Here is a 57,671-nt window from a genome sequence, read left to right as displayed (position 1 = left end):
GGGTCCAGGGTGTCGATGGAGATGTTGAGGCGCTGGAGGCCGGCGTCGCGGAGGGGGGCGGCGAGGCGGGAGAGCTGGGAGGCGTTGGTGGTGAGGGCGACGTCGTCGAAGCCGAGGGAGGCGATGAAGGCGACGAGGTCGACGATCTCGGGGTGGATGAGGGGCTCGCCGCCGGTGAGGCGGACGCGGCGGACGCCGGCTTCGCGGAGGGCGCGGAGCATGGTGCGGAAGGCGTCGGTGACGAGGCGGCTCTCGGCGTAGCCGTCGTGGCGGGAGGGGCGGCAGTAGGTGCAAGCGAAATCGCAGCGGTCGGTGACCGAGAGGCGGACGCTGCGCGGAGGGATGGGCGGGGTGACAGGTCGAGGGATGAGCGGCACCTGAGGCAAGGTGCGGCGAGGGGGTGGGGCAATCTGTCCCGCCGGTGTCAGGGTGAGAGCGGGCGCCAGGGAGGTGGGGCCGTGCAACGGGTCTGCCGGTTGCGCCATCGATCCCGTCGTCCGTTCAAGGAGCGGCAGGGAACGGCGCGGCGCAGCCTTCTGGAGGTCGACGCGCATGCTGTCCTTCCCTATCCTCCGGCGACGGGGGGGATGAGCGCGACCTCGTCTCCTCCCTGGACGGGATCGCCGGGGTCGGCGTAGGTCCCGTTCACGGCTACCCGAAGACTTCCACGGTAAGGGACGAGCCCAGGGTAACGGTCACAGACGCGCGCGAGCAGCTCCGAGGCGGTGCAGGGGCCAGGGAGTGGGAACTCCAGTTCCCCCTCGCCAAGCACGTCTCTTACGCCCGCAAAGGCGAGCACGCGCACAGCGGCAAGCATCGGTTGAGGCTAGCACAAGGCCGCCACCCGCAAGCTATCATCCCTCCCAAGGCTGTACGTATGACGAGCGACGAACCTTTTCTTCCTGGCACCATCCTGGCCGGCCGCTATCAGGTGCGGCGCGAGCTCGGGCGCGGTGGCATGGGGATCGTCTACCTTTGCCGCGATCTGGTCGTGGATGAGCGGGTGGCGCTGAAGCTGCTCTGTCGGCCCGGCGCGCGCAACCGACCCGAGGATGCGTGGTGGTTCCAGGAGGAGGCGCGGGCGCTCGCGGGGCTGAGCCATCCGGCCATCGTGCGGGCGCGGGACTTCGGGGCGCTGCCGGATGGGACGCCGTTCCTGGCGATGGATGCGGTGCCCGGGCGGTCGATGCACGAGTGGCTCTACCTGGCGAAGGTGAACGAGGAGCCGCTGCCCTGGCCGATCCTCTGGAAGATGGTGGACCATGTGCTGGGGGCGCTGGCGCATGCGCATGCGCGGGGGGTGATCCACGGGGATCTGAAGCCCTCGAACGTGCTGCTCGACATGCCGCCGGAGGGGGAGCCGACGGTGCACGTGCTCGATCTGGGGCTCGCGTGGCTGGTGCAGGATCGCATCGATCACCGGCTGGATGGGTCGCGAGAGACGGCGCCGACAGTGCGCTGGGGAGCGGGGACGCCAGGGTGGATGGCGCCGGAGCAGATCCGGTTCGCGGCGCCGCACGTGGGGCCGCCGACGGACCTCTACTCGCTGGGGTGCATCCTGTACGCCTGCCTGGCCAACAAGGAGGTGTACGAGGGGACGAACGATGAGCTGCTGCAGCAGCACCGGAGCGCGCCCATCCCGGAGGTGCCGCTCCTGCCAGGGGTGCCGACGGACGTGGGGCGGTTCGTGAAGCGGCTGCTGGCGAAGCGGCCGTGGAACCGGTTCGACTTCGCAGGGGACGCGCGGCGGGTGTGGAAGCGGTTCGAGACGTCGGACGGGGGGGTGCTGGCGACGCCGCTGCCGGCGACGCTGATCACGAGCGGGAGGATTCCGCCAAGCCGGAAGGAGCTGCTCACGCCCGATCTGCTGGAGCCGCCGGACAGCGAGGAGGAGGCGCCGCTGTCGGTGAGCTCGTCAGGGCTCTTGAACCTGCGGCCGAGTCCCTTCGTGGCGCGGACGGGGGAGAGGGCGCGGCTCATGGAGCTGGTGGCGGAGGTGGTGGACTCGCCGAAGCCGGTGCACAAGTTCGTGCTGCTCGCAGGGGAAGCCGGGGTGGGCAAGAGCCGGCTCTGCGAGTGGCTCTGCGAGGAGGTGCACGAGCGGGCGCTGCTCGTGCCGCTCCGGGCGCGCTACCGGCGGATCTCGGCGCCGCTCGACGGGGTGGTGGGCGCGGTGACGCAGCACTACCGGCTGGAGCGGGCGGAGCGGGACATCATCGAGAAGGTGCTGATGAACGTCTGGGAGGTGTCCTCCGAGGACGAGGTCGGCAAGACGTGGGTGGCGGCGGCGGCGGAGTGGATGCGGCCGACGCCGGCAGGGAGCAACGCGGTGGGGCCGACGGGGAAGCGGTTCCGGCTCGATCGGCCGGAGCTGCGGTGGCTGGTGATCCGCAAGACGCTGGAGCGGGTGGGGCGTGACCGGCCGGTGCTGATCTGGCTCGACGATCTGCACTATGCGTCGCAGTCGACGTTCGACAGCCTGATGACGCTGCACCGGGACTCGCCGATGCTGGGGCTGATGGTGGTGGCGACGGCGCGCAGCGAGGCGGTGGAGACCGATCCGGCGGCGGCGGCGCGGCTGGAGGAGATCCTGAAGGGGTGGAGCGGGGAGCGGCTGGACGTGGCGCCACTCAACGCGGCGCAGATGAACACGCTGCTGCGGGAGACGCTGCCGCTCGACGAGGCGGCGGCAGAGGCGGCAGCAACGCGGAGCAAGGGGAACCCGCTGTTCGCGCTGCAGCTCCTCCACGCCTGGGCCGGGGGCGGGCACCTGGCGCTGCGGGCGGGCAAGTATTACGTGCCGCGGCCAGCGATGGCGGTGCAGGCGGCGACGACGGCGGAGCTGTGGGAGGAGCGGCTGGCGGCGCTGCCGGAGGTGCTGCGCCACGGGGCGAGGGCGGCGGCGGCGCTCGGGGGCGACATGCGGCGGGAGGTGCTGCTGCTGTTCTTCGAGACGCTGGGGCTGCCAGCGCTGCAGAGCATCGCGGCGATGCAGCGGGCGCAGATCCTGCTGGCGACGGGCGATCGGCTGCGCTGGCCGCACGCGCTCCTGCAGGAGCACCTGCTCGCGCAGCTCTTTCAGCAGCCCGACGCGAGCCCGGTGTTCCGGGCTGCGGCCGATGCGCTGGCGCGGCACCCGGCCGGCGCGAACCGCCGCATCCTGAGGCACCGGGCGGTGAGCTTGATCCGGGCGGGAGATCTGGAGGCGGCGGCGGATCTGATCCACAAGCACGTGGCGGAGCTCTGGCAAAGCTCGCGCGATGTGTCGGCGACGCTGCGGGATCTGGCGGTGCTGGAGACGCGGCCCTCGAACGAGAGCCGGCCGGCGCTCACGGGGGCGCGGCTCGGGATGCACCTGCGCTACCGGGCAGAGGCGCAACGGCTGGCCGGGCGGCTCGACGATGCGCGGCGCGATGCGGAGGAGGCGAAGCGGCTGTTCGAGCACGCAGGGGACGAGGAGAACCAGGCGCACTGCCTGCGGCTGCTCGGGCACATCGCCTCGGACCTGGGCGGGGAGGCGCAGGGGCGGAAGCTCGTGGCGAAGGCGCTCTCGCTGTTCGAGAAGCTGGGACACGCCCAGGGGCAGGTGCAGTGCGAGGTGCTGCTCGGGGAGATCGACTACCTGCTCGGGGATCATGCGCGCGCACGCGCGGTGCTGGCGAGCTGCGCGGCGCGCGCGGCAGAGCTGGGAGACCGGCTGGGTCGCGCCCAGAGCCTGCTGCTCCAGGGGATCGTGGAGCAGGCGGCGCCAGGATCGTCGACGGACACGGTGCGCGGGTTGCTCGCGTCGGCGCGCGCTGATTTCGACGCCATTGGCTACCGGCTGGGGATGGCGCAGTGCGAGCTGGCGCTGGCGCACGCGGAGCACAGGCTGGGCGATCTGGCAGCGTCGCACGAGATCGTGATCTCGACCCGGCAGAGCTTCCGGGATCTCGCCAATCCGCGCGGAGAGGGTGGCTGCGAGCGGCTCCTGTCGATGCTGGCCTTCGACCGGGACGACGCCGCGCTCGCCCAGGAGCACGCGGAGGCGGCGTCACGGATCTTCGAGCGGCTCGGCGATCCGTGGGGGCACGTGGAGGCGCGGGTGCTCTTCGCGCAAATTGCGCTCGGGCGGGGCGACGTGGCGCAGGCCCGGGAGCACCTCGAGGCCTGCGATGGGCTGGCCATCTCCGAGGCAGAGCCGAGGCAGCACCGGCACCTGACGCAGGCCTGGCTGGCCTGTCACGAGGGGCGGTTCCACGAGGGCGCGAAGGAGATGGAGGCGGCGCGGGGGGCCTTCAAGGACAGCCGGATGGGCGACCACACGCCGCAGCTCCTGGCGCGGTTCGCGCGGATGGGCTGGCCAAGGCCCGCGGGGAGCCGGGTGAACGGCTGGCTCCGCGCCATCGGGCGCGATCAGGACGACGGGGACCGCGCCTCGGAGACGCCCACGGCGCCCGACGTGACCACGTAGCGCGCGGGGTGAGGGCACGCGGCACCAGGCGCTGCCGCAAGGTCCCCACACTGCCACGAGGCACCCACCGCGGGCCTCATGCCGAGGGCGTCATGCCAAGGGCGTCATGCCGAGGGCGTCATACCTCGCCCACCTCGTTCACGAAGACCTCGCCGGGATCCGGCACGGGCTTGGCGTCGGTAGGGGAAGAGGAGGGTCCCTTCTTCTTGCCGAGGGCCTGCTTCCAGCGGCCCGAGAAGTAGTAGCCCATGCTCACGACCATCGAGACGAGGAAGCTCAGCGAGATCGCGTACCAGACGCCGAGCTCGCTGTTCATGGCGCGGGAGAGCCAGTAGGCGACGGGCACCCGGAACACCCAGAGGCTGATCAGGGAGATCAGGGTGGTCACCACCGTCGACCCCGAGCCGTTGATGATGCCGTTGCTCACGAACATCAGGCTGAAGAAGACATAGCAGGAGCCGACGATATGCAGGTAGGCGACCCCGTGCTGGATGACCTCGGGGTCGCCGATGAACACCCGGAGCAGCACCTCGGGAAAGACCGCTGCCACGAACGAGATCACCAGGCTGATGGTGCCGCTGAAGAGGCAGCCCCAGCGGAAGACCTCCCGCACCCGGTCGAGGTGACCGGCGCCGAGGTTCTGGCCGGCCAGCGTGGAGATGGCCATCCCGAAGTTGATCGCCGGGAGGAACGCGATCTGATCGATGCGCGAGGCAGCGCCGAAGGCCGCGGTGGAGACCTCGCCGAAGCCGTTGACGATGCCGGTCACCATGACCATCCCCAGCGAGCCCAGGGACTGCTGCACCGAGGCCGGGATGCCGATGCGGAGCACGGTCTTCACCTCGGCCCCGAGGCCCTCGAACCGGGGCCACCGGGGGGCGATCGGGGAGCCGCGCAGGCGCAGGTGGACGTGGAGCGCGATCACCACCACGAGCTGCGCGATGTTGGTGGCCCAGGCAGTGCCGTTCAGCCCGAGCCGGGGCAGGCCGAGGTGCCCGAAGATGAGCAGCGGATCGAGGATCGTCATCAGCACGACGGAGCCGAACTGAAAGAGCAGCGGCGTCCGCGAGTCGCCCATTCCCTGGAGCATGCTCCTCAGCGCGAAGGTGCCGAAGGTCAGGGGAAGGGAGACCATGTAGATCCGCAGGTAGCCCACGGATTCGTGGAAGACGTCGGGCGGCGTGTCCATGGCCCGGAGGACGAAGGGCGCGAACACCTCGCCGAGAATCATCAGGACGATGCCGAGGCCATAGGACAGGACCATGGTGGCGTCGACGATGCGCCGCAGCTCGTCGAATCGCTTGGCCCCGTACCGCTGGGATACGAGGATGTTCGCCGCCAAGGTCATCCCGATAGCGATGCCGATGACGGTGAAGACGACGGGGAAGCTCACCGTGATGGCAGCAAGGGCCTGCCGGCCGAGGTACTGACCGACCCAGATCGCATTGATGAAGCTATAGGCCGTGTGGAGGAGACCTCCGGCGATCATCGGGAGAGAGAAGGTGATGATGTGCTTCGGGATGCTCCCGACCGTGAGGTCGGTACCAGACTTGGATGACATGCGGCCTCGGTGCTCGCTGGGCGATGCGGCGGGAAGGGCGACACCCTATCCCACGGGCCGCAGCGAGGCAAACGGCGCTCCGCAGCCACACCTCGCTACATGCGCGGCATGAGCGACATGAGAAGCGCGGCATGCACGACATGAGCGACATACGTCACATGCACCACATGAGCGACATGCGTCACATGCACCACATGCGCGCACGACACGAGCGGAGCATCGCGCGAGGTGCCACGAGGCGGTGCGACGCGTCGAGAACCGTGAGGTGCTGCGCGGAAGGGACGAGCGTGGAGTCTCTGCCACAGGGGTCAGGTGCTCCTGCGGCACGGGCTGGTCCACACACGCTGGGCACCAGGATGGGGTGCGGACCGTGCGTGCCGCCCCGGGTCCGGCCAGAGCGTCACCGCATTGCGCCCTGAGCGGCCTTCACCCCGGGAAGAGCCGCAACAGCCGATGTTTTCTGCGCGTTCGAGAGCGCTCCGGCGCCTGCTGCGTGGACCTCGGCCGCCTTTGTGGGTATGCACATCTTCATGGCGATCCGCGCAACTTTCCTGTCCGGCTTTCTCCTGGTCGCTGCGTCGCTCGCGGGCTGCACGAACGAGCCGCCCAACGGTGTCGTCCAGGTGGCCGTGCTCGACACGGCGGGCGCTGCGCTGCCTGACGCGCTGGCCGCCATCTCGGAAGGTGGTCTCACCTCGGCCGCGGCTGCGTACGGCGCCAGGGCCGGCTCCGAGCCGGTGGGCGATGAAGAGGTTCCACCCGTTCCAGGGTACTTCACCGCACTCCTGCCGCGCGGAGACAAGGGCGTCTACGTCTTCGCCGAGGGCCACCAGGTGGCCTCGGCGGAGTTCAGGATCGCCCCCACAGAGATGGAGGTCGCGGCCGTGGAGGTCCGGGCCGCGCCGATGCCAGAGGACGCGGCGCGTCCCACCACCGCCAGCGCGACCTTCTCTCCCCCCGCCGTGAATCGTGGCGAAACCGCGACGCTCAGCGTGGAGGTGACCGGCGCCGAGAACGATCCCATCTCCGATCTGGTGCTGGTGATCTCGCCGGAAGTGCAGTTCTCCGCACCGTTCGCGCCGCCCGTGCCCGAGGGAGACGCCCGGGCGGTGGCAGCGGATGGCACCTGGACTGCCGCGATCACCCCACCCACGGAGCCAGGGTCGTATACCTACTACGTGGTGGCCGCGACCACGGCGGGAATGACCGCTCCGATCATCGAGGCGACGCTCATCGTGCAATAGAGGCGGCCCTTCCCGTGCGAAGCGGGCAGGGTCGCCGCGCGGCGCGAGGCTCAGGGGCAGGAGCCCGGTTGCACGGGAAAATTGATCGCGCTCTGGAATCGACGCTGCGCGCGCCGCGTGCATTGACGCCGCGGTCCCATCCGGGATTCATCGGGGCCATGCGACATCACCTCCTCGCCGTCTCGGCGATGGCTGCGGCGCTCGTGGCGCCCTCCATTGCCTCAGCCACCAACTACACGATCTGGGTGCACGGCCGCAGCACCTCGGGGACCACGCAGCCCGGCAACCACAGCTACCTGGGCAACTTCGGTCCTTCGAGCGTCGCCGCGGGCGTGAACAAGCGCGCCGCGAACTGGGACGGCAAGAGCAAGATCGCCGACCAGAACTACCGCATCCGCGACGCCCTCGACTGCTACTGCACCGGCGCCAACTTCTGCTACCTCGCCGGCCACAGCGCGGGTCACGCGCAGATCGGCTACGCCCTGGCGCAGTACGGGACCTCAAGCCGCAGCAACAAGAACGCGACACCCAACGCGAGCGGCGTGTGTGGCAACTCCGGCGGCACGCAGAGCGGCTGGAACATCAAGTGGATCGACATCGCCTCCGGCGCCGCTGGCGGCAGCGAGCTGGCAGATCTCGGCCACTGGGCCGTCTCCGATCCGCTCACCGGGGACCTGCGCACCGCGACGATGCGCGCGCTCTACAACCACAACGCCACCCAGGGGAAGTGGTTCTACATGTTCGCTGGCTCGAAGGGCACGGCATACTCGGGCGTGCTGCCCGGCCAGGACGACGAGGCGGTCGCCTACCACTCGACGGGCGGCGTCTCCCAGACCGGCAGCTTCTGCAACCCCGGCGACTGGTTCTGCGACGGCGACCTCGGCACCGGCACCACCGGCGCCTACAAGGGCTCGACGCTGATCAAGCTCTACACGAACCACACGGTGGAGCTGCGCGACAACAACGAGGCCTACAACCACCACGGCGCAGGGAACTGGGCCGGGATCGTGGGACCGGTGCGCCAGGACATCGCGACCTACGCGCTGTGAGCCGCCCGGCGGGGGCACGCGCCTCCGCCACGCCGTCGCGCCGAGCGCGACCCGCACCACTCCCTGCGATCTGCGCGAAGCCCCCGCGGCATGGCAGGGTCACGAGATCCCCTGCCACAGGCATGGATCACCTCACCGCGAGGTGCGGAGGTGCGCACGCCTTTGCTCACCCCCTCAATGATGCTTTGCGCCAAGTCATGCAGCCCCCCAGGCGCGCCCTTTCAATGGGCGAACCACAGCATGCGTTGCCGCAATGCTGAATCCTTCGACCATAGACACATGGCGAGACGCATGGCGCGCCATCACGAGAAAAATGGACGTGATGAGGAAACGACGTTCCCCGCGACGGACACATTGACGCCATGTACACGAATGAGGTTGATGTGAGGCCATGCGCCACCACCTCCTCGCTGCCACCGCGATGGCCGCCGCACTCATCGCTCCCTCCATCGCCTCTGCCGCCAACTACACCGTCTGGGTGCACGGCCGGAACACCTCCGGGAACACCCAGCCCGGGAACCATAGCTACTTCGGCTACTGGGGCTCCGCGAGCTCCGCGGCCGGCGTGAACAAGCGCGCCGCGAACTGGGACGGCACGAGCAAGATCGCCGACCAGAACTACCGCATCCGCGACGCCCTGGACTGCTACTGCACCGGCACCAACTTCTGCTACCTCGCCGGCCACAGCGCGGGCAATGCGCAGATTGGCTACGCCCTGGCGCAGTACGGCACCTCCACCCGCACCAAGAAGAACGCGACGCCCAACGCGAGCGGCGTGTGCGGCAACGCCACGGGGAGCGCCGCCGGCACCCAGTCCGGCTGGAACATCAAGTGGGTCGACATCGCCTCCGGCGCCGCTGGCGGCAGCGAGCTCGCCAACCTCGGTCACTGGGCCGTCTCCGACCCGCTCACCGGGGACCTGCGCACCGCGACGATGCGCGCGCTCTACAACCACAACAACACCCAGGGGAAGTGGTTCTACATGTTCGCTGGCTCGAAGGGCACGGCGTACTCGGGCGCGCTGCCCGGTCAGGACGACGAGGCCGTCGCCTACCACTCGACGGGCGGCGTCTCCCAGACCGGCAGCTTCTGCAACCCCGGCGATCTGTTCTGCGACGGCGACCTCGGCACCGGCACCACCGGCGCCTACAAGGGCTCGACGCTGATCAAGCTCTACACGAACCACACGGTGGAGCTGCGCGACAACAACGAGGCCTACAACCACTACTCGAACGGTGCGTGGGCCGGCATCGTGGGCCCGGTGCGCCAGGACATCGCGACCTACGCGCTCTGAGTCGAACCTCTGTATCGAACCAGGCCATGAAACGAACAGGGCGCCGCACGGGGGAGCAGCCGGCAGGGCGGCCCTCCGGGCGCGCGCGCTGGGGGGTCATCGCGCTGAGCGCGCTCGCGCTCCTCGGGCTCCTCATCGGACTTCGCGCGGCCTACCACCCGGCGCCCGCAGAGCCAGACTTCGCGGCGGCTCCGTCGCAAGGTCGGCCCCGCCAGACGAGCATCGGTCGACCCGCCCAGCCCTCGGCGCCGATGCGCATCCCCGGCGGGGATGACGCCTTGCGCGAGATCCCGGAGGGCTCCGACGTGAAGGATCCCCGGGTGCTCTGGGAGATGCGGCTCGAACGCTCCCGGCACACGCTCGACTCCTACCTGGAGCACACGCGCTACCCGCCGCAGGCGCGGCCCGCCCGGGAGCAGCCCGAGGAGATGAAGCCCCACCACGTGGCGTCGGTGAAGCTGCCGCTCGCGCGCGAGGACAAGAAGCGCACCGAGGCCAAGGTGACGCTCGCGCAGGACCGGTTCTTCGTGGTCGGCGACGAGACGGTGGCGTTCACCATCACCTGCGAGAACAGCGCAGGGCCGGCGGCCTGCTCGGCCACCTCGGCGCTGGCTGGCCTCCCGGAGGACGAGCGCGCGCGCACGCCCGCAGGACCGCCCGACGCGTCCGTGGTCTTCGCGCCAGCGGGTGGCGTGGGCATGCTCGCCGCGACGTTCCAGCCCTCCTCCCAGGGCTTCGGCGGCTACCACGGCACGGTGCGGGTCACGGCCCAGCTCCAGGTGGGCTCCGAGACCGGCTCCGCGAGCTTCGACTTCCAGTACACCCCCGCCGCTCCGGCGAAGTTCACGGGCAGGGTGCGCGAGGTGCTCAAGGACGGTTCGCTCGATCTGTTCATGGAGATGAACGTCGACAAGCCCGGGCGCTACGTGCTCACGGGGCGGGTCGACGACGCCAAGGGCAACTCGTTCGCTTACCTGAGCTTCAACGACATCCTCGCGGCAGGGCGGCAGGAGGCCCGGCTCGTGGTGTTCGGCAAGCTCGTCCACGACGAGTCGGCGGAGGCTCCCTTCAAGCTCCGCGACGTGGAGGGCTACCTGCTCAAGGAGAACACCTCGCCCGACCGGGAGCTGATGCCGCTCCTCGAGGGCACGGTGCACGTGACCCGCCGCTACGCGATGAGCGACTTCTCCGAGGCCGCCTGGGAGAGCGACGAGAAGACGCGGCACGTGGAGGAGTTCTCGAAGGACGTGAACACGGCGGAGGAAGCCATCGAGCGCCTCGGCAACTGAGGAGGGGTGGTAGAGGTTGCGGCCGGCGTTCGGGGCCGGTAGCCCTTGGTTCATGAGCGAACCCACGCCTCCCCGCCCCGCTGGACACGGCGAGCCCGAGCTGCCCCGCGTCGAGACCCACGAGCGCGGCGCGCCCCGTGACGGTCAGCCCCAGGAGATGAACCGGCGGCTGTTCATGCAGCTCCTCGTCTTCCGCTGCCCGGCGGGCACCGCGCCCGCAGGGCTCACCCTGAGCCTCGGCCGCGCCGTCCACGAAGCCGGCGCGAGCGTGGTGGTCTACGAGGACGTCAACGATCCGCGCAGCCTCGGGCTGCTCACCTGGTCCGAAGATCCCGCGGTGTTCGTCGATCGCGTGCGCCCCGCCGTGAACAGCCTGGAAGGTGGCCCCCTCGACCTGCGCGGGGACTTCACCATGCTCGGCCGCACCTACTCCACGGGCTACGAGAGCGATCTGGAGTACTGGCTGCTCCAGCGCCCCGCGCAGACGGTGCTCAACCCGGACTGGCCCTGGGCGGTGTGGTACCCGCTGCGCAGGAGCGGCGCGTTCGCGCGGCTCGAAGGCCGTGAGCAGGGCGCCATCCTCCGCGAGCACGGGCAGATCGGGCGCGCTTACGGTGCCCAGGATCTGGCGCACGACATCCGCCTCGCGTGTCACGGGCTCGATGCGCGCGACAACGAGTTCGTCATCGGGCTCGTGGGCAAGGAGCTGTACCCCCTCTCGCACGTGGTGCAGTCCATGCGCAAGACGCGCCAGACCTCGGAGTTCATCAGCCAGATGGGGCCGTTCTTCATCGGCCGAGCAGCCTTCCGCGCTGCCGCACGCTGAGCGCTCCGGACCTGCGCCCCAGCGCCCCCTGCGCCGTTTTTGGCCCCGTCTCGGGAGGGCCTGTACGTTTCCTGGCGAGGAGTCCCGAGAGCCCATGGAAATGTTGCTAGCCAGCGAGCGTGGCGCCGTCCGCCGCGCCGTCCGCGTGGATTGTCAGGTCGTGCGCGAGCGTGATTTTGCGCTGCTCGGCAACACCGGTCTGGATCTGTCGAGCGACGGCATGTTCCTCCTGTCGAACGTCCAGGCGTTCGCCGGCGAGGAGGTGCTGGTGTCGCTCCGGGTGCCGGGGACCGATCGGTACATCGACACCAGCGCCACCATCGCGCGCGTGGTGCAGGGGAGGCGCCAGTGGGATCGCGCGAGGGGCCTCGGCCTCCGCTTCGCTCCCCTCGGCAGCGAGGACCAGCAGCTCCTGCGCTGGGTGCTCCGCCGGATGCCGCCGCCGCTCCCCACGCGCTCGATCCGCATCGACTACGCGGGCACCGCGAGCCTGATCTCGCTGAGCTGAACGCCGGGCGCTGCCCCTACCCCCCGGCGCGCACGCACCGGGCGAGATCCGACGTTCGCGCGAGGATCTGCGCCCCTTCCTGGATCCACACCCCACCCGCGGCGACGGCCACGCGCGTGTACCCGGCCCGCCGGCCGAGCACCTCGATCCGCGTCCCGGCGCGCACCACCCCGACAGTCGCCCGTTGCTCCCCCACCTGCGCGACGAGCGGCACGTCGACCTCGCACACGCGGCGCTCGCCGCCCGCGGTCCCGAGGAGGCCCAGGAGCCCGGTGCCGGAGGCATCCCCGATCACGCTGGAGAAGGGGGCGCTCCACCTGAGCTCCACGCCCGGCACCCATCCGACGACCAGCGCCTCCTCGCGCCACCACAACACCCGCACCCGCGCGCCACGGGTCCCCACCACCGTCACCGCCGCATCCTCGTCGTTCCGGGCGCGCAACGCGGCTACCACGGGTCCCCCGGGCTCGACGGAGAGCGGGATCTCCCTCCCCAGCCGCAGGAACGCCTCGCGCTCCCCGTCGAGGGCTCCTGCCGCCCGGACGGCGTCGATCTCCAGCTCCCCCACCGTCACGTCGTCGCACCGGAGCCGCTCCGAGACCGGCCCGCTCACCGGCATGACGCCAGGCGCGCCGGGCCAGGTGACGGTGAGCTCACCTCCCTGCGTGGCCTCGTGGAGATCGAGCAGGGCGCTGCCGAGCGGCACCGCGAAGCCGTGAAACGCCAGCGGACGCGCCGGTCGCACCGGGATGGCCGCGAGGTGGGCGTGCCCGCGCAGCGAGAGCCCGCCGGCGTTCACCTCGACCGCCACGCCCGCGGGCCGCCCTGCGGGCAGGTGCACGCGCACGTCCACGCCGCCGCGTAGCTCGGCGAACGCGGGCCCCCCTTCGTGAAGGCGCAGGAGCGCTGCCTCGCCGCGCGGCTGGAAGGGTCCCTCGAGGACGCATGCCGCAGCGGTCGGCACGTCGAGGCGCGGAGGCAGCGAGATCTCTCCGCCCTCGGCGCGCTCCTCGGCGAGATCGGAGGCACTCGCAGAAGCCGCGGGGAGCTGCACGACCACCGGGCGCACCTCCGCCGGTCCGGGCCGGGCGCACGCGCAGAGGGGCGCCGCGACCATCACCGCCACGCACCGCGCGCCGCGTCCCATCCGTCGAGACCACCCCCGCACAGTCCCTCGCGGGACTGCGCTCACCACATCACCCGGTTGCGCCCCGCGTGCTTCGCCGCGTAGAGCCGCTCGTCGGCCCTGCGGATCAGCTCCTGCGTATCGACCGGCGGCCCCGCCCAGGGCTCCAGCGCGGTCACCCCCAGGCTGATCGTCACCGGGATGCCGACGCCCTCGTACATCACCGGCTGCGACTGCACGATCTGCCGGAGCGAGTCCGCCACCGCGGCAGACCCGTGCCGGTCCGTGGAGGGGAGCACCACCGCGAACTCCTCACCGCCGTAGCGCCCGAGGAGATCGGTCTGGCGCATGCGCGGCTGGAGCCGCCGGACCATCTCCTTGAGCACCGCGTCGCCCGCGAGGTGGCCGTAGGTGTCGTTGACCCGCTTAAAGTGGTCGACGTCGAACATCACCAGGCCGAGCGGCAGCGCGTAGCGCACCGAGCGCGCCAGCTCCCGCTCCAGGAGATCGAGCAGGTAGCGCTTGTTGAAGGCGCCGGTGAGCCCGTCCTGGATGCTGACCCGGTAGATCTCCTCGTGGTACGCGGCCTCGATGTCCGACCCGAAGAGGAACTTCACGATCACCTCGCCGAAGCGGATGAGATCGTTGCTCTGCAGCGCGCTCGACTGGATGCGCCGCTCGTTCACGAAGGTGCCATTCGTGGAGCCGAGATCCTCGAGCACCCAGTTGCCGAGCACGTTGACGATCCGGGCCTGCCTGCGCGACACCGAGGCGTACTCGAGGCGCACGTCGACCTCTCCCTCGCGGCCGACCAGGATCTCGCGCTTGTCGAGGGGGTAGCGCCGCCCCAGGTTCACCCCCGAGGGGTGGAGATGCACCAGCGCCGCCACGGTGGTTGCGCCGGGCCCGGACACCGGGCCCGGTGCCTGCAGCACGACGGTACGCTCCTTGTCGGCCATGCGCCGGATCTCCTCTGCCATGCTACCCGCATCCGGTCACGCGGATAACGGGATTGTGAGAGCCTCTCCGCGTCCCCCGCGCCCTCGTGTCCGCGTTCACCTCAGGTCCTGCACGCAAAGAATGCGCAGCGCGGAGAGGCAGCGGTCACCAGGGGCCACAGGGGACAAATGCCCCGGTCCCAGGGTACGCAGTACTAGCCGCCCTTGAGCTTTGCCGAAAGGAAGCTGCGCACGTGCTTCCAGGCATCCTCGGCAGACTTCGCGTCGTACCGCTTGCCAGAGGGGTTCGCGAACGCATGGTCGGCCTCGTACCGGAGGATGGTGTGCTCCACCCCGGCCTCGTGCAGTGCCTTGTCGAAGGCGTCGACCTCCTCGGGCGGGATCCCCTGATCCTTGTTCCCGAAGATCCCGAGCAACGGCGCGCGCACAGCCTTGAGCGCCTCCGGATCCTTGACCAGGTGACCGTAGTAGAGCACCGCCGCGTCCAGGCTGGGCTCGTTGAGCGCGAGCTGCAGCGACCACGCCCCCCCGAAGCACCACCCGATGGATCCTGTGCGCGGGGACTGGGTGCGCGGATCGGTCTCCAGGAAGTGGTTCGCCGCCCGCACCACCTTCAGGGCAGCGGCGTTGTCCACGGCCTTCATCGTTGCCATGGCCTCGTCGGGCGTCGTCGCCACCTTGCCGCCGTACAGGTCCACCGCGAGCGCCGCGTAGCCATCCTCGGCGAGCCGATCGGTCCAGTGGCGGATGTGCTCGTTGAGCCCCCACCACTCGTGGATCACCACCACGCCCGGCAACGGCGCCTTCGCACCGGGGGGGAGGCTCAGGTAGGCGCGGCTCCCCTCCACCTGGATCTCTTGTCCCTGTGGCGCGGGCGCGCGCTCCGCCTTCAGCTCGTGGATGGCCTTGAAGGCTTCCTCGGAGAGAAGGCCGGTGTGCGGGCTTCCGCTCGCGGGCGCGGCGGCGGATGCTGGCGTGGCGCTCGACGGAGCTGCAGCTTCGGGTGGTGCCCCTCCTCCACACGCCGCGAGCAGCGTGACGAGGACGGCGATCGACCTGACGAAGCGGGCGGGTGACGCGTGACGCATGGCGACGGACCCTAGCACCCCGTTCTTCACGGAGCGTCGTTCAAAAGAACGAGGGCGCCGCGCCGGATGCCATACTGCAGGGCGCACGCCGCATCGCCCCCAGCTCCGGAACGTTCCCCTGACCTTCCCCGATCCCTCGCCGACCAGCACCCACACTGGCCCCAGCCTCGGGCGCTACCTCGACCTCGCCGCGCGTCTCCGCCTCGGTGCCGCAGCCCTGGTGCTCGCGCTGACGGCGACGGGGTGCACGTCTTCCGTGGGCTACCTCCTCCAGGCCGGAGCCGGGCAGCTCTCGCTCGGCCTCTCCGCAGAGCCCATCCGCGAGGTCGTCAAGCACCCCGACACGCCGCCCCGCCTTCGCCGCCTTCTCTGGCGCGTCTCCGACATCAAGGCCTTCGGCGAGCGCCACGGCCTCCGCGCCACCGAGAGCTACGAGGCCTACACCGCCCTCGATCGTCCCGCCGCCGTGTGGGTCGTCAGCGCCTCACGCCCTCTCCAGTTCGAGCCGCGCACCTGGGGGTTCCCCATCGTGGGCAGCGTCCCCTACCTCGGCTGGTTCGACCTCGACCGGGCGCGCAGCTACGCCGCCGAGCTGCAGGGCGAGGGCTGGGACGTCGACGTGCGCGGCGCAGGCGCCTACTCCACCCTCGGCTGGTTCGAGGACCCCGTCCTCTCCTCCATGATCCCGGACGGTGACGACGCGCTCGGCGAACTCGCCAACACCCTCCTTCACGAGAGCGCGCACGCCACCTTCTACCTGGCGGGTCAGAGCATCCTCAACGAGAGCGTCGCGAGCTTCGTGGGCGACGAACTCGCCGCGCGCTGGCTCGCCGAAGAGTCGGGCGCCACCGAGGCCGAGCGGCGCGCCTACGCCGAGGAGCAGCAAGCCTCGACGGACCGGCGCGAGGCCCTGCGCGCGGCGTACCTCGACCTCGACGCGCTCTACCGATCGAACCTCCCGCCCGCGCAGAAGCTCGCCGAGAAGCGCCAGCGCCTCGCGGCGCTCGAACGGCAGGTCGAGGCGAAGCGCCCGATCACCAACGCGACCCTCATCCAGTTCCGCACCTACAACGCCGGGATCGCAGAGCTCAGGGCCCTGCTCGCCGCCTGCGGCAGCAGCTTCCCGGCCTTCTTCGCCGCGCTCGCAGAGCTCCGCCCTGCGCAGTTCACCATCCCGCAGCAGGAGGACCTGGGTCCGGTGCTCGCGCCTCTCGCGCGTGCCGGCTGCCGCTGAGGCGACCCGGGCGGTCCCCGCAGGCTCACGGGATCGTCTTGAGGAGGCGCAGCGCGTTCTGGATGTGCTCCTGCGCGATGGCGAGGACCAGCATCAGGAAGATCAAGGCGAACAGCAGCGCCGTGATCGGCGAAGGCCCACGCGAGGTCGGCGACGGGACGTAGATCACCTGCCCGCTCGGCAGATCGCGCATCCCGTTCCCTCCACCCGCGATGCCACCTGACACGCTGGAGGGCATGCCGGCATGTCCCGGGACGCCCGGGATCAGCGCGGGATTCACGCTTGGCGTTCCGGAATCTCGCCCGCTCGGCGGCACTCCCTGGAAGACCATCACGCTCTGGGTCACGGCCATGAAGCTCGCCGAAAGCTCCGCGGCCGACTGGAAGCGCTCGGTGAGATCCCGGGCGCACGCGCGCGCGAAGAACAGATCCACGGCTGGCGACAGCCCCGGTACGAGCTGCGAAGGAGGCACCAGGGGGGCCGTGCAGATGCGCAGGATCACTTCCCCGAGCGAGCCCCCCTTGAAGGGTTTATGGCCGGTGAGCGCGAGGTAGAGAATGACCCCGAGCGCCCACAGGTCCGTGCGGTGGTCGATCTCCTTGCTGCTCCGCACCTGCTCCGGGCTCATGTAGTCAGGCGTCCCCACCATCATCCCGGTCGCCGTTGCCTCGGTCGTGGCGTGCGCCACCGGCGACATCACCTTGGCCACCCCGAAGTCGAGCAGCTTCACCACCTCCTCTCCTCCGTGCGAGCGCGAGAGGAAGATGTTGCCCGGCTTGAGATCGCGGTGGATGACCCCCACCTCGTGCGCCGCCCCGAGCGCCCGCGCCGCCTGCGCGGCGAGGAGAGCGAGCTGATCCATCGGAAGTCGCCGCTCCCGGCGCAGGCGCGTGCCGAGGTCCTCCCCCTCCAGCCACTCCATGATGATGTACGGCGTCCCGCGCTCCACGCCGTGGTCGAGGACCTGCACCACGTGCGGCGAGCGGATGCGCGCCGCCGCCTCCGCCTCGCGGCTGAAGCGGGTGAGCGCCAGGGAGTCCTCCACGAGTGCCTTGCTCATGAACTTCAACGCCACCGGCGAGCCCAGGGTGACGTGACGCGCTCCCCAGACCGTGCCCATCGCGCCTCTACCGATGCACCGCTCCAGCCGGAACTTGCCGGCGACGATCTGACCTGCAGCCGGCTCCACCCTGGGTCGCAGGCTAGCAGGACGTCACCACGCCGTGGGATGCCCCGGTTCGTCTGGCGGCGTTCTTTGGACGCTTCTCGCACGCCCTGCAGGCGCTGCGCACAGTCCCTCCCACGACCACACGCCCGCCTCGGCGGACGCCGTGGGACCGCCAGGGAGTCACGACGTAGGCGACGGCACTCCGATTGCTTGGTCGGAACCGAGAGCCCCTCCAGGGCAAGCCTGCACACACCCACAATGCCGAGATTCCCTGCTCCTCTGACCCTCCTCGCCCTCACGCTGCTCCTCGGCGGCTGTCGCGAGGACTCCGGCCAGGCCAGGGCTCAGGGCCGCCCCCCGCCAGCGGCGTCACCTCCAGCCACCCCGCCTGTCGCCCGGCTGCGGCCCGAACAGCGCGACCTCCTCGCCCCGGCGGCCCTCGGCACCTCGACATCGCGCTCCAGGGCGCCGTCCACCGCATGGCCTACCGCGTGGCCGCAGCCTTCCCTCATGGCGGGAATGACCCCACCTCCCCCACCCCCACAGCTCTGGGACGTCGGCGATCCCTGGGCGCTCAGCGCGATCGACACCGGCGGAAACGGCGCCGAGATCCGTCAGATCCAGACCCAGAGCATTGCCCTCCCCGTTCTCGAGCTGGGTGACGTGATCCTGCGCGTCAACGATCAGCCCGTGGCTGACACCGAGCAGCTCGCGCGGTGTCTCCGGGGGATCTCCCCGGGTGCTCTCGCCGTGCTCACCGTGCGGCGGGACGACGCCATCCAGCACTTCCTGGTGGACGTTCCGCGCAGCAGATCACGGTGAGCCTGCGTCCTCGCGCCTGCGCCCTCGCGGCCCACCCGGCAGGGTGGTGGGACGCCTCGGAGCGTGGCGCGTGACTGCCGCCATCCCAGGGCGACCTCCCGCCCCATTTTGCCCCGCTTGCCCCGCTTGCCCCGCTCCGGTGACGCTCTCCGCTTCTGCCCCCCGGTCGGGGACCGCGATCAACGCGCACGACTTGCACGATTGGAACCGCGCATTACAGCAAGAGGCACCATGACTCTGTTTGCTCCTCCCGTGTTCTCAAGGCTCGCCTCCCTCGCCACCGGCCGCATCACGCGACCCCTCTGGGCGGCGCTCTGCCTGCTCGCCATGGCCTTCGCCGTGGCGGGATGCTCCGGCTACGACGACCTCGTCGAGAAGGATCAGACCGCTGCCCAGAAATGGAGCGATCTCGAGGCCGCGCTGCAGCGCCGTTACGACCTCATCCCCTCCCTCGTGGAGACGGTGAAGGGCTCCGCAAAGCACGAGCAGCAGACGCTCGCGCAGGTCACCGAGGCGCGCGCCAACGTCGGCAAGCTCCAGCTCACTGCGGACGACCTCACCGACCCCGCCAAGATGGAGGCCTTCCAGAAGGCCCAGGCCGATCTCAAGAGTTCGCTGTCCCGGCTGATGGTCATCCAGGAGCAGTACCCGGACCTCAAGGCCAACAAGAGCTTCCACGACCTCCAGGTGCAGCTCGAAGGGACCGAGAACCGCATCCAGCGCTCGCGCGAGGAGTACAACCAGGCCGCGCGTGACTACAACACCGCCCTGCTCAAGGTCGGCGGTCAGGTCGTCAACAAGGTGACCGGCGCGCCCTTCAAGCCGCGCGTCTACTTCACCGCCACGAGCGAGGCCCAGGTGGCCCCCAAGGTCCAGTTCTGATGAATGCCCGCGCCCGTGTCTCCCAGCCGGAGAGCGCAGGGCGCCTTCGCGCCTTGCTCGCCACGGTGCTCCCGCTCGTCGCCGTGGCGCTCCTTGCCCTCACCCCCGCGCGGGCGCTCGCAGCGTTCACCCCGCCGTCCCTCGACGGCCACGTGATGGACACGGCTGGCAAGCTCTCGCAGGCAGAGATCCTCCGCCTCGATCGCAAGCTCGACGCCGTGCGGCAGAAGACTGGCTTCGCGGTGGTGGCCTTCGTGGTCGGGGACCTCCAGGGAGAGACCATCGAGGACGTCGCGTACGAGACCTTCAACGCCTGGAAGGTGGGCGAGAAGAACCTCGACAACGGCGTGCTCCTGGTGATCGCGCCAGGCGAGCGCAGGACCCGCATCGAGACCGGCAAGGGCGTGGGCGGAGCGCTCACCGACCTCCAGACGAACGACATCCTCCGGGAAGTCGTCGGCCCGCTCCTCAGGCAGGACCGCTTCTACGACGCGGTGGATCAGGGGACCATCGCCATCGCCGACGCCCTGATCAAGGGCTCCCCCGAGGGACAGACGCCGCGTGAGCGGAGCGCCGGCAGGCCGCCCGACATGGTGAAGGTCGGCCTGTATGCCGGCGGCCTTCTCCTCGTCATCGTCCTCGCCATCGTCTCGCCCACCTTCCGCTCGCTCCTGTGGGTCGTCGTGCAGATGCTCTTCTTCTTCGGTGGCCGCGGCGGCGGCTCCGGAGGTCACGGCGGCGGCTCGGGCTACGGCGGCGGTGGCGGACGCTCCGGCGGCGGTGGCTCCAGCGACAGCTACTGAACGGCGCCCATCACCGCCCACTCCCCGCTCAAGCAGATCCCGAGCTGACGGCGCTCGTCGCGGGTCAGGATCTGCAGGTCCCGCAGGGGCCTGTCCGGCCTCTGCATCACCTGCGTCAGCAAGTTCTCCAGCCGCGCCGGGAGCCGCAGGATCTCCGCCTTGGCGAGGCTCTCCGAGCTGCCGTCGAACGCCAGCCGGATGCCCCCCTGCGCGTGCAGCTTCTCCACGTGGATCCGCAGCCCCTTCTGCTCGTTGCTCGCCGTGAGCGCCCGGAAGGACGCGGACGCCTCGCCCAGCCACACGTCACCTCCTCCCCCCGAGCAGGACAGCGTCACGTCAAAGGGCCTGTCCCCGTACACCCCCGCCAGCCGGTTCACCTCACTCAAGGGGAACCGCCGGTGGGGCGCTCCCCGCTTCGCCTCGTGCCCCAGCGCCACGAGAAGCTCCCGGAAGCTCAGCGACGTCCCGAGCTGATACCAGGCCGGCACGGTGGTCGAGAACCGCCCCACCGTCTGCCTGAAGTCGACCGTGCTCCGGTTCACCGCGCACAGCCCGAACGCCACGTCGTCCCGCTGTGTCACCCGCGCGAAGTAGCCATACAGCGTCGCCAGGATCACCTGGAACGGCGTCGTCCCTTGTTCCAGCGCGAACGCCTGGAGCTGGCCGAAGCGCGCCCGATCGAGCAGAAGCTCCGACCGCCAGCGCGGACGTGGCTGCGGCGCCGCGCGCCCGAAGGAGCGCGAGGGCAGGAGCGGCTCGGGGATCGTCTCCAGCTTCTCGCGCCAGTACGCCGCGTCGCGCTGGAACTGCTCCGACGCCATGTACGCCTGATCGTCGGCGATGAAGTCCGCGTAGGAGCGCTTCGCGCCCTCGTCGAGCGGCCGCCCCGCGCGCAGCGCGTCGTAGGCCGCTGCCGTGCGCTGGATCATGAGCGAGATCGCCCAGCCGTCCGCGATCAGCGGGTGCACCCGCGTCATCCAGTAATGAAGCTCCTCCGCCACCCGCACCACCGCGAAGTGGAACAGCGGCCCCTGCCCCACCTGGAGGAGGGGCTTTTCGAGCGTCTCGTGCAGCCACTCCAGCGCCTTCGTCTCGCCGCCGCCCGACCCGGACACGTCCTTGCAATCGACGTAGTCGAGGGCGACGGGCACGTGGTCCATGATCTTCTGCGCGGGCGCCGTCTCTCCCGGCACCAGCGCGATGCGCAGCGCGTCGTTCTCCGCCACCACGTGCCCGAGGGCGCGCTCCAGCACCGCCACGTCGAGCGGTCCCTCGATGCGCGCATAGCCCCCCTGGCTCGATGGCGGCGCGTCCTGGTTGCTCGGAGCGTCGACCCAGCCCTCCCGCTGCGGTGACGAGAGGGGATATGCCGGCGTCCTCTGGCCCATGGTCGTTGTCGTCATCATCTTCGTCTTCGTCAGTATTCGCGCGCAATCGCGCATTGCACGTGAATTCATGTCCTCGCGATGCTTTCGACAGAGGACGCATGCCAACGAGCACACCGCAATGGCAACGCCCGAAGATCACTGTCCACGAAGCGCATCGCGCACGAAGCGCCCAGCGTGCTCTCCGCGCGCACGAGGCCTCGCAATGGCAGCGCACGAAGCGCCCAGCGGCCCCTCTGCACGTGCGGCGCCCTGCAATGGCAGCGCACCGAACAGACCTCCCCTGGTCGCTCTTCGCACAGCGCTTCGCAATGGTCATGGATCGAGACCTCCCGCGTGGTCTCCTCCCGCACAGCACCTCGCTATGACCAGCGCGGTCACTCCGCCTCGGACGCGACATTCACCCCGGCAGGGTCGATTTCGCGGCGTCCGAGAAGAAATCGACGAACGCCCGCACCCGCGCCGGCATGAGCCGCCCCTGCGGGAAGGCGATGTGAATGGGCAGGCCCTCTTCCTCGTACGCCCCGAAGAGCCGCACCAGGCGCCCGCACCGCACGTCGTCCTCGGCCACGATGTCCGGAAGGAACGCGATCCCGAGCCCATCGATCGCCGCCGCCCGCAGCGTCTCATTGCTGTCGGCCGCCACCGGCCCCCGCGGCAAAAGCCGCCCTCCCGAGGGCAGCTCCCACGGCACCCGCACCCCGCTCCGCACGTAGGAGAGCCCCGCGTGCCCGGGAAGCTCCTCGGGCGTCCGCGGTGTACCCCGCGCCGCGAGGTAGGCCGGCGCCGCGTAGTACTGCCGCCGCAGCCGCCCGATGCGCCGCAGGACGAGCCGCCCGTCGTCCACGTGTCCCACCCGCACCACCACGTCCACGCGCTCCGAGAGCGGGTCCACGTACCTGTCGGTCAGCCCCACCTCCAGCTCCAGCTCCGGATACGCCGCCGCGAAGCGCGAGAGCCGCGGCAGGACCCACGTCCGCCCCAGATCGAGCGGCGCGCTGGCCCGCAGGAGCCCCCTGGGCGTCGTCGCCTGGGTCACCTGCACCAGCGCCTCGTCCAGCTCCTCGAACGTCCGCTGCGCGCGCTCGTACAGCGCCTCGCCCTCCGCGGTCAGGGTCAGCCCCTGCGCCCCCCGGAGCAGCAGCCGCACCCCCAGCTCTCCCTCCAGCTTACCGACCAGCTTACTGAAGGCCGAAGGCGTCGTCCCTGCTTCCCGGGCCGCGGCGCTGAAGCTGCCCGCGCGGACACTCTGCACGAACGCACGCAGATACGGCCAGGGATCCATGGGCTTTGCCCCCGAGGCACAACGCCTGTTCCCGCGATACGCCTGCCGCGCCACCCGGGCAAGGGCCATGGTTTCCCCACCACGCGTTGCGGCCGGAGCAAGGAGAAAGAACCATGTCACGCATCTTCATCACGGGAGCCTCGGGATACATCGGCGGCTCGGTCGCAGCGCACCTGCGCAAGGATGGCCACGAGATCGTCGCCCTCGTGCGCAGCCCCGAGGGCGCAGCCCGCCTCGAAGCTGCCGGCCTTCGCCCCCAGCTCGGCGGCCTCGACGACGGCCCCCTGCTCTCGCGCCTCGCCAGCGAGGCCGACCTCGTCATCAACACCGCCGACTCCGACCACCGCGGCGCCATCGAGGCGCTCCTCGCCCCCCTCCGCGGCACCGGCAAGCTCTTCATCCACACCAGCGGCTCGTCCATCGTCGCCGACGACGCCGACGGCAGACACCCGGGCGCGATCTACGACGAGGGCACCCCTTTCACCCCCGTCCCCCTGAAGGTCGCGCGCGTCGCCATCGACACCTTCGTCCGCGACGCCGCCCGTGACAACGTGCGCAGCGTCGTCATCTGCCCGACCATGATCTATGGCCGCGGCACCGGCGTGAAGCCCGACTCCATCCAGGTCCCCCTCCTGCTTCGCCTCTCCCGGGAGCGCGGCGCCGGCGTGCACGTCGGCCCTGGCCAGAACATCTGGTCCAACGTGCACATCGAGGACCTCGCCGACCTCTATGCCCTCGCCGTCGCCCGCGCCGAGCCCGGTGCCTTCTTCTTCGCCGAGAACGGCGAGGCGAAGCTGGAGGACATCGCCCAGGCCCTGAGCCGCATCCTCGGCTTCGGCGGCCGCACCGTCGCCGTGCCCATCGAGGAAGCCATCAAGGCCTTCGGCGAGGATGCCGCCCGCTACGGCCTCGCCTCCAACAGCCGCGTCCGCGCCATCCGCGCCCGCGAGGACCTCGGGTGGCGCCCCCACCGCCCCTCCCTCCTCGACGACATCGAGAACGGCTCCTACCGCGCCAGCCTCGGCTGACCCCTCTCCTCGTGGAGACTTAAATCCACTTCTCTTTCCGGTACCAGTCGAACGCCGCGCGCACCCCGCGCTCCAGGCCGTACTCGTGGTTCCAGCCCACTGCTGACCGGAGCGCGTCGCTCCGGCACGTCCAGGCCTCCTGCGCCCCCATCTTCGCCTTCTGCCGGTTGAACAGCCGCGGCTTCCCATCGAGCTTCGTCGCCAGCTCCCCGCCCACTGCCGCCAGGCTCACCAGCGCCTCCGGCAGGTTCAGCGTCCGCACCCGGCGCCCGCTCGCGTCCACGATCGCCTGCTGGAACCGCTCCCAGGTCACCGGCTCGTTGTCGCACACGAAGAACCCCTTCCCCACGGCCCCCGGGTGCACACCCGCCGCGACGAGCGCCGTCACCAGGTCGTCCACGTACACCGCCGAGAACCACCGGTTTCGGTTCCCGAAGAACACGTTCCGCCCCTGGGTCGCCTCGCGGAACAGGTTGAAGTAGTCCACGTCCCCCGGCCCGTAGACGCCGCCGGGCCTGAGGATGGTCCACGGCACGTCCGCCGCTTCCACCACCCGCTCCGCTTCGAGCTTCGTGTCCCCGTAGTGCTCCAGCGGCCGCCGCGCGCTCGACTCCACGTGAGGGTTCCCGGCCTGGGAGGGCCCGTACGCCGCCAGCGACGACACGTGCACGAACCGCTGCACCTCCGGGTGCGCCTTCTTGAGCGCCTCCAGCAGGTTGCGCGTGGGCATCACGTTCGCCCGTGAGAAGTCGTCCCGCGTCACCCCCTTCGTCGCCCCCGCCAGGTGGAACACCACGTCCGGCTTCTCCTCGCGCACGAGCCGCTCGAGCCCCGCCAGATCGTCGTACTCCACCTCCGCCGAGCGCCCCTGCTTCGCCGCCGGAGATCCCCGGCGCCGGAGGGCCACCACCTCCAGCCCCCGCGCGAGCAGCGCATCGCGCAGCCGCCCTCCAATGAAGCCGCTGGCTCCGGTCAACAGAGCCTTGCCCTTGAGCGAAGGTGATTCGGTGGGAGTGTTCGTCTCGGTGCTCACGGCCGCGGATCTGCCGCGAGATGCCGGGCGCTGCAAGCCAGGCGGAGCGCGTACCTCACTTCGCGCGCTCCTACCTGCCGCAGCGCCCTGGATGTTCAGGCGCTCTCAGGCGCCCTCGGCCCTCAGCCGCCGCCCAGCGCGCGCTGCTCCGCGGACACCGGCGCCGAGTCCCCCCTCGCCCCCGCAGTTCCTCACGGCGCCCCTTCGGTCCCTTCCAGGATCTTCGCCTTCACGAACTTCCCCGACTCCGTCAGCGCCGTGTCCGACCATCCACCCGTCGTCCCTGCCTCCGGCGTGAGCGCCGACGCCGTCTCCGGCTTGTTGAACAGCGACCAGTTCGCCCAGCTAATCTGGTGATCGTTCAGGAAGTCGATCCACGTCTGCGACTCCGTCAGATCCAGCCCCCCGTTCCCCGACGCCTCGCACGCTCCCCACTCGGTCGTGAACAGCGCGAGCCCCATGTTCATCGCCGTCACCGCCTTGTCCCGCAGGTACTGCCGGTGTGTCCCCGCGTAGAAGTGCAGCGTGTAGGCCACGTTGTCGAAGCCGGTGACGGGATCGTTCGCCGCCACGTCCACGTCCTGCGACCACGTCGGCGTCCCCACCACCACCACGTTGTCGGCCCCGGTCTGCCGGATGGCGCCGATGACATCCTCCGCGTACGCCTTCACCTCGCTCCACGGCTCCCCATCCGGCTCGTTGAACACCTCGAAGATCACGTTCGGGTACTGCCCGTACTCCTCGGCCATCTCCGTGAAGAACGCCCGCGCCTCTGCCGCGTGCTGCGAAGCGCTGTGGTCGTGCCAGTCCACGATCACGTAGATCCCCCGCGCGATCGCCGCGTCCACGATCACCCGCACCCGCGCCTTCTCGGCCTCCGGGTTCTCCAGGTAGCCCCCCGACTCCACCCCCATCGCCGCGCGCACCAGCGTCGCGTGCCAGTCGTCCACCAGCGTGTCCACCACCGAGGCGTTGTAGAAGTCCGTCGCCCACTGGCTCCAGAACAGGCTCATCCCCTTGAGCTGCACCGCGTCCCCGTGCTCGTCCGTGAGCCGGTTGCCGTCGACCCGCAGCCACCCGTGCCGCGCCACCGCCGACCCCGCAGGCTCCCCCGGATCCCCAGGGTCCCCCGGATCCCCAGGGTCCCCTGGATCGCCCGGATCACCCGACGACGTGTTCGAGGTGCTCCCGCCCGTCTCCGAGGTGGTGTCGTTCCCGAGCGGCCCGCTGCCGTCCTCCTCTCCGCCCCCGCAGCCAGCCGCGCACGCGGCGAGCACCCCGAGCAGCGCCAGAGACCTCGACACCCGCCTCACCACCGACGCCCCGCGAACCGCCTGCACCATGCCGCGACCCTACCGCAGGTCGCGCGCCCTTCTCTCACCGAAATCACTTCTACGAACCGATTTCACGGCCGACATTGCCAGCCAATCGAAAAGATCGCGCCACGCCCACGCGCCCCGTGACCATTTCGATCACCGCACTGCGATCACCCCGATCACCCCTCCTGCTGGCCGCGATCACAACGATCACCCCTACAGCCGTGATACCTTGCGCCCATGGCGTCCTTGGTCTGCCCGTTCCAGGATCTCACCCCTGCCCTGGTTCCCTTGGCAGGCGGCAAAGGTGGCACCCTCGCGCGCCTCTTCCAGGCAGGCCACCCTGTCCCCGACGGCTTCATCGTCCTGCCCGACGCATTCGCCAGTGCCCCGCATGGCGCACACGACCCGCACGAACCGCGCGGGGCTGAGGCCCCACGCGACACCCTCACCCCCGCCGCGCGCGAACGCATCCGCGCCGCCCTCGCCCACCTCCGCGCGGGCGAGGCCCGCATGGCATTCGCCGTCCGCTCCTCGGCGATCGCCGAGGACTCTGCCCAGGCGTCCTTCGCTGGAGCCCTGGACACGGTCCTCGACGTCCGCGACGACGCCGCCGTGGAGCGCGCCATCGAGGCTGTCCGCCGCTCCCGCCACGCCCCTCGCGTCGGGGCCTACAGCGAGGCCCAGGGCCTCGCCGCCCACCAGGAAGTCGCGGTCGTCGTCCAGCGCCTCGTCCCTGCTGCCCTCTCGGGTGTCCTGTTCACTGCCGACCCCGTGACCGGCAGCCGCGCCGCCCTCGTCGGCAACTACGTCAGCGGTCTCGGCGAGCGCCTCGTCGCCGGTGAAGCCACGGGCCACGCCTTCTCCCTCCGCCACCCCCGCGGTGCCTGCGAGGGTCCCCGCGAACTCCGCCCCTTTGCCCGCGCGCTCTACCGCCTCGCCACGTCTCTCGAACGACAGCTCGGCGCTCCCCAGGACATCGAATGGGCCATCGCGCAGGGCCGCCTCTTCCTCCTGCAATCTCGCCCCATCACCACCTTGCGCGCCCACGACCCCGCGACGGGCGCCTGGAACGACAGCTTCACCGGCGATTACCTCTGGACCAGCACCAACGTCGGCGAGGCCGTGCCCGACGTGATGACCCCTTGCACCTGGTCGCTGGTGCGCCACTTCCTGGCCCACGCCATGGCCCTCGACACCGTGGGCGGCGTCCCCCTCAGCGGCAACATCGGCGGCCGCCTCTACTTGAACCTCAGCCTCCTCGCGACCATCCTCCGCGCCCTCGGCATCCCCCCTGCGGCCTTCACCGCGCGCATCAGCACCGTCTTCGGCCGCCTCCCACCGGGCCTCGACGTCCCCACGCTCCCCATCCCCCGCCTGCGCGTGCTCCGCGACACGCTCCCCGCTGCCGCGCGCCTCCGGTGGCGGCTGCGCAAGAACCTTCGACGCCTCCCCGCCTACCTCGCCGCGGCCCCTGCCCGCTGCGACGCGCTCCTCGCCCGCATCGCCGCCGCCCCGACCCCGCCCGATCTCCTCACCCTCTGGCGCGCCGACCTCCTCCCCGCCTTCACCGAGGCGTCCCGCATGCTCGAAGCCGCCGCCCGCGGAGACCAGACCCAGACCTACGCCCTCCGCCTCCTCCTCGTCCGACTCCTCGGCGAAGCCGACACCCATGCCCTCTTCTCCGGCCCTGGAGACGCCTCCGGCCCTGGCGACGCCTCCAGCCTGGGCGGCGCCCCCGGCGCGGTGGACGGCACCACCCACCTCGAAAGCCTCGGCCCCCTCCTCAGCCTCACCCGCCTTGCCCGTGGCGAGATCGACCGCGCCATGCACGCCCGCCGCTACGGCCACCGCAGTCCTCACGAACTCGAGGTCTCCGTCCCCCGCCCCGGGGAGGACCCCTCCTTCATCGACCGCCAGCTCGCCGCCCTCCGCGACGCCCCCGTCGATGTCGACACCCTCCTCGCCCGCCAGCGGCAGGCCCACGACGCGGCCTGGGCTCGCCTCCGCGCCCTTCACCCCCGCGTCGCTGCCGCCGTGCGCGGCCCCCTCGCCCGCGCCCGCGACGCCGCCCGCGCCCGCGAAGCCGCCCGCTCCGAGGTCGTGCGCATCTTCTGGCCCCTGCGCGCCTTCGTCCTCCGCGCGGGCGCCCTCACCGGCCGCGGCGACGACCTCTTCTTCCTGTCCATCGAGGAGATCCTCACCCTCCTCCGTCGCGACACCTCCCCCCTCGCCTTCGTCCCTGCCCGCCGCGACACCCATGCCCGCCAGAGCGGCCTTCCCTCCTACCCTGCCCTCATCCGCGGCCGCTTCGACCCCTTCCAGTGGGCCCGCGACCCGCGCCGCCGCAGCGACATCTTCGACGCCCGCGGCAGCGCCCCGCTCCCTTCCGGCGCCATCCAGGGCTTCCCTGGCGCCGCCGGCATCGTCGAGGGCCTCGCCCGCGTCCTCACCCGCGCCGACGACGCCGCTCAACTCCAGCCCGGCGAGATCCTGGTCACCACCATCACCAACGTCGGCTGGACTCCCCTCTTCCCCCGCGCCGCCGCCATCGTCACCGACATCGGCGCTCCCCTCTCGCACGCCGCCATTGTCGCCCGCGAGCTGGGCCTCCCCGCCGTCGTCGGCTGCGGCAACGCCACCATGCTCCTGCACACCGGCGACCGCGTCCGCGTCGACGGCGCCCGCGGCACTGTCGAGATCCTCGAAGCCGCCGCGCACCCTCGCGCCAAACCTGCTGCCTGACGGCAACATCGACGGGAGCATCCCCGCGCGACGCCAGCCGGAGCTCGTTCCGCCCTCCTTGCCTTTCCATCCCCCGAGATTCCTTCATGATTCTGGGCTAGGGTCGCGGCGCACTGCCCCCCTGAACCCAGTGCACGGAGCCTCATGAAGCGACTGCTCTCCCTCGCCGCCTCCCTCGCCTCCCTCACCGTCGCCAGCGCCGCCTTCGCATCTGCCAGCCTCACCTTCAACGCGGACTGGAGCGTCGTCCGCGCGGGTCAACCGACCACCGCCGCGCCCCTGTTCATCTCCTACAACACGAACCGCCTCCCCCAGTGCCGCGGCACCGGCTGGACCATCACCGGCTACCAGATGACCAACCGCGGCCCCGTGAGCAGCTTCCCCGTCGCGAGCGCCGCGACCCCGGGCACCACTGCCAGCGTCGCCCTCAACCTCGCCACCGGCGGCGATCTCGAGCTGTGGTTCCAGGTCACCGACAGCACCGGCTGCAGCGCCTGGGACTCCAACTATCAGTACAACTTCCACGCCGACGTCCTGCAGAACCCCACCCTGACCTACGCCGACAACGGGTCCGAGTCGCAGTACGGCACCATCACCGGCGGCAGCACCCTCATGGTCGATTACGACATCGACCGCCTCGGCCAGTGCCGCCTCGGCTACATGAACTTCAAGACCTGGAACGTCCACGTGCACTACCGCATCGACGGCGGCGCCGAGCAGGTCCTCCCCCTCACCGTCGCCTGGGGCCAGTTCGACCTCGAGTTCCGCCGCCAGACCCCAGCCTTCATCCCCATCCCCGTCGGCGCCAGCGAGGTCGAACTGTGGTTCGTCGGCACCGACCGCGGCAACTGCGTGCAGTACGACTCCGAGTACGGCCAGAACTACGTCTACACCGTGCAGTGACCCTGCCCGGGCGCCGCTCCTCGCCCCCGCGCCCGCCCTCACCCAGCCGCGCAGTGGACGCGCCCCAGCAGGGGTGCTTCCGTGACCGTCACCCCCGCCGCCCCCCTCCAGGATGCGGCACCATCCCCAGCCCCCCAGCCCCATGATCCTCCGCGACGACCTCCTCCTGGCCCTCGTGCCTCCCCTCACCTTCCGGCCCGGACTGGTCTTCTTCACCGCCTTCCTGAAGCTCCCCGCGGGTGCAGCGCTCCGGATCGAGCGCTCCGAGTTCGCGCTCCTGGACCCTGCCAGGCGTCCGCTCGACATCCGCCGCGACGCCTTCGGCCTGACCACCGCCACCCACCTCGTCGGCCCCTTCTCCGGCAAGCTCCGCGACGACGTCCTCCTCCGTGCGGAAGCAGCCGTGGCCTGCTGGCGCCTGAACGACCTCGCGGTGGAGGCCCCCCTTGCCCCCCTCGGCACGCCCCCCGAAGCCCCCCGCATCGTGTACCTGCCGCTGCAGGTGCCGCTCAAGGAGGACTGCCACGTGGCCTTCACCCTGGTGAACGCGGGTGCGTCCCCCATCGACTTGCCCCGGGCCATGCAGGCCGCCCGGTGCTGGATGGACGGCGTCCCTTATGAGAGCACCGCCGGCGCACACTGGGACGGGAGCTACCTGATCCGGCCGCAATCCGCCGGGTCGTGCACCTTCCGCCTGAGCGACTTCCCCGGCGCCCCGCAGCGCGGCCGCCACGAGACCAGCATCGAGATTCTGGGCCAGCGCAGCCCACCGGAGCACGTCGACTGGCGGGGAGAGCCCTGGGTGCCTCCGCGCCTGCGGGATTGACGGCAGACGCCGCGCTGCTGGCCGCGGATGGCCAGCGGTGCCCGGCGGGTACGCCAGAACTGACCACCCTCACGCGCTCCGCCGGCAATTCTCACGAAATGTCGTGGCGCCGGACTGCGCGCAGGCCGGTGCGACGCGGTGATGGCTGCCGCGAGGAGCACCTGGACGGGTTCTTGCTGTCATCGCTCCGCAAGCGGACAGAACGCGCGCCGCGATGATGCGGCGTCATCGTGCATCGCCGCGCCGTATCGCCTGCTGCCCCCACCGGAGCGATCGTGACCACGTCATCCACGCCAGACCGATTCACGCCGTCCTCGTCCGCCAAGCGCGCCTCGGCCGACGTGCGCGAGACGCCCGTCACCTTGCCCTCGGCGCACCTGGAGACCACCTGGAAGCGCACGCCTGCGCGGGTGGGGCGCGCGCCTCGCGGGAGGTTCGTTGCTACTCCGGGAGCCGGATATAGTGCCGCCGCCATGGGGGTAAAGCAGGACACGCAGCTCGGTCCTTACCGCCTTCTACACCCACTGGGCGCGGGCGGGATGGGCCAGGTCTTCGCGGCGACTGACACCCGCACCGACCAGGTCGTGGCGCTCAAGCTGCTGCAGGACGAGGCGGCTCAGCACCCGCAACTCGTCGCGCGCTTTCTCCAGGAAGGCCGGGCGCTCTCGATGCTCCGGCACCCCGGCATCGTGAAGGTCCTCGACTGCGTGAAGCCGGAGGATGGCCGGCCCTTCGTGGTGATGGAGGTCCTCCAGAGCCCCACCCTGCGCGACTGGGTGGCGCAGCAGGATCATCCGCTGGAGCTGGAGACGGTGATCTCGCTCGGCCAGCAGATCGCCGAGGCCATGAGCCATGTCCACGAGCAGGGCATCGTGCACCGGGACCTCAAGCCCTCGAACATCCTGGTCACGACTGCGGACGGGACCGCGCCCTCCGCCTGCACGATCAAGGTGGTCGACTTCGGCATCGCCAAGGTGCCCGCAGCGCCCGAGGGTGGGCCGGATACGCAGGTACAGACCGGGGACCTCACGGTCCTGGGCACCGCGCGCTACATGGCGCCAGAGCAGTTCCTGGGCGCCGCCGAGGTCACCGCAAAGGCGGACGTCTACGCACTCGGCGTGGTGCTCTTCGAGCTGATCAGCGGGCGGCTTCCCTTCCTCGGAGACGAGGACGCGGAGTTCATGGCGAAGCACGCGCAGGAGCGGGCGCCGTCGCTACGCGCGCTGCGGCCAGAGGTCCCGGCGGGGCTCTGCGTGCTCGTGGACGCCATGCTCGCCAAGGAGCCCGGGGCACGGCCCACGATGCAGCGGTGCCGGGCGGCGTTCGCGGAGCCCTGGAGGACCGATCGCGCCGCCTGCCCCTTCCCCGGCCTCCAGCCGTTCACCGAGGCCCAGGCGGAGCTGTTCTTCGGCCGGCGGGCGCAGATCGATCAGATCTCGGAGCGCCTCGACGCGGCCCGCGAGAGCGGCCGAGGGTGGGTCCAGATCGAGGGGCCGAGCGGCGCGGGGAAGTCCTCGCTCGTGCAAGCCGGCCTCCGGCCGCGGCTCCTGGAGGCCCGTGGCGCGCAGAAATCGCCCTGGAGGATCGCGTGCATGAGCCCCTCCACGGACCCGCTGCGCTCCCTGGCGCAGGCCCTGGTGGACACCCTCGCGGAGGACGGCAGCGCACGGGACCTGGAGGAGGTGGCCGGGGCTCTGCGCGCAGACCCGGACGCGCTCCGGGCGCTCCTCGCCGGGCTCCCTCCGGGCTGCACCCTGCTCCTCGTCATCGAGCAGATGGAAGAGCTGTTCACGCTGGGGGCGGCGCACGCGCCTTTGCTCGACGCGCTCCTCTCCGCTGCGCTCGTGGGCGAGCGCTCCCGCCTGTGCCTGCTCACCACCCTGCGCAGCGACTTCCTGTCGAGCCTGGAGCAGATGCCAAAGCTCGCGCGCATCCTGAACCAGGCGTCGCGCCACCACCTGCTCCCCCTGGACGAGGAGGGGTTGCGGGAAGTGACCCTGGGCATGGCCCAGCGCGCCGGTCTCGCCCTCTCCGAGAAGCTGGCCGGGCGGATGGTACGGGACGCTGCCAGCGCCGGGTGCCAGCTCCTCCTGCTGGGGCACACCCTGCGCATGCTGTGGTCGGCCTCTGGCGCCACGAGCGAGGACCTTGCGCAACGCTACGAGCAGCTCGGCGGCGTGGGCGGCGCGCTGGCCAGGCATGCGGAGAAGCTCCTCGACGCCCTGGGGCCTGAGGGCCGCGAGCGCGCGAAGTGGATCCTCCTGGAGCTGGTCCAGGTGAAGCATGGCGCCCCCGCCGCGCGCCGCACGCGCACGCGCAAGGAGGTGCTCGACGCCACGGGCGGAGATCCGCGTGCCGAGGAGGTCCTGTTGCGCCTCTCCGGCATGCGTCCTGGCACCTCCCCGGAGGCCACCGGCGAGCTGCGGCTGCTCGCGCTCTCCAGCGACCCTGACGAAGATCCATCGACGCAGCGCGTGTCACTGATCCACGAAGCGCTCCTCTCCCAGGTGCCGGTGATCGCGGACTGGCTCAAGGAAGCGCGTTCGCGTCTCCAGCGGGTCACGGATGTGGAAGCGGCGGCGGAGGACTGGCAGCGGCGCAGCTTCGACGCGGACTACCTGGCGAGGGGGACCAAGCTCGCCCACTACCGCGATGATCCCGGCGAGGGCTCCGCGCATGCCCCTCGCAAGGACCCCTTGAACCCCCTGGCCCAGCGCTTCATGAAGGAATCCGAGGCGCGCGAGGAACAGCGCCGCATCCTCAAGGAGGCGCGCGAGGAGCGGCGCCGCATCCTCAAGGAAGCCCTCGTAATCAGCGTCATCCTCGTCGCTGCCTTGATCGCCTTGAGCGCCGTCCACGCCTTCGGGCAGCAGCGCATCGCGGACGAGAATGCCCGACATGCAGAGCACAACCTGGCGCGCCTCGTGGGCGCCGCGGAGCAGATCTCGGACATCGACTGGAAGCTCGGCAGGGTCCCGGGCATCCTCGGCAGGCGCCGCAAGCTCCTGACCAGCATCGACGAAGCCTTGAAGTCGCTCCCCGCGGAGGATCACCGCAAGGCGGAGGTCAGCGCCAGGACGGTCACCACCAAGCACCGGCTCGGCGATCTCGCCCTGCACAACGACGCGCTGGCCACCGCCGACCGCCACTACGCCGACGCGCGCGTGGAGCTGCAGCGCAGCCAGGGCCTGACCACCGACGAAGGACCGTGGCGGTTGAGCCTCGCCCTGAACGAGTCGAAGCGGGGCAAGGTCGCGCTGGCGCGGAACCGCCTCGACGAGGCCCAGCGCCACTTCACGGAGGCGCTGATCATCCTCCGGACCCTCGAGCGGTCCACCGCGCGGGGAGGCCAGGACACCGACGACATCCACCGCACCGTCGCGGTCAGTTACACCGAGCAGGCCGAGCTCGCTCTCGCCCAGGGAGACCCTGAGGAGGCCGCGTGGTGCTTCGAGGAGGCCCTGGCCCGCCTCGGTCTCCTCACCAGGGACGAGTACAACCAGAGCTTGCTGGCGCAGACGCTGGTCGGGCGGGCTTCCGTGGCGCTCTCGGTCGACGATCTGGATGTCGCCCGGGCGTGCCTCGACGAGGCGCTGCAGCTCCAGGAGCCGCTGGCGCGCTCCGCGTCCTCCGACACCTACACCCACTCCATCCTCGCCAGCATCCACGCCGAGATCGCCTTGCTCTGGCTCAAGCAAGGAGATCTGCACCTGGCCTCGCTCCACGGCGCGCAAGCCCACGCGCTGAGCCGGAAGCTCCACCAGGGCGACCCCGAGCGGAAGGCCTACGCCCTCATCCTCGGCAAGAGCTTGCAGAGGCTCGAAGCCGTGGCGGCGGCCCAGGGAGACACCGCGAAGGCTGCCGAAGCCCGGACCGCGCGGCACGCGCTCGTGGCCCCATTCCTGCGCCTGGACGGCGAGGACGTGCGCTTCCAGCGGCTCGCCAGCCCGGATCCGTCGCTTTTCTGAAAATCACCCGGCGCCCCCGATCGACCCGTCACGAAACCGCATCTCTCTGGATCAGCGGCCTCTCCGTCGAGGGCGCCGCTCGTGGAGCTCTATGCATCCTTCAGACACCCCTCCCCCTCGTGGACTCATCCTGCTCTCTCAGCCGGAGCTGCTCAACATCAGCCCCGACGAGATGACCGATGCCCGGCCAGAGGCCTACAGGGACCTCCCTTACCGGATCGTGGAGTTCAACCACGACGAGTCGTTCCGGCCCCCGGGAGCACCACGGAACTGGAGCGCAGAGCAGCGCGCGCTCGACGAGCAGTTTCACACCAGCGTGAAGCCGCTCCGGGACAAGTACCCCGACTACAGCCTCCTCTACTTCGGATCCTCGTCGGTCCCGCTCACCCTCTACCTCGGCTACCTCTTGGAGACCTGGCAGCGGCTAGAAGTCATCCCGCGCCACCACGAGGCGAGGACCTGGGGCTGGCACCCCTCTCAGGAGAGCCGACCGGCGCGCCTGGCCCCCCTCCAGCTCCCCGACTTCAAGGACCGCTCACCGGGCGAGGCGATCATCCGGGTCTCCACCTCGCACCGGGTCGACGCACAGGTGACGCGAGACGTCGTGCCGGGGCCCGTGCTGGTCGACCTCGACATCGCCCTGGAGCACCCCTCGGAGGACGCTTTCAGCACCATGGACGAGATGCTCGACGTGACCCGCGCCTTCCGGCAGGCGCTCGACTGCATCGGCGACAACTTCAAGAGCATCAAGCGCGTCCACCTCTTCGCCTCGGTGCAGACCGGCATGGCGCTGCTCCTCGGCGCCCAGATCAGCAAGACCATGCACCCGGCCGTGCAGACCTACCAGTACACCCGCAGCAGCGAGGAAGGGCCGTACCACGCGCCGGCGCTGCTCATCAACGGCCCGAGGACCCCGGAGCCCGTCGCGCTCAGGCCGGAAGAGGTAGCCCAGGCGGCGCTGGATCGCGAGAACCTCGACCGGGATTTCCGTCGCATGAAGGGGCAGGTACGCCGTGAACAGGGAGAAGGCAGGACGTCATGGCCCGACGCCATTCTGAGGAACCCCGCCGAAGGCGCGGTGTTCGCCGGCATGTGGAAGAAGCTGCCTCCGCTCTGGAAGACCCCCCTGAACCAGACGAAAATCGACGTGGCGACGCGCGAGGTGGAAGACACCTTCCGGCTCAACCCTGCCAGCGAATGGCAGATCGACGACCGCTGGCTGGCGCGACTCGCGTGCCGGATCCCCGAGGAAGTGTCGAGGCGACGCGCGTTGCGCATGCTCGTGCTCCACGAGGCGGTCCACCGTGGACCGCAAGCGCTGACGCGGACCTCCAGCAAAGGCATCGGTCGGTTCCCCAAGGTGCTCGAAGAGATGGATTACCACTCCGATGTCTGGGGAATGCTGTACGAGCACACGCTCACGGCGTCGGAGTCTCCCGAGGACGTCGAGAGGCCGGCCCTCTTCTTCCGGGACCTCATTCATACCGCCACCGAGACGATGTGGGCCTTCGACGATGATGGTCAGCCGCTGCGTCGGATCCAGGTGCGACGCCTCAACCGGTACCTCATCTGGTACTGGCAGTACTTGCTCCTCGAAGCCGCTGCCATGCAGCAGACCAGCTTCCATGACGTCCTAGTGCTCCTCGCCCAGCGCCCCCTCATCGAACTGGCTGGCCCGACGCTGATCACGGAGGACGAACGGGTCTACTTCCCCCTCGATCCCGCCCTGGTGACGACCCCGGAGGTGTGCGTGTACCACGAAGGCCGCCTCTACCGGCACGGCGCGCGCTACGATTTCTCCATCACCGCGCTGCTCGATGGGGTGCGCGAACGGAACGGGGAGGCGATCCTGGAGGTGCTGCGCGCCGCGGCAGAGCAGACTGCGCGTTGACCGGCGCGCCACGCCGCTTCTCGCCTGCGGAGAGCACGACGGAGAGATTGCCGGAGCGATGAAACGCCAACATGGACAGGCGATGACTCGGGACCTGCATGGGGAGGCTTCCGTGGAGGATCTGCTCGAGCGCGCGCGTGCCGGAGACGCCGCCGCCTTGGCAGCGCTCTTCCGCCGGGCGCGACCGAAGCTCGACAAGCTGGCCGCGCAGCATCGGGCCAGCTTGCGACCCGGGATCACCCGTCCTTCCGACATCGCGCAGAGCACGGCGGAGCGCGCCTTCGAGAAGTTCACCTCGTTCAATGGCAAGACCGAGAATGAATGGACCGCGTGGCTGAGGATGATCCTCACCAACTGCGTCAAGGAGAGCCAGCGCGCCGGCCGCACCCAGAAGAGAAGCGATCGCGGCGCGACCCCCCTGGACACCGTCGTCGACGAGGTGTGTGCCCTGCAGGACAGCCCGAGCCAGGTGGTCGCCAGGAAAGAGCAGTACCGGCTCCTCCTCACGTTCCTCCACCGCCTGCCGCCGGATCAGGGCGAAGCCATCTTGCTATGCCACCTGCACGATCTGCGCGTCTCCGAGGTCGCGCAGAAGATGAACAGGACCCAGCCCGTGGTGGGGGGCCTCCTCTCCCGCGGCATGAGGACCCTGCGCAAGATGATGAACGAAGGCCTGGAGGCCGATCCGGACGGCGCGCTCCCGGAGGCCACCTCGCCAGACGGCGCCACGACGGCGCTCCTCGAGTACCTGCGCCGCCGGGAGAGCCGTGGCCCGGTGGATCCCGAGGCCTTCCTGGCCGAGCACCCAGCTCACGCGGACGACCTGCGCTCCATGCTCGACTGGATCGCGCATGTCCAGACCCTCTGGGCCTCGGCCGACGACCGCTGACCACGACCCCCAAGGAAAGGACGTATCCATGCTCGCAGCAGGTTCGCGTCTCGGAGATTACGAAGTGCTGGGGCGCGCCGGGAGCGGCGCCGTGAGCGACGTCTACGAGGGCCGCCACGTGCATGACGGCCGCCAGGTCGCCATCAAGCGGATGCGCCCGGAGCTGTGCTTCCACGTGGACACGCTCACGCGCTTTCACAACGAAGCGCGCGTCCTCGAAGCGCTGAAGCATCCCCGGATCATCGCCCTGTTCGCCCGGGGTGAGTCCCCGGAAGGCCCGCCGTACATGGTGCTGGAATGGCTCCCGCACACCCTGGAGGCTGCCTTGCAACGCTCGGGTGGCCGGCAACCGAGCCAATCCGCGGTGCGCGCCGCCACGCACATCGCCGAGGCGCTGTGCGCGCTGCACGATCGGAGCATCGTCCACCGCGACCTGAAGCCCACGAACATCCTGCTCGCGGAGACGGATCTGGCATCTGGAGAACTCAAGCTGGCAGATCTCGGCCTCGCCAAGTTCTCGGGCGGGGAGGCCGCGGTCGCCGGAGGTGAAGGGGCACCATCGAACCCTGTGTTTCCGGTCTCCACGGGTGGCAACGACGTGCTCGGGACCTGGGAATACATGGCTCCGGAGCAGTGGGTGCAGGCGAAGACCGTCGACGCCAGGGCAGACGTCTACTCCCTCGGCGTGCTCCTCTTCCAGATGCTGGCCGGACATCTCCCCTTCCAGGCCGAACGTGAAAAGGACTGGATGGCTCTGCACCTGCTGCGCTCCCCTCCTATCCATCTCCTGGACGGCCTGGCTCCCCCCCCGCTGCGCGACCTCATCGCACAGATGCTGAGCAAGAAGGCGATGCACCGCCCCACGATGCCCGAGGCCCTGAGCGCGCTCTCCTCCCTGCCCTGAGCGCTCCGCAGGCATGCCGCAGCCGCACCGCCCATGGACGCCTTCCAGGAAAGACACGAGCACGCGATCGATTCCGGACGCGACGGCATCTCCCTTGAAGAGCGAGGCATCGGCGGCGCCTCCCGCCCGCCATGACGCTTCGCCTGAAGAGGCCCCATGGCTCAGGTGCAGAAGTATTTCGACCAGTTCGATCAGACCATCAAGCTGCGCAATCATCACGAATACGCAGTTCTCGCCGAGAAACGAAAGAACATCCTCAACCGCCTGAACGAGGGGATTGCCCAGCAGAGAAAAGCTGGCGCGCCGATCCCCGCGTACCGGCCCTTCAACCAGGGAAGCTACGACATCGGCACGGGCGTCAAGCCGATCCCTGGCAGCGGCGGAGAATACGACATCGACGTGGGCATCGAATTCGACGTGGCCAGGGACGCCCACCCCTCTGTCGCGGTCAAGACGTGGGTCCTGAACGCCGTCGCGGAGCACACCAGCAGCGTCGAGATGCGCACGTCCTGCGTCACCGTGACCTACATGGAGTCCGGCAAGCCCAAGTACCACGTGGACCTCGCCGTGTACTCGAGCGCCGCGCGCAACCCTGACCGCCGCATGTACCTCGCCCGCGGAAAGCCGCATGCCTCGAAGGAGGCCCAGACGTGGGACCTCTCCGCCCCCGAGGCCCTCACCGACCTGCTCAACGACCGCTTCACCGGGGACCAAGGCAATCAATTCCGCCAGGCCGTTCGCGCGTTGAAGCGCTGGAAGGATCACCGCTTCCCCGCTCAGGGCCACATGGCTCCCCGCGGCATCGCGCTGGCCGTGGCCGTCTTCCACTGGTTCTCCCCCATGTTCACGTACGAACAGGGCGCACCGCGGCACGACATCCTGACGGCCCTGGTGCGCTTCGTCGAGACCCTGCTGAGCCAGTTCCGTCACGGCGTGGATGCGAAAGGACAGGCCTCCACGCGACTGCAAGTGTGCTGCCCCGCAGAGCCCCACGACGACCTCTGCTGCCGCATGAGCGCGGAACAGATGAAGCAGTTCCACGCCCGCCTGGAGACCTTGCTGAGCGCTCTCCGCGCGGCGCAGACAGCCCCGGATGCCAAGACGGCCTGCGAGACCCTCCGGAAAGAGTTCGGCAACGACTTCCCCCTCCCGTGAGCGACGGCTCCGCAGCCCCGCGGTGCTGAGCCTGACCCCCGCGCGCCGCACCGCGGCGATGCGTGCCAGGAATGGCCAGCTTGCGCCCTCTGGCCCGACTCGTGGGAACGCTCCTCGCTCCCTCTATTGGTCCTCACGCGCCTGAATTCTCAGTCTTCAGGCACTGCGAAATGCCTGGTTGGTTTCTTGCTCAGCCTGCAGGCCGCTGAGTAACGTTCGCGTCACTCACAGGAGGGCACGTTCCTGCCCCGTAGCGCGTCGTCTGCCCGCACATTCCGGAGAGGCCGTGACTTCTTCCACATCGAGCCCCAGGTCATCTGCAGCATTACCCGCGCGCGTCACCGCGGAGCCCCTCGCCCACCTGGACGAGACGGGGCGCCCTCACCTGCTCGTGGAGCACCTGGAGGCGGTGGGCGAGCGCGCGGCCGCGTACGCGGAGCGCTTCGGCGCGGCGGAGTGGGCGCGGCGCTGCGGGCTGTGGCACGACCTCGGGAAGTACGCGGCCGACTTCCAGGCGATGATCCGCGCAGCGAACGGCTTCGAGGCGCACCTGGAGGCTGGAGCGCGGGGGCAGGTCGACCACTCGTCAGCGGGCGCCATCCACGCCCTTGAAGCGCTCGGCAACCCGGGTCTGGTCATCGCGTTCGCCATTGCCGGACACCATGCCGGATTGCCGGACCGTGTCGCGCTGCTGGAGCGGCTCCAGCAGAAGCGCCATCGTCTTGCCGAGGCGAAGGCGGGGGGGGCCCCGGAGCGCCTCCTTCGCGCCGCCCCGCTCGCGCCTCCGGCCGCCCTCGCTTCGGGCACCCCGGCCGAACGAAAGCGCCGCGTCGAGCTGTGGATCCGGATGCTCTTCTCTGCGCTCTGCGACGCCGACTTCCTGGACACGGAGGCGTTCTTCAGCAGCGACAGGGCAGCGCTCCGCGGCCACGGCCCGGCCATCCCCGTCCTCCGCGAGCGCCTCACCGAGCACCTCACCCGCCTCCAGGCGGGCGCGCGCAGCTCCGAGGTCAACCGCGTCCGCGCCGAGGTGCTCGCCGCCTGCCGCGCGGCGGCCGCCAGTCCCCCCGGCGCGTTCAGCCTCACGGTCCCCACCGGCGGCGGCAAGACCCTCGCCTCCATGGCCTTCGCGCTGGAGCACGCCGCCCGGCACGGCCTCGAACGGGTCATCGTCGCCATCCCCTTCACCTCCATCATCGAACAGACCTCGGGCGTCCTGCGCGACGCGCTCGGCGAGGAGGCGGTGGTCGAGCACCACAGCGCCTTCGACCCCGCGCGCGAGACCCCGCAGAACCGCGTCGCCTGCGAGAACTGGGACGCCCCGGTCGTGGTGACCACCACGGTGCAGCTCTTCGAGAGCCTCTTCGCCGCCCGCCCTTCCGCCTGCCGCAAGCTCCACCGCCTGGCCCGCAGCGCCATTGTCCTCGACGAGGCCCAGACCCTGCCCCCCGGCCTGCTCGCGCCCATCCTCGACGCCTTGCAGGCCCTCCTGCGCGACTACGGCGCGACGGTCGTCATCAGCACCGCCACCCAGCCGGCGCTCGGCCGCGCCCAGGGGCTCCCGGTGGGCCTCGACGCCGTCCAGGAGATCGTGCCGCCCTCGGTCCGCGCGTTCGCGCGGCTGCGCCGGGTGCGGGTCCGCTGGCCCGCGGTGGACGAGCCCCTCCCCTACCCGGCGCTCGCGCAGGAGCTGGCTGGAGAGCGGGACGTGATGGCCATCGTCCACCTGCGCCACGACGCCCGCGTGCTCTGCCAGGCCCTCGACGCCGCGCTCGGTCACGCGCAGACCCTCCACCTCTCGGCGCTGATGTGCCCGGAGCACCGCAGCCAGGTGCTCGCAGCCATCAAGGAGCGCAAGCGCCGCGGAGAGCCGGTGCGCCTCGTGGCGACGCAGCTCGTCGAGGCGGGCGTGGACCTCGACTTCGCCGTGGTCTACCGCGCGCTCGGCGGCATCGACGCCCTCGCCCAGGCCGCGGGCCGGTGCAACCGCGAAGGGCTGCTGGAGGGCCCGGGCGAGCTGCGGGTGTTCCGCGCGCCTACCGAGCCGCCGCTGGGCGTGCCGAGGACCGCGCTGGCCATCACCCGCGGCATGCTCCGCGCTGACCCCGACCTGGACCTGTTCGCCCCGGAGGCGCCCCGGCGCTACTTCCAGCAGCTCTACGGCGCCAAGGACCTCGACCACCACCAGGTGCAGGAGGCGCGCGAGGAGCTCGCCTTCCAGCGCGTGGCAGAGCGCTTCCGCCTCATCGAGGACGCATGGTCGGCGCCGCTCATGATCCCCTTCGATGCGCGCGCGAAGGCGTGCCTCGCCGAGCTGGAGCGGTTCGGGCCGAGCCGCGCGCGGCTGCGCCTCCTCCAGCGCTACACGGTCACGGTGCCGCGGAGCGCGCGGGGGCGCTGGCTGGACGCCGGCATCGCGCGCGAGGTGGCCGAGACCGTGGTCGCGCTCGGAGAGCCGTTCATGGCGGCCTACGACCGCGACCGCTTCGGCCTGGTCCCGGAGCGCCTGGGCGCCGCGGACGCCGCGTCGCTGGTCATCGACGACTTCACGAGTGGCTGACGAAGGAGACCCATGCACAGCAACCGCTTCCAGATCCGCGCCTTCGGGCCCACGGCCTGCTTCACCCGCCCCGAGATGAAGGTGGAGCGGGTGAGCTACGAAGTGATGACCCCCTCGGCGGCCCGCGGGCTCGTCGAGGCCATCCTGTGGAAGCCGGCGATCCGCTGGCACATCCACGAGATCGCCGTGCTCCGCCCCATCCGCTGGGTGAGCTTCCGGCGCAACGAGGTGAACGACCGGGCCTCGCCGCGGGTGCTCGACTTCTTCGCCGACGAGCCCTCGCGCCGGGCGCAGCGCAACACCGTCGCCCTTCGGGACGTCGACTACGTGATCACCGCCTCGTTCGCCATGACCGAGCGCGCCGGCCCGGACGACAACGTCACCAAGTTCGAGCAGATGTTCGCGCGCCGCCTGGAGCGCGGGCAGTGCTTCCACGCCCCCTGCCTCGGCTGCCGGGAGTTCGCCGCCTCGGTGGAGCCCGCGCCGCCGGACCTGCAGCCCATCGAGCCCACCGTGGACCGCCCCCTCGGGATGATGTTCTACGACTTCGATTACCGGCCGGGCCGCGCGACGCGCCCCCTGTTCTTCGAGGCCCGCCTCTCCGGCGGCGTGCTCCGGGTGCCGAGCTGGGCAGAGGTGCTGCGCGAGAACGCGGCGGGAGGTGCCGCATGATGCTGCGCGCGCTCCACGACCTCGCCTCGCGCAAGGGCCTCATCGAGGACCCGCACTACGAGAAGAAGCGGATCGACTTCCTCCTGCGGGTCAATGACAGGGGCGACTTCCTCGCCCTGGTCCCGACCGAGGAGGGCGGCCGCGCCCTGGAGGCCCCCGTGCCGCGCCTCCCGAAGCGCACCGTCAACGTCGCCCCGGGCTTCCTCTTCGACAACGCCAAGTACGTGCTCGGCCTCGGCGGGAGCGACACCGCCCGGAACGAGGAGTGCGCACTCGCCTTCCAGCGGCTCGTCGGCGAGCTGGCGGAGGAGACGCGCGACGAGGGCGCGCTGGCCGTCGCGACCTTCCTCTCCCGCCGCCGCGAGCAGATGCGCAAGCTGCTCTCCGAGCGCCCTGCGTCCGCCTGGACGGGCAGCGAGCAGATCGCCTTCGTGCGCGAGGAGGACGGGCAGATCGTGCACGACCGCCCCGCCGTGCGCGCCTTCTGGGCTGGCCGGCGGGAGCGGGAGACGAGCGAGGGCGCCGCGCCCGTGCGGTGCCTGATCACGGGCCTGGTCGCGCCGGCTTCCCGGATGCACGGCAGCATCAAGCGCGTGCCTGGAGCGCAGTCCTCTGGCGCCGCGCTGGTCTCCTTCAACGCCGAGTCCTTCACCTCCCAGGGCCTCGAGCAGGGCGCCAACGCCCCGGTCAGCCAGGCCGCGGCCGACGGCTACGTGACCGCGCTCAATCACCTCCTGGAGGGCACCCTGGAGCGCCGCTTCCGCCACGGCGTGCCGGTCGGCCCCGACGCCGTGACCGTCTTCTGGACCCGCGAGCAGCACGGCATCGTCGACCTGTTCGCGGACCTCTTCGCCCCCACGGCCGAGAGCGCCATCCGCCTCGCCGAGTCCCCCTTGCGCGGCCTCGCTCCCTCCGACCTCGACGCCACCGGCTTCTACGCCGTCACCCTCAGCGGCAACGCCGCGCGCGTCGTCGTGCGCGACTGGATGGAGACCACGGTCGCCGACGTGAAGCGCCACGTCCGCCGCTACTTCGACGACCTGCACCTCGGCCCTGGCGAGCCCGCCCCCGTCGCCGTGAAGGCTCTCTGCGACGCCGTGGAAACCCCCTCCGGACGCAGCCTCCGCCCTGACCTCGCCGCCCGCCTCTTCGGCGCTGCCCTCCGGGGTGCCCCCTTCCCTCGCGAGCTGCTCTCCGCCGCGCTGCACCGCCTGCGCCTGCCCCCCGACAAGCAGTACGAGCAACGGCTGCTCCGCCTCCGCTGCTCCCTCGTCAAAGCCACCCTGCTGCGCCTCCCGCGCAGCACGTCACCCGCCCCGGAGGTCTCCGTGTCTCTCGACGAACAGCAAACCCACGTCCCTTACCTGCTCGGCCGCCTCTTCGCCGTCCTCGAACGGCTCCAGGGCGTCGCGCAGGGAGACATCAACGCCACCATCCGCGACCGCTACTTCGGCGCCGCCTCGTCCACGCCCGCGCTGGTCTTCCCGCGCCTCCTCCGCCTCTCCGTGCACCACGCCGCCAAGGCCGAGGGCGCGGGCTGGCTGGAGCGCCTCAAGGGCAAGATCATCGGCGCGCTCCCCCCCGAGACCTTCCCCCGCACCTTGCCCCTCGAAGACCAGGGCCTGTTCGCCATCGGCTACTACCACCAGCGCGAGCGCTTCTTCGAGGGCCGGCAGACCCCGACCGAAGCCGAGGCGACCGCCGACGCCCCGACACCCGCCCCCCAGTCCCCGCTCACCTGACCGAAGGAGGAACCTCATGTCCCAGCTCCAGAACCGCTACGACTTCGTGCTGCTCTTCGACGTGAAGGACGGCAACCCCAACGGCGACCCCGACGCCGGCAACCTCCCGCGCGTCGACCCCGAGACTGGCCACGGCCTGGTCACCGACGTCTGCCTCAAGCGCAAGGTCCGCAACTACGTCACCCTCAGCCGCCCCGACGCCGAGGGCTACGACATCTACGTCAAGGAGAAGGCCGTCCTCTCCGCCCAGCAGGGCCGCGCCTACGCCGCCCTCGGCCTCAAGAGCGCCCCCGCCGCCGAGGACGACGACACCCCCGACCCCGAGGAGACCCCCGCCAAGCCTGCCAAGGGCGCCAAGCCCGCCAAGGACGCCAAGCCCGCCAAGGGCCCCAAGGGCAAAGCGGAGTCAGGCCGCAAAGCCTCCGACCGCGACCAGATCGACCGCGCCCGCGACTGGATGTGCAGCCACTTCTTCGACATCCGCACCTTCGGCGCCGTGATGGGCCTCAAGGAGAACAACGCCGGCCAGGTCCGCGGCCCCGTCCAGCTCACCTTCGCCCGCTCCATCGACCCCATCCTCACCTTGGAGCACGCCATCACCCGCATGGCCGTCGCCACCCAGAAAGAAGCCGACAGCCAGGGCGGCGACAACCGCACCATGGGCCGCAAGAACACCGTCCCCTATGGCCTCTACCGCGCCCACGGCTTCATCTCCCCGCAGCTCGCCCGCCAGACCGGCTTCGCCGAGAAGGACCTGGAGCTGCTCTGGGAGTCCCTCCGGCAGATGTTCGAACACGACCGCAGCGCTGCCCGCGGCCTCATGTCCCTGCGCGACCTCATCGTGTTCCGCCACGAGAGCCCCCTCGGCAACGCCCCTGCCCACCGCCTCTTCGACCAGGTGCACGTCACCCGCCTCCACGCCGACAAGCCCCCCCGCGACTTCTCCGATTACGCCGTCCGCCTCGGCGACCTGCCCGCCGGCGTCACCGTCCTGCGCCCCGCCGCATGACCCCCGCGCCGAGCGACCCAGCCTCATGACCCACGACCTGAGCGCTCCCGCCGCATGACCCAAGCCCTGAGCGAGACCGACGCGCTGGTGGCCCTCTCCGGCCTCCAGCACCTCGTCTTCTGCGAGCGCCAGGCCGCCCTGATCCACGTGGAGCAGGTGTGGCGCGAGGACGGCGCCACCGCCGCGGGCCGGGTGCTGCACGAGCGCGCCGACCTGCCCGGCGGCGAGCGGCGACGCGGCGTGCGCGTCGAGCGCAGCGTCATGCTCTGCTCCCGCCGCCTCGGCGTGTACGGCCGCGCCGACGCCGTCGAGTACCACCCCGACCGCGCCGTGCCGGGCGGTCACCGCCCCTTCCCCGTCGAGTACAAACGCGGCAAGCAGAAGCACCTCCTCGCCGACCAGGTCCAGCTCTGCGCCCAGGCCATGTGCCTCGAAGAGATGCACGCGCTCGACGTCCTGCGAGGCGCCCTGTTCTACGGCGAGAGCCACCGCCGCGTGGAGGTCACCTTCGACCCCGCCCTGCGCGAGGCCACCGCGTCCGCCGCCCGCCGGCTGCACCAGCTCGTCGCCGAGCGCCTCGTCCCCGCGGTCGCCGAGGCTCCGCGCTGCCGCAAGTGCTCCCTCGCCCCCTCCTGCCTTCCTTCCGTCACCGCAGCCCCGGACCGCGCCCGTCGCTACCTCCAGACCCTGATCCCCGACCCATGAACCTCCACCTCAACACCTTGTTCGTCACCGCAGAGCGCGCGCTCCTCCACAAGGAGCACGAGACCGTGGTGGTCAAGATCGACGGCGAGGTGAAGGCGCAGCTCCCCATGCTCCACCTCGCCTCCGTGGTGTGCTTCGGCCGCGCCACCGTCACCCCCGACCTCATGGCCGCCCTCGCCGAGGCGGGCGTGCACGTCGCCTTCCTCTCCCCCACCGGCCGCTTCCTCGCGCGTGTCGAGGGCCTCCCGGGCGGCAACGTCCTCCTGCGCCGCCAGCAGTACCGCGCCGCCGACGACCCCACGCGCACCCTTGCCATCGCCCGCTCCATGGTCGTCGGCAAGCTCTCCAACGCCCGCCAGTTCCTCCTCCACGCCCGCCGCGACGCCCCCCCCGACGCCCGCGACACCCTCGCTGCCGCCGCCGATCGCCTCGCCCTTTTCCTCCGCAGCGCCCCCACCGCCGAGACCCTGGACGCCCTGCGCGGCACCGAAGGCGCCGCCGCGAGGGAGTACTTCGGCGCCTTCAACGCGCTGATCAAGCGCAACCCCGAGACCTTCCAGTTCGCCGGCCGCAGCCGACGGCCACCGCTGGATCCCCTGAACGCCTTGCTCTCCTTCGGCTACGTCCTCCTGATGCAAGACTGTGCCGCCGCCGCCACCGGCGTGGGCCTCGACCCGGCCGTCGGCTACCTGCACGAAGAGCGCCCCGGCCGCCTCGCCCTCGCCCTGGACCTGATGGAGGAGCTGCGCGCCCCCATCGTCGACCGTCTGGTGTTCGCCCTCGTGAACCGCGGCCAGATGTCCGCCACCGACTTCGTCCACGAGCCCGCTGGCGGCTGCCGCCTCACCGACGACGCCCGCAAACGCTTCCTCGTCGCCTACCAGGAATCCAAGCGCGCCGAGCTCCGCCACCCCTTCCTGGAGCAAGACACCACCTACACCCAGGTCCCCCACCTCCAAGCCCTGCTCCTTGCGCGGACCCTGCGCGGCGACCTGCCCGTCTATCCCCCCTTCGCCATCCGCTGAGCCTCCCTCATGATGATCGTCATCTGCTACGACGTCGCCACCACCGACCCCGAAGGCCCCCGCCGCCTGCGCAAGATCGCTGCCGCCTGCAAGGACCACGGCGTGCGCGTCCAGTACTCGGTCTTCGAGTGCCGCCTCGACGATCCCTCTTGGGTCAAGCTGCGCAGCCGCCTGCTCAAGGAATACGATGCAGCCCGCGACAGCCTGCGCTTCTATTACATCCGTGAGAACGATGCCGCCCGCACCGAGCACCACGGCGTGCGCGAGCCCCTCAACCCCGGCGGTCCGCTGGTGGTGTAACCGCCCCCCTCCAGGTCGCCGCGCGAACCCCGCCCGACGCGCCAACCCCGGGAGGTTCGCGCCGCCCCCGTTCCTTGACAATCCACACGTTTGTACCGGCCTGGCAGTCCAAAGGCAGGTCCCGCAGATCGTGCAGCGCCAGGTTCGCGAAATTGACGGGAATTTCGCTGTATGTTCCACTATTTAAGAACATCAGCGTCGTCCTCCTCGCCCGAGGGGGACGTGGATTGAAACTCATAATGAGCATTGAGACTGTTGACAAGCGCCGGGTCGTCCTCCTCGCCCGAGGGGGACGTGGATTGAAACGCCGCGCCCTCCGGGCGGGCCCACGCGTAGCCAAGTCGTCCTCCTCGCCCGAGGGGGACGTGGATTGAAACTGCATCGAGCAGTACAACCCTGCCCTGCGCACCGGTCGTCCTCCTCGCCCGAGGGGGACGTGGATTGAAACCCCTTGAGCGCCTCGAACACGTAGTCCTCGATGGTCGTCCTCCTCGCCCGAGGGGGACGTGGATTGAAACGTGACCATCTTCGGCAGGGTCCTGCCCGGCGTGACGTCGTCCTCCTCGCCCGAGGGGGACGTGGATTGAAACGCCTTGTTGAAGACGGGATGGTCCGTCGCGAACAGGTCGTCCTCCTCGCCCGAGGGGGACGTGGATTGAAACACAAAGTCGTGAACGCCGGAGGCGGGAAGGCCTCGTCGTCCTCCTCGCCCGAGGGGGACGTGGATTGAAACTTGTTCGACGAGGCCGCCGCGAAGAGCGTGATGGTCGTCCTCCTCGCCCGAGGGGGACGTGGATTGAAACATCTTCGTCGGGATTGGCGCCAAAGAGCGCGAGTCGTCCTCCTCGCCCGAGGGGGACGTGGATTGAAACCTTTTCCTTTTGCGTTGACGCGAAGATGATCGAGTCGTCCTCCTCGCCCGAGGGGGACGTGGATTGAAACGCGAGCACCCCCCGACAGAACGGATCAATCTCCACGTCGTCCTCCTCGCCCGAGGGGGACGTGGATTGAAACAGCCTGGCCACGAACGAGTCGTGGGTCGACCCGAGTCGTCCTCCTCGCCCGAGGGGGACGTGGATTGAAACAACACGCGGAACCAAATGTCCTGGGTGTCCACCGGGTCGTCCTCCTCGCCCGAGGGGGACGTGGATTGAAACTCCAAGAGCCCCGCGCCGCTGCAGCTCTGACTCGTCGTCCTCCTCGCCCGAGGGGGACGTGGATTGAAACGTTGTGCGGTAGGTGGCGAGCGAGCGCGGATCGAGTCGTCCTCCTCGCCCGAGGGGGACGTGGATTGAAACTCCTCGCCTTCGCTCACAGGAACAGGAACGCTGTGTCGTCCTCCTCGCCCGAGGGGGACGTGGATTGAAACCCGAGACCGCCGGTGGTCCGCACGTTGCGCCGGATGTCGTCCTCCTCGCCCGAGGGGGACGTGGATTGAAACGCACGTCCCCAGGTCCACCTGCTGGACCCGCGCTGTCGTCCTCCTCGCCCGAGGGGGACGTGGATTGAAACGCGTCGCGCGCCGTGATCTGCTGCTGGAGGGCCTTGTCGTCCTCCTCGCCCGAGGGGGACGTGGATTGAAACACGCACGCCGAGACGGACCGTCAGCGAAGGCGAGTCGTCCTCCTCGCCCGAGGGGGACGTGGATTGAAACTTGAGCCTCTCGGGGCAGGCCATCCAGTCCTACGAGTCGTCCTCCTCGCCCGAGGGGGACGTGGATTGAAACTCGATCGCCGCGCCCCACCGCGGCGGGACGTCGCGTCGTCCTCCTCGCCCGAGGGGGACGTGGATTGAAACCCGCAGAAGGGGGCGACGACATTGCACCAGGGCGGGTCGTCCTCCTCGCCCGAGGGGGACGTGGATTGAAACGGCAAGACCCGCACGGCGGCCGAATTCGTCGCCGAGTCGTCCTCCTCGCCCGAGGGGGACGTGGATTGAAACTGGAGTTGGCCAACGCCAAGGAGGCGGACGTCGCGTCGTCCTCCTCGCCCGAGGGGGACGTGGATTGAAACGTCGCGTTGCCGGTGACCTCGGCCTCGAAGAGGAGTCGTCCTCCTCGCCCGAGGGGGACGTGGATTGAAACCGGGACCTGGTGCCGGTGACCGAACGCCACGCGGCGTCGTCCTCCTCGCCCGAGGGGGACGTGGATTGAAACAGCGGCGGCTAGAGATCGCGCTCAACGCGCCGAAGGTCGTCCTCCTCGCCCGAGGGGGACGTGGATTGAAACACCTCAAGACCGTTCGCCATGTCTCAGCCCTCCTGGTCGTCCTCCTCGCCCGAGGGGGACGTGGATTGAAACCTGCTGCTCTTCGGCAGCCGCCATGGGCGCGGCGGTCGTCCTCCTCGCCCGAGGGGGACGTGGATTGAAACTGGTGCATGTAGCCCTCCGTGCCGTCCTTCTGGCGTCGTCCTCCTCGCCCGAGGGGGACGTGGATTGAAACCCGAGGGCCTGTGAGTGCGACACCGATCACGGGGTCGTCCTCCTCGCCCGAGGGGGACGTGGATTGAAACTCGGGCCCATGCAATGGGTAGCGCGGGCGCGGCTGGTCGTCCTCCTCGCCCGAGGGGGACGTGGATTGAAACTCCGAGGTGCCACCTGTCGAAGCTGCCTGTGGCATGTCGTCCTCCTCGCCCGAGGGGGACGTGGATTGAAACAACGATCCGCAAGCGCCTGCTTAAGCACGGCAACGTCGTCCTCCTCGCCCGAGGGGGACGTGGATTGAAACAGCACGGCGGTTGGCGAGTCGGGCTCAGTGTCGGGTCGTCCTCCTCGCCCGAGGGGGACGTGGATTGAAACACGCCGATCCTCCCTACGGCGTCCGGGAGCGCACGTCGTCCTCCTCGCCCGAGGGGGACGTGGATTGAAACATTGCCTGCACGCTCACTGTCAGCGGCGCACGCGTCGTCCTCCTCGCCCGAGGGGGACGTGGATTGAAACATGTGCGCCGGCACGTCGATGCCCACCTGGAGGGGTCGTCCTGCTCGCCCGAGGGGGACGTGGATTGAAACAGCAACGCCAACGTCCACGCGTCCATCCGTGCGGGTCGTCCTCCTCGCCCGAGGGGGACGTGGATTGAAACTGGGAGGCCGACACCGAGCCGGACACCCCAACGGGTCGTCCTCCTCGCCCGATGGGGACGTGGATTGAAACGCTCACGAGGTGGCGAAGTATGACCGGCTCTCCATGTCGTCCTCCTCGCCCGAGGGGGACGTGGATTGAAACTTCCGCTGGAACTCGGTCGCGTTGTACCAGCTCATGTCGTCCTCCTCGCCCGAGGGGGACGTGGATTGAAACCTGACGGTGCCGAAACGTCCCCTCTGCCCAACCGCGTCGTCCTCCTCGCCCGAGGGGGACGTGGATTGAAACCCCGTCGCAGAGACTCCGCCATCTCTGCAAGCTCAGTCGTCCTCCTCGCCCGAGGGGGACGTGGATTGAAACCGGCGGTGTGCCGCGCAGGGAGCGAACAAGACGGTGTCGTCCTCCTCGCCCGAGGGGGACGTGGATTGAAACGGTTGAGCAGGCGTGACGCCCATGGACGCTACACGTCGTCCTCCTCGCCCGAGGGGGACGTGGATTGAAACGGGAGCTGCGGCCGCTCCTCGTCATCCACGCCGGGTCGTCCTCCTCGCCCGAGGGGGACGTGGATTGAAACGTGCGGTGCACCAGGCGCAGGCGCCCGTGAGCCTGTCGTCCTCCTCGCCCGAGGGGGACGTGGATTGAAACTCGGCGATTCGGTTGAAGTCGTCGCGAGCCTCATGTCGTCCTCCTCGCCCGAGGGGGACGTGGATTGAAACTGAGCCCCCTCCGAACTCCGCTGCCACGACGCGCAGCTCGGCGCGCAGATGCTGAGCAAGAAGCCGGAGCAGCACCCAGGCATGCCCGAGGTCCTGAGCACCCTCTCGTCCCTCCCCGGAGCGCTCCGCAGCGATGCCGCAGCCGCACCGCCCGGGGACGCCCTCCAGAAAAGATGCGAGCCCGCGATCGATTCCGGACGCGACGGCATCTTCCTCGAAGAGCGAGGGTTCGGCGGCGCCCCCCGCCCGCCGTGACGCTTCGCCTGAAGGACGGAACCCATGAGCGAGACACACATCATCGACGGTGTGATCAAGACCGGCAGCTCGGCAGCCCACGATGGCATCGCATCCGTCGGCGGCGAGCACGCCGGCAGGCGCTGGCGAGACACACAGCAGCAGGCCATCGACAACATCAAGAGCCGAAGGGTGAGTTGCTACGTCGCTCCGCCGAACGGCCCCCGCGTCGCCGTCATCATCGGCGAGCGGAACGGACGCGAGTACCTCAAGACCGCGAACGACGGGGAGCAACCGAACAACCTGCTGTCCCTGAGGAGCTGCGGATAGCTGCGGGCACACGGCCTCCCCCCCGCGCGCGCCCGCCTCCCCCGACGACCACCGGCAACCACCGGCGGCCGAGACGTCGGCTGCCTCTTACCTTCACGGAGACACCACCATGGCTCAGGTTCAGAAGTATTTCGATCCATTCGATCAGGCCATCAAGCTGCGCAGGTACCACGAGGACGCGGAACTCGCCGAGAAGCGCGAGCGGATCATCAAGCGCCTCGGCGAGGGAATCGCCAGGCAGAAGATAGAGGGGCTCTGTAGATAGAGGAGAGGGAGGGCTCGCGCTGCGGCGGCGGGGTCCCGGGGCCTGGCGACCCCGCAGGAGGGGAGCGCACCCATGACGGATGGCATCCGCACGTGCGGGTGCTTGGCACGGTTCTCGCGGGCGGGGGTCATGAGGCGGCACGCCAGGGATTTGCGGTCACGCCGACAGGTCCCGCGTGCTTCGGGGAGGGGTCCGCGGGCTGTGGGGGTGGGTGCCGCCTCGCCAGGATGGGAGGCGCGCTCGCCGGGAGCAGGTGCGGATGCGATGGTGCGTCGTTCAGCCCTGCAACGGCATGGTTGGCGATCGCTGGCACGCAACGTGCGCTCTTGGCCATGAGGCGCGGGCTCGCTGGCAGGCGATGGCCATCCGCGGCTGCAAGAAGCTCGTCTCCAGGGACGTGGAGGCGCTCTTCTGGCAGGAGGTCAGCGCTGGATGTTCAGGAGATCGCGACCACTGGGACGGGATCGGCGCCCGATGTTCAGGAGATCGCGACCACTGGGACGGGAACGGCGCTCACTGGCACGAGAACGGCGCTCACTGGCACGAGAACGGCGCTCACTGGCACGAGAACGGCGCGCTCTCTTCAGACAAGTACGTTCGACGCTCAGGGAAGTTGGTTCCCTGTCACGTGAACGGCCTTCGCTGTCACGTGATGCTGCGTTCTCGACGAGGGTCTGCACACCTCGTGCGTCGGTCCGCAACCGCTGGCACGCGAAGCTGCTTCGCTGTCACGAGAACGCAGCTCCCTGTCACGGGATCGGCGTTCGACGTTCAGGGAACGGGCTTCCCTGTCACGGGATCGATGTTCGACGTTCAGGGAACGATCTTCTCTGCCGAGCGAACGCCCTTCGCTCCCACGCGAACGGCATTCACGTTCAAGGAAAGGCGCACCGCTGTCACGAGAAGGTGGCTTCGCGTGAGCGCTCGTGGATCGACGTTCATCGATCAGAAACCGGTCCCGAGGGAAGCCAACTCGCTCCCACGAGAAGCCAACTCGCTCCCACGAGAAGCCAACTCTCGTCCACGCAAACCCAAACCTCGTCCACGAGAAGCCAACTCTCGTCCACGCGAACCCAAACCTCGTCCACGTGAACCCAAACCTCGTCCACGTGAACCCAACCCCCTGTCACGTGAGGCCAACTCGCTCCCACATAGAACCACTCCCCTCCCCCGCGCTCCTGCTTCCCTCCACCCATGTCCCGGCGGACCGACACGGGTTCCCGGCATCCAGGCGCGTGACGCTCGCCTCCTGCCGCGCACCGCGCAGCCAGCGACCGCCGGGTGAGCCCACCTTGTGGGTGCACCGGAACCCCTGGCGTGTGCTCGACGATCGGCGAGGACATGTCCCCGTCTTGCAGGGTCGTGTCGTCCACCGTGCTGGCGCATCTCCCAGCGGCTCTCCGGGCAACCGCCAGGTCTGCCGGGGGACCACGAAGCCCGCACCGCGCTGGAGACATCCGCGTTCAGGCATGGCCATTGCTTTGCGCAGGAGCGGCGCATCGACACGGGGGAGGCGGGGGAGTGGCACGAGAGGTGCGTTGGCGGCGATAGCATCCCGTGTGCCAGCGAGGTGAATAGCAGGCGCGGATGGGAGCGGTCCGGAGGCCTCGCGGAGGGCGATCCGGCGTGGAGGAGCGTGCCGCGTGCGTGCGTGAAATTGCAATCGCAGGATTGACACTCGGCCCCGGTGAATGCACTGGGGGAAGCTGTACCGGCTCGGTGTCCCTGGGCTGGTACATGAACTGCGCACGCGCTCCGTCCCGGAGTGCACCGAACACAAAGGAACGACGACGATGAGGACGACGCTTCTCGTGAAGCCGTATAAGGGTCCGCTTGCCTTCGATTTCCAGAGCCTCGAAGGGACGCTGGTCGATTTACCCGACAGGAAGACGCGGGGGCTGCGGCGCGAAAAGGAGGGGTGGGAGCAGGTGGCGCAGGAGCTGAGGGCGCGCTTGCCGGTGCACGCGGGGGCGCTGCGACTCGCCCACGATGTGGATGCGCAGCTCGCAGATCTGAGTGAGCGGCTCGACCAGGTGCGCACCTGCAAGAAGGTCGTGGACGAGCTGGCCAGGGTGGCCGCGGCGACGGAGGCCCTCCTCGAAGACCAGCGCGAGGGAATGGTGACGCTCGTGGTGGAGGCGGTGCGGAAGGCCGCGAAGCGGACGGATCCGATGCTGCTGACGGCGTTCGAGCAGACCATCCATTACCGGGGTCAACTCGGCAAGCGGGCCGTGATGACGCGGCGCGCGAACGAGGAGGCCGCGGCGAAAGCAGCGGCGGCGGCGATGGTCGCGGTGGCAGCAGTGGAAGCAGGGGGCGCGGAGCAAGCCGCCGCGGACCAAGCCGCCGCGGACCAAGCCGCCGCGGACCAAGCCGGGGCTCAGGGCGAGGGCGCGGCTTCCCTGCAGGCGTGAGCGTCGGGCGCTGGTAGTTCCGGGGGCCGCCTCGTGCCCAGCTCCAGCGGCGCGATGGCAGCCGCCAGAGCAAAGGTACGTGGGGGCTCTCGGGACGCCAGATCCTGCTGGGCGTCGATCCAGCTCTTCACCGCGGAGATCCGGGTGGCGACGCGCGGGCGGCAGGGGCGGTGAAATACCGGTGAATACCCTGTGGCATCCGCGCTGCCATACCCTGGCCGGGATCTTGGAAGTCCCCTCCGGGACTTTGGAGGAGCGTCGTGTTGAAGGGTGATGGGTTTGCCCTGTTCATAGGCGTCGACGATTACCGCGCCTACGATCCCTCGGGCGCGGCGAACCTGCGCGGCAGCGTCAACGACGCCGTGGCCTTCTGGCGCATGGGTCGGCAGCTCGGCCTCGCCCCGGAGCGCATGCGCCTCCTCACGAGCGGGCGCGTGGACCTCGCGAGGCTCGACGGCGCGACCGAGGCGAACGGGGGCGACGCGAACGCGCAGGGGATCCTCTCCGGCGTGCGGTGGCTCGCGGCCAGGCTCGCGGAGGCGACGGGGGCGACGGGGCCGACGGGGGCGACGGGGGCGACAGGGCTCTTCATGTAGCGTACACGGACGCGAAGGGGCTCCTGGTGTGCCCGAGCGGCACGCGCGGGCCGGAGCTGGAGCACGCCATCCCCGTGGCTGCGCTGAAGGGCGAGCTCGCGGCCGTGAGCGAGAACCTCACGGTGGTGCTCGATTGCTGTCATGCGGGCGTGTCAGGGCTCTCCGCGGGGAAGGGCCGGGTGCCCTCGCTCTCCACGGGCGCGCCGCCGAGCGGCAACGGGTGACGAGGATGGTCCTGGCGCGGGTTACCGGCAGGCTTCCAGGCCGAGGAGGCGCTCGCTCAGGTGCCAGAGCTGCGCCGCCGTGCCGCGGTCGACGGCATAGGGCTGCACGCCCCGCAGGATGGCGGCATCGGCCATGGTGAACGCCCCGCCGAGCGGCTGGGCGAGGGGCGCGATGTCGACGTCCTCGCAGTAGACGCCGCCCAGGCCGTCGAGGCGGGGGTGGGTCGCGCACCACACCTGCGTCGCGGCGCCCTCGGCGACGTTCTTGAGGCCGCGCGCGGGGTCGTGGATGGGCTTGCCGTCGGCGTCGAGGACACCGTTGTCGATGAGGGCCTGCACCGGGACGTGGCGCTCCAGGCCGGTGCCGGCGATGCCGCCGGGGTGGAGGGAGAAGGCGCGCACGCCCGAGGCCTGGCCGCGGTCGTCGAGGGCGACGGCGAAGAGGATGTTGGCGGTCTTGGACTGGCCGTAGGCGGCCCAGGGGTCGTAGGGGCGGCGGTCGAAGTGGGGGTCGTCGACAACGACGGGCGAGAAGTAATGGCCCATGGAGGACACGGAGACGACGCGCGCGCCGCCGGCCCGGACGAGCGCCGGCCAGAGGCGGGCGGTGAGCTGGAAGTGGCCAAGGTGGTTGGTGGCAAACTGGGACTCGAAGCCGCGCGCGTCGCGGGCGAGGGGGCAGGCCATGATGCCGGCGCTGTTGACGAGGATGTGGAGGGGCTGGTCCGCGGCGAGGAAGCGGGCGGCGAAGGCGTCGATGGAGGCCGGGTCGAGCATGTCCATGGGCTCGATGGCGACGCCGTCGATGCCGGCGAGCGCCGCGGTGGCGCGGGCGAGGTCGCGGACCGGGGCCATCACCCGAGCGCCCGCCGCGCGGAGGGCGCGCACGGTCTCGCGGCCGAGGCCGGAGGCGCCGCCGGTGACGATGGCGGTCTTGCCGGTGAGGTCGAGGCCCCGGAGGACGTCGGAGGTGGTCGAGGCGGCTGTGAAGCCAGAGGGGATGGGTTGCTGCGGCGTGGACATGGGCGGTGTCTCCTTCGGTTTCGGTGTGCGCACTCTAAGGAGCTGCCGCTGAACGGAGAATGTTTGACGATTCAGGAAACCTTCGCGAGAGTTCAGGATGTTCGTCGATCCCTTCTCCGGCATCCTCGACCTCGTGAAGGCGCGGGCGGTCCTCTCGGGAGGGCTCGAGGCGAGCGGCCGGTGGGCGTTGCGGTTCCCGCCGCCGGACAAGATCAAGTTCTTCGTGGTGGCGCGGGGTGCGTGCTGGCTGGCCATCGATGGCGGCGAGACCGTGCAGCTCCAGACGGGGGACGTGGTCATGCTCGCGGCGCCGCGGGGGTTCGTGATGGCGAGCGATCTCGTGGTGCCACCGCTGGACGCCCTGGCGGCGTACGAGAACGGGACGCGGCGCATGTTCCGCTTCGGCGAGGGAGACGAGTTCCTCTTCGTCGGTGGCCATGTGCAGCTCGATGCGGCGAGTGCGCGGCTGCTCGTCGATCACCTGCCGCCGAGTCTCCATCTTTGTGCGGGGCGCAGTGAGGCCGCGATGCTCGGGTGGCTCATCCAGCAGCTCGTGCAAGAGCACTTCTCCAAGCACCCCGGGTCGGAGTTCGCAGCCGCGCAGCTCGCCCAGCTCATGTTCCTGCAGCTCCTGCGGGTCCACCTGGCGACGGCAGGCGCGCTGCCGGCCGGGAGGCTGCGGGCGATGAGCGATCCGAAGATCGCACCTGCGCTGCGGTTGATGCACGGGACACCGAGCCGCGCCTGGCACCTCGCAGAGCTGGCCAAGGCGGCGGGGATGTCGCGCACGGCGTTCGCGGTCTACTTCAAGGCCGTCGCGGGGGTAGCGCCGCTGGCATACCTGACGGAATGGCGGATGCGGCTGGCGGAGCAGGCGCTCCGGGAGAGCGATAGATCCGTGGCGGAACTCGCCGAGGCGCTGGGGTATGCGTCGGAGAGCGCGTTCAGCACGGCGTTCAAGCGGGTCGTGGGGAGCGCGCCGAGGCGCTACCGGGCGGGGGCGCGAGGGGCGGCGGAGTCGCTGGCAGGGTAGTGGGTGCGGGGGAGGTGCCGTTTCGCGACATCAACTGCACTGACGGAGTTGGAAGCTGTGCATCAGACGTTTCTCACTTACCAGGGAACCGGGACGCCTCGCGTTCGATG

46 protein-coding genes and 1 CRISPR repeat array (1 of these 47 running past the window's edge) are annotated in these 57,671 nt (G+C 70.2%); of the genes, 34 read left to right on the top strand and 12 right to left on the bottom strand.

The window, feature by feature from the left end:
* Both moaA and CAP_RS17065 read right to left on the bottom strand, forming a co-directional pair.
* A protein-coding gene (moaA, locus tag CAP_RS17070; protein WP_231511533.1) for a GTP 3',8-cyclase MoaA crosses the window boundary here: on the bottom strand, positions 1-554 show its 5' portion. The gene continues 613 nt to the left of window position 1, outside the view; only the first 554 of its 1,167 coding nucleotides appear in the window; its start codon is at positions 552-554; its stop codon lies beyond the left edge, outside the window.
* A gap of 11 nt (positions 555-565) precedes the next feature.
* On the bottom strand, positions 566-817 hold the full coding sequence (locus CAP_RS17065; RefSeq protein ID WP_044241873.1) for a MoaD/ThiS family protein: 252 nt from the start codon (positions 815-817) through the stop codon (positions 566-568).
* Positions 818-877: 60 nt separating this feature from the next.
* On the opposite strand from CAP_RS17065, the gene CAP_RS44815 reads away from it, so the two are divergent.
* Positions 878-4,453 (top strand): serine/threonine-protein kinase, encoded by a 3,576-nt coding sequence (locus tag CAP_RS44815; protein WP_052375418.1) that lies wholly within the window; start codon positions 878-880, stop codon positions 4,451-4,453.
* Positions 4,454-4,571: 118 nt separating this feature from the next.
* Here the strand turns inward: CAP_RS44815 and CAP_RS17055 are convergent, their stop codons facing one another.
* A complete protein-coding gene (locus tag CAP_RS17055; protein ID WP_044241871.1) occupies positions 4,572-6,014 on the bottom strand; it encodes an MATE family efflux transporter in 1,443 nt (480 codons plus the stop codon).
* A 530-nt stretch (positions 6,015-6,544) separates the two neighbouring features.
* Between CAP_RS17055 and CAP_RS17050 the strand changes: the two genes are divergently transcribed.
* The 6 genes from CAP_RS17050 to CAP_RS17025 all read left to right on the top strand — a co-directional run bounded on the left by CAP_RS17050 (position 6,545) and on the right by CAP_RS17025 (position 12,224).
* Positions 6,545-7,258, top strand: coding sequence for a hypothetical protein (locus CAP_RS17050; protein WP_156040882.1), 714 nt, complete (start codon positions 6,545-6,547; stop codon positions 7,256-7,258).
* A gap of 158 nt (positions 7,259-7,416) precedes the next feature.
* Positions 7,417-8,307, top strand: coding sequence for a hypothetical protein (locus tag CAP_RS17045; RefSeq protein ID WP_044241867.1), 891 nt, complete (start codon positions 7,417-7,419; stop codon positions 8,305-8,307).
* 391 nt (positions 8,308-8,698) lie between these two features.
* Complete coding sequence (locus CAP_RS17040; protein ID WP_044241866.1) at positions 8,699-9,601, top strand: hypothetical protein; 903 nt, start codon at positions 8,699-8,701, stop codon at positions 9,599-9,601.
* Between the two features lie 26 nt (positions 9,602-9,627).
* Positions 9,628-10,890 carry a hypothetical protein gene (locus CAP_RS17035; protein ID WP_044241864.1) on the top strand — a complete coding sequence of 421 codons (1,263 nt, stop codon included), beginning with the start codon at positions 9,628-9,630 and terminating at the stop codon, positions 10,888-10,890.
* 52 nt (positions 10,891-10,942) lie between these two features.
* On the top strand, positions 10,943-11,716 hold the full coding sequence (locus tag CAP_RS17030) for a chlorite dismutase family protein (RefSeq protein ID WP_044241863.1): 774 nt from the start codon (positions 10,943-10,945) through the stop codon (positions 11,714-11,716).
* 94 nt (positions 11,717-11,810) lie between these two features.
* Positions 11,811-12,224, top strand: a complete 414-nt coding sequence (locus tag CAP_RS17025) for a PilZ domain-containing protein (protein ID WP_044241862.1) — start codon at positions 11,811-11,813, stop codon at positions 12,222-12,224.
* Between the two features lie 16 nt (positions 12,225-12,240).
* Here the strand turns inward: CAP_RS17025 and CAP_RS17020 are convergent, their stop codons facing one another.
* The 3 genes from CAP_RS17020 to CAP_RS17010 form a co-directional block, all read right to left on the bottom strand.
* Complete coding sequence (locus CAP_RS17020) at positions 12,241-13,371, bottom strand: hypothetical protein (protein ID WP_044241861.1); 1,131 nt, start codon at positions 13,369-13,371, stop codon at positions 12,241-12,243.
* Positions 13,372-13,412: 41 nt separating this feature from the next.
* Positions 13,413-14,330, bottom strand: a complete 918-nt coding sequence (locus CAP_RS17015) for a GGDEF domain-containing protein (protein ID WP_052375417.1) — start codon at positions 14,328-14,330, stop codon at positions 13,413-13,415.
* A 173-nt stretch (positions 14,331-14,503) separates the two neighbouring features.
* Complete coding sequence (locus CAP_RS17010) at positions 14,504-15,397, bottom strand: dienelactone hydrolase family protein (protein ID WP_044241858.1); 894 nt, start codon at positions 15,395-15,397, stop codon at positions 14,504-14,506.
* On the opposite strand from CAP_RS17010, the gene CAP_RS44810 reads away from it, so the two are divergent.
* Positions 15,396-16,631, top strand: coding sequence for an aminopeptidase (locus CAP_RS44810; protein ID WP_052375416.1), 1,236 nt, complete (start codon positions 15,396-15,398; stop codon positions 16,629-16,631). The genes CAP_RS17010 and CAP_RS44810 overlap by 2 nt on opposite strands.
* 25 nt (positions 16,632-16,656) lie before the next feature.
* On the opposite strand, the gene CAP_RS17000 is transcribed toward CAP_RS44810, so the two are convergent.
* Positions 16,657-17,820, bottom strand: a complete 1,164-nt coding sequence (locus CAP_RS17000; protein WP_052375415.1) for a serine/threonine-protein kinase — start codon at positions 17,818-17,820, stop codon at positions 16,657-16,659.
* Between the two features lie 237 nt (positions 17,821-18,057).
* Here CAP_RS17000 and CAP_RS50485 point away from each other — a divergent pair, with 237 nt between their 5' ends.
* The 3 genes from CAP_RS50485 to CAP_RS16985 all read left to right on the top strand — a co-directional run bounded on the left by CAP_RS50485 (position 18,058) and on the right by CAP_RS16985 (position 20,306).
* On the top strand, positions 18,058-18,621 hold the full coding sequence (locus CAP_RS50485; protein ID WP_156040881.1) for a PDZ domain-containing protein: 564 nt from the start codon (positions 18,058-18,060) through the stop codon (positions 18,619-18,621).
* 231 nt (positions 18,622-18,852) lie between these two features.
* The gene (locus CAP_RS16990; RefSeq protein ID WP_081864973.1) at positions 18,853-19,503 is read left to right on the top strand and encodes a LemA family protein; all 651 of its coding nucleotides are present in this window, start codon (positions 18,853-18,855) and stop codon (positions 19,501-19,503) included.
* Positions 19,503-20,306, top strand: coding sequence for a TPM domain-containing protein (locus CAP_RS16985; protein ID WP_044241857.1), 804 nt, complete (start codon positions 19,503-19,505; stop codon positions 20,304-20,306). The genes CAP_RS16990 and CAP_RS16985 overlap by 1 nt, the downstream gene beginning before the upstream one ends.
* On the opposite strand, the gene CAP_RS16980 is transcribed toward CAP_RS16985, so the two are convergent.
* Positions 20,300-21,712, bottom strand: coding sequence for a condensation domain-containing protein (locus CAP_RS16980; RefSeq protein ID WP_197041214.1), 1,413 nt, complete (start codon positions 21,710-21,712; stop codon positions 20,300-20,302). The two genes, CAP_RS16985 and CAP_RS16980, sit on opposite strands and share 7 nt — an antisense overlap.
* Before the next feature lie 379 nt (positions 21,713-22,091).
* Complete coding sequence (locus tag CAP_RS16975) at positions 22,092-22,976, bottom strand: LysR family transcriptional regulator (protein ID WP_044241853.1); 885 nt, start codon at positions 22,974-22,976, stop codon at positions 22,092-22,094.
* A gap of 113 nt (positions 22,977-23,089) precedes the next feature.
* On the opposite strand from CAP_RS16975, the gene CAP_RS16970 reads away from it, so the two are divergent.
* The gene (locus CAP_RS16970) at positions 23,090-24,004 is read left to right on the top strand and encodes an NAD-dependent epimerase/dehydratase family protein (RefSeq protein ID WP_044241851.1); all 915 of its coding nucleotides are present in this window, start codon (positions 23,090-23,092) and stop codon (positions 24,002-24,004) included.
* A 19-nt stretch (positions 24,005-24,023) separates the two neighbouring features.
* Here the strand turns inward: CAP_RS16970 and CAP_RS16965 are convergent, their stop codons facing one another.
* Both CAP_RS16965 and CAP_RS16960 read right to left on the bottom strand, forming a co-directional pair.
* Positions 24,024-25,037, bottom strand: a complete 1,014-nt coding sequence (locus CAP_RS16965; RefSeq protein WP_052375413.1) for an NAD-dependent epimerase/dehydratase family protein — start codon at positions 25,035-25,037, stop codon at positions 24,024-24,026.
* Positions 25,038-25,228: 191 nt separating this feature from the next.
* Positions 25,229-26,380, bottom strand: coding sequence for a glycoside hydrolase family 5 protein (locus CAP_RS16960; RefSeq protein WP_081864970.1), 1,152 nt, complete (start codon positions 26,378-26,380; stop codon positions 25,229-25,231).
* A 213-nt stretch (positions 26,381-26,593) separates the two neighbouring features.
* On the opposite strand from CAP_RS16960, the gene CAP_RS16955 reads away from it, so the two are divergent.
* The 21 genes from CAP_RS16955 to CAP_RS16860 all read left to right on the top strand — a co-directional run bounded on the left by CAP_RS16955 (position 26,594) and on the right by CAP_RS16860 (position 55,505).
* The gene (locus CAP_RS16955) at positions 26,594-29,098 is read left to right on the top strand and encodes a PEP/pyruvate-binding domain-containing protein (RefSeq protein WP_044241850.1); all 2,505 of its coding nucleotides are present in this window, start codon (positions 26,594-26,596) and stop codon (positions 29,096-29,098) included.
* Between the two features lie 144 nt (positions 29,099-29,242).
* A complete protein-coding gene (locus CAP_RS16950; RefSeq protein WP_044241849.1) occupies positions 29,243-30,001 on the top strand; it encodes a DUF6209 family protein in 759 nt (252 codons plus the stop codon).
* Between the two features lie 142 nt (positions 30,002-30,143).
* On the top strand, positions 30,144-30,827 hold the full coding sequence (locus tag CAP_RS16945; RefSeq protein WP_044241848.1) for a hypothetical protein: 684 nt from the start codon (positions 30,144-30,146) through the stop codon (positions 30,825-30,827).
* 473 nt (positions 30,828-31,300) lie between these two features.
* Positions 31,301-34,795, top strand: a complete 3,495-nt coding sequence (locus CAP_RS16940; protein ID WP_044241847.1) for a serine/threonine-protein kinase — start codon at positions 31,301-31,303, stop codon at positions 34,793-34,795.
* Positions 34,796-34,886: 91 nt separating this feature from the next.
* On the top strand, positions 34,887-36,686 hold the full coding sequence (locus CAP_RS16935) for an SAVED domain-containing protein (RefSeq protein ID WP_044241846.1): 1,800 nt from the start codon (positions 34,887-34,889) through the stop codon (positions 36,684-36,686).
* Positions 36,687-36,798: 112 nt separating this feature from the next.
* The gene (locus tag CAP_RS16930) at positions 36,799-37,575 is read left to right on the top strand and encodes a sigma-70 family RNA polymerase sigma factor (RefSeq protein ID WP_197041213.1); all 777 of its coding nucleotides are present in this window, start codon (positions 36,799-36,801) and stop codon (positions 37,573-37,575) included.
* Between the two features lie 28 nt (positions 37,576-37,603).
* Positions 37,604-38,479, top strand: a complete 876-nt coding sequence (locus CAP_RS16925; protein WP_044241844.1) for a serine/threonine-protein kinase — start codon at positions 37,604-37,606, stop codon at positions 38,477-38,479.
* 156 nt (positions 38,480-38,635) lie between these two features.
* The gene (locus tag CAP_RS16920) at positions 38,636-39,634 is read left to right on the top strand and encodes a cyclic GMP-AMP synthase DncV-like nucleotidyltransferase (protein ID WP_044241843.1); all 999 of its coding nucleotides are present in this window, start codon (positions 38,636-38,638) and stop codon (positions 39,632-39,634) included.
* Positions 39,635-39,920: 286 nt separating this feature from the next.
* Entirely contained in the window at positions 39,921-42,194 is a 2,274-nt protein-coding gene (locus tag CAP_RS16915; protein ID WP_044241842.1) for a CRISPR-associated endonuclease Cas3'', read from the top strand.
* Positions 42,195-42,206: 12 nt separating this feature from the next.
* Positions 42,207-42,866, top strand: coding sequence for a type I-C CRISPR-associated protein Cas5c (gene cas5c, locus CAP_RS16910; protein ID WP_044241841.1), 660 nt, complete (start codon positions 42,207-42,209; stop codon positions 42,864-42,866).
* The gene (gene cas8c, locus CAP_RS16905; RefSeq protein WP_044241840.1) at positions 42,863-44,608 is read left to right on the top strand and encodes a type I-C CRISPR-associated protein Cas8c/Csd1; all 1,746 of its coding nucleotides are present in this window, start codon (positions 42,863-42,865) and stop codon (positions 44,606-44,608) included. Before cas5c ends, cas8c begins: the two co-directional genes overlap by 4 nt.
* 16 nt (positions 44,609-44,624) lie before the next feature.
* Positions 44,625-45,617 (top strand): type I-C CRISPR-associated protein Cas7/Csd2, encoded by a 993-nt coding sequence (cas7c, locus tag CAP_RS16900; protein ID WP_044241838.1) that lies wholly within the window; start codon positions 44,625-44,627, stop codon positions 45,615-45,617.
* A gap of 54 nt (positions 45,618-45,671) precedes the next feature.
* Positions 45,672-46,322: a CRISPR-associated protein Cas4 gene (cas4, locus tag CAP_RS16895; protein ID WP_044241836.1), complete on the top strand. Its 651-nt coding sequence runs from the start codon at positions 45,672-45,674 to the stop codon at positions 46,320-46,322.
* A complete protein-coding gene (gene cas1c / locus CAP_RS16890; protein WP_044241834.1) occupies positions 46,319-47,347 on the top strand; it encodes a type I-C CRISPR-associated endonuclease Cas1c in 1,029 nt (342 codons plus the stop codon). The genes cas4 and cas1c overlap by 4 nt, the downstream gene beginning before the upstream one ends.
* Before the next feature lie 9 nt (positions 47,348-47,356).
* Positions 47,357-47,647 carry a CRISPR-associated endonuclease Cas2 gene (gene cas2 / locus CAP_RS16885; RefSeq protein WP_044241831.1) on the top strand — a complete coding sequence of 97 codons (291 nt, stop codon included), beginning with the start codon at positions 47,357-47,359 and terminating at the stop codon, positions 47,645-47,647.
* A gap of 197 nt (positions 47,648-47,844) precedes the next feature.
* A CRISPR array of direct repeats spans positions 47,845-51,442; the repeat unit is 37 nt; unit sequence GTCGTCCTCCTCGCCCGAGGGGGACGTGGATTGAAAC.
* Between the two features lie 48 nt (positions 51,443-51,490).
* A complete protein-coding gene (locus CAP_RS16880; RefSeq protein ID WP_044241829.1) occupies positions 51,491-51,697 on the top strand; it encodes a hypothetical protein in 207 nt (68 codons plus the stop codon).
* 24 nt (positions 51,698-51,721) lie between these two features.
* Positions 51,722-52,006 (top strand): DUF3892 domain-containing protein, encoded by a 285-nt coding sequence (locus tag CAP_RS16875; RefSeq protein ID WP_044241827.1) that lies wholly within the window; start codon positions 51,722-51,724, stop codon positions 52,004-52,006.
* Between the two features lie 109 nt (positions 52,007-52,115).
* Positions 52,116-52,271 (top strand): hypothetical protein, encoded by a 156-nt coding sequence (locus CAP_RS50480; RefSeq protein WP_156040879.1) that lies wholly within the window; start codon positions 52,116-52,118, stop codon positions 52,269-52,271.
* 1,793 nt (positions 52,272-54,064) lie between these two features.
* Positions 54,065-54,685 carry a hypothetical protein gene (locus CAP_RS16870; protein WP_044241825.1) on the top strand — a complete coding sequence of 207 codons (621 nt, stop codon included), beginning with the start codon at positions 54,065-54,067 and terminating at the stop codon, positions 54,683-54,685.
* 260 nt (positions 54,686-54,945) lie between these two features.
* Positions 54,946-55,281: a caspase family protein gene (locus CAP_RS16865; protein ID WP_197041212.1), complete on the top strand. Its 336-nt coding sequence runs from the start codon at positions 54,946-54,948 to the stop codon at positions 55,279-55,281.
* A gap of 26 nt (positions 55,282-55,307) precedes the next feature.
* Positions 55,308-55,505, top strand: coding sequence for a hypothetical protein (locus CAP_RS16860; protein ID WP_044241819.1), 198 nt, complete (start codon positions 55,308-55,310; stop codon positions 55,503-55,505).
* Between the two features lie 21 nt (positions 55,506-55,526).
* Here the strand turns inward: CAP_RS16860 and CAP_RS16855 are convergent, their stop codons facing one another.
* On the bottom strand, positions 55,527-56,528 hold the full coding sequence (locus tag CAP_RS16855; RefSeq protein WP_044241818.1) for an oxidoreductase: 1,002 nt from the start codon (positions 56,526-56,528) through the stop codon (positions 55,527-55,529).
* 97 nt (positions 56,529-56,625) lie between these two features.
* On the opposite strand from CAP_RS16855, the gene CAP_RS16850 reads away from it, so the two are divergent.
* Positions 56,626-57,561, top strand: coding sequence for an AraC family transcriptional regulator (locus CAP_RS16850; protein WP_044241816.1), 936 nt, complete (start codon positions 56,626-56,628; stop codon positions 57,559-57,561).
* The last annotated feature ends 110 nt before the right edge of the window (positions 57,562-57,671 follow it).

Origin of the sequence: Chondromyces apiculatus DSM 436 (genome assembly GCF_000601485.1) — a bacterium.
Classification (GTDB): Bacteria; Myxococcota_A; Polyangia; order Polyangiales; family Polyangiaceae; genus Chondromyces; species Chondromyces apiculatus.
The sequence above is the reverse complement of the archived record's forward strand: the minus strand, read 5'-3'. Positions and strand labels throughout refer to the sequence as shown.

Excerpts from the sequence above, each read along its gene's own strand:
- CAP_RS17065 (WP_044241873.1), bottom strand. The coding sequence starts at position 817 with ATGCTTGCCGCTGTGCGCGTGCTCGCCTTTGCGGGCGTAAGAGACGTG.
- CAP_RS44815 (WP_052375418.1), top strand. The coding sequence starts at position 878 with ATGACGAGCGACGAACCTTTTCTTCCTGGCACCATCCTGGCCGGCCGC.
- CAP_RS17055 (WP_044241871.1), bottom strand. The coding sequence starts at position 6,014 with ATGTCATCCAAGTCTGGTACCGACCTCACGGTCGGGAGCATCCCGAAG.
- CAP_RS17050 (WP_156040882.1), top strand. The coding sequence starts at position 6,545 with ATGGCGATCCGCGCAACTTTCCTGTCCGGCTTTCTCCTGGTCGCTGCG.
- CAP_RS17045 (WP_044241867.1), top strand. The coding sequence starts at position 7,417 with ATGCGACATCACCTCCTCGCCGTCTCGGCGATGGCTGCGGCGCTCGTG.
- CAP_RS17040 (WP_044241866.1), top strand. The coding sequence starts at position 8,699 with ATGCGCCACCACCTCCTCGCTGCCACCGCGATGGCCGCCGCACTCATC.
- CAP_RS17035 (WP_044241864.1), top strand. The coding sequence starts at position 9,628 with ATGAAACGAACAGGGCGCCGCACGGGGGAGCAGCCGGCAGGGCGGCCC.
- CAP_RS17030 (WP_044241863.1), top strand. The coding sequence starts at position 10,943 with ATGAGCGAACCCACGCCTCCCCGCCCCGCTGGACACGGCGAGCCCGAG.
- CAP_RS17025 (WP_044241862.1), top strand. The coding sequence starts at position 11,811 with ATGGAAATGTTGCTAGCCAGCGAGCGTGGCGCCGTCCGCCGCGCCGTC.
- CAP_RS17020 (WP_044241861.1), bottom strand. The coding sequence starts at position 13,371 with ATGGGACGCGGCGCGCGGTGCGTGGCGGTGATGGTCGCGGCGCCCCTC.
- CAP_RS17015 (WP_052375417.1), bottom strand. The coding sequence starts at position 14,330 with ATGGCAGAGGAGATCCGGCGCATGGCCGACAAGGAGCGTACCGTCGTG.
- CAP_RS44810 (WP_052375416.1), top strand. The coding sequence starts at position 15,396 with ATGGCGACGGACCCTAGCACCCCGTTCTTCACGGAGCGTCGTTCAAAA.
- CAP_RS17010 (WP_044241858.1), bottom strand. The coding sequence starts at position 15,397 with ATGCGTCACGCGTCACCCGCCCGCTTCGTCAGGTCGATCGCCGTCCTC.
- CAP_RS50485 (WP_156040881.1), top strand. The coding sequence starts at position 18,058 with ATGCCGAGATTCCCTGCTCCTCTGACCCTCCTCGCCCTCACGCTGCTC.
- CAP_RS16990 (WP_081864973.1), top strand. The coding sequence starts at position 18,853 with ATGACTCTGTTTGCTCCTCCCGTGTTCTCAAGGCTCGCCTCCCTCGCC.
- CAP_RS16985 (WP_044241857.1), top strand. The coding sequence starts at position 19,503 with ATGAATGCCCGCGCCCGTGTCTCCCAGCCGGAGAGCGCAGGGCGCCTT.
- CAP_RS16980 (WP_197041214.1), bottom strand. The coding sequence starts at position 21,712 with ATGATGACGACAACGACCATGGGCCAGAGGACGCCGGCATATCCCCTC.
- CAP_RS16975 (WP_044241853.1), bottom strand. The coding sequence starts at position 22,976 with ATGGATCCCTGGCCGTATCTGCGTGCGTTCGTGCAGAGTGTCCGCGCG.
- CAP_RS16970 (WP_044241851.1), top strand. The coding sequence starts at position 23,090 with ATGTCACGCATCTTCATCACGGGAGCCTCGGGATACATCGGCGGCTCG.
- CAP_RS16960 (WP_081864970.1), bottom strand. The coding sequence starts at position 26,380 with ATGGTGCAGGCGGTTCGCGGGGCGTCGGTGGTGAGGCGGGTGTCGAGG.
- CAP_RS16955 (WP_044241850.1), top strand. The coding sequence starts at position 26,594 with ATGGCGTCCTTGGTCTGCCCGTTCCAGGATCTCACCCCTGCCCTGGTT.
- CAP_RS16950 (WP_044241849.1), top strand. The coding sequence starts at position 29,243 with ATGAAGCGACTGCTCTCCCTCGCCGCCTCCCTCGCCTCCCTCACCGTC.
- CAP_RS16945 (WP_044241848.1), top strand. The coding sequence starts at position 30,144 with ATGATCCTCCGCGACGACCTCCTCCTGGCCCTCGTGCCTCCCCTCACC.
- CAP_RS16940 (WP_044241847.1), top strand. The coding sequence starts at position 31,301 with ATGGGGGTAAAGCAGGACACGCAGCTCGGTCCTTACCGCCTTCTACAC.
- CAP_RS16935 (WP_044241846.1), top strand. The coding sequence starts at position 34,887 with ATGCATCCTTCAGACACCCCTCCCCCTCGTGGACTCATCCTGCTCTCT.
- CAP_RS16925 (WP_044241844.1), top strand. The coding sequence starts at position 37,604 with ATGCTCGCAGCAGGTTCGCGTCTCGGAGATTACGAAGTGCTGGGGCGC.
- CAP_RS16920 (WP_044241843.1), top strand. The coding sequence starts at position 38,636 with ATGGCTCAGGTGCAGAAGTATTTCGACCAGTTCGATCAGACCATCAAG.
- cas5c (WP_044241841.1), top strand. The coding sequence starts at position 42,207 with ATGCACAGCAACCGCTTCCAGATCCGCGCCTTCGGGCCCACGGCCTGC.
- cas8c (WP_044241840.1), top strand. The coding sequence starts at position 42,863 with ATGATGCTGCGCGCGCTCCACGACCTCGCCTCGCGCAAGGGCCTCATC.
- cas7c (WP_044241838.1), top strand. The coding sequence starts at position 44,625 with ATGTCCCAGCTCCAGAACCGCTACGACTTCGTGCTGCTCTTCGACGTG.
- cas4 (WP_044241836.1), top strand. The coding sequence starts at position 45,672 with ATGACCCAAGCCCTGAGCGAGACCGACGCGCTGGTGGCCCTCTCCGGC.
- cas1c (WP_044241834.1), top strand. The coding sequence starts at position 46,319 with ATGAACCTCCACCTCAACACCTTGTTCGTCACCGCAGAGCGCGCGCTC.
- cas2 (WP_044241831.1), top strand. The coding sequence starts at position 47,357 with ATGATGATCGTCATCTGCTACGACGTCGCCACCACCGACCCCGAAGGC.
- CAP_RS16880 (WP_044241829.1), top strand. The coding sequence starts at position 51,491 with ATGCTGAGCAAGAAGCCGGAGCAGCACCCAGGCATGCCCGAGGTCCTG.
- CAP_RS16875 (WP_044241827.1), top strand. The coding sequence starts at position 51,722 with ATGAGCGAGACACACATCATCGACGGTGTGATCAAGACCGGCAGCTCG.
- CAP_RS50480 (WP_156040879.1), top strand. The coding sequence starts at position 52,116 with ATGGCTCAGGTTCAGAAGTATTTCGATCCATTCGATCAGGCCATCAAG.
- CAP_RS16870 (WP_044241825.1), top strand. The coding sequence starts at position 54,065 with ATGAGGACGACGCTTCTCGTGAAGCCGTATAAGGGTCCGCTTGCCTTC.
- CAP_RS16855 (WP_044241818.1), bottom strand. The coding sequence starts at position 56,528 with ATGTCCACGCCGCAGCAACCCATCCCCTCTGGCTTCACAGCCGCCTCG.
- CAP_RS16850 (WP_044241816.1), top strand. The coding sequence starts at position 56,626 with ATGTTCGTCGATCCCTTCTCCGGCATCCTCGACCTCGTGAAGGCGCGG.